Raw genomic sequence first — 57,671 nt, 5'->3', positions numbered from 1 at the left:
CCACACGCAGGACCGGTGGCAAGCTTCGCCGAACCGTCACCGTGCTGACGGCAGACCAAGTGGTCTTCGCAGCCGGTACGTACGGAACCCAAAAGCTGATGTTGGCGATGAAGGACACTGCTGGACTGCCGAATCTGTCGGACAGGATCGGCTCACTGGTGCGGACCAATTCCGAGGCCGTGCTTGCCGCGACCGCACGTGGCCGCGAGGTCGACTACACCGAAGGCGTCGCGATCACCTCATCGTTCCATCCCGATGACCACACGCATATCGAGCCAGTTCGATATGGCAAGGGCAGCAACGCGATCGGGCTGTTGCAGACCGTGCTGAGCGACGGCGGAGGTAGAACGCCTCGTATTCTGAAAACGCTCGGCGTGGCATTGCGTCATCCGGGATCGGCATTTCGCAGCCTGTCGGTCCGTCATTGGTCGGAGCGGACGGTGATCGCGCTGGTGATGCAGACCGACGACAATTCGCTCGAGCTCGGCTCCAAGTCCGGTGTCTTCGGCAGGCATCGCCTCACCTCTCGGCCGGGAGCCGGCGAGCCGCCACCGCAGTGGATCCCGCAAGGACACGAGGCTATCAGGCTGCTTGCAGACAAGATCGGTGGCGATCCCGGTGGGTCCATAGCCGAGATCGTCAACATCCCCATGACCGCCCACTTTCTCGGCGGATGCGCTATCGGAGCCTCGGCCGACACCGGCGTCGTCGACGCCTATCACCGCGTCTACGGACACGTTGGTCTCCATGTCGTGGACGGGTCGGCCATCAGCGCCAACCTCGGTGTCAACCCATCGCTCACCATTACTGCCCAGGCCGAGCGCGCTATGGCGTTGTGGCCGAACAAGGGGGAGCCGGACCGACGACCAGAACTGGGATCGGGATACCGCGAGGTTCTACCGACGTCGCCTCGATGCCCGGTCGTACCCGCCGCTGCTCCTGGCGCACTGCGACTGCCGCTGACTGTCGTATCGGTCGACGCTCCCGGAGGTACGACATGTGGAGCGTGACCGAATCCGAATCGGCGAGAACCGAGTGGCCGGTAAGCCCGCCGCCGCCGTGGCCCGCCGAAGTGAGAGCCACCATCTGGTGGCACCGGGCTCGGCCCGCCGGGCGTGCGCTACTGCGTGGCCGGACAATTCCGATCTCGGTGGTGATGGTCATCGATTACCTGAACTCACCGGTCGGGCCGTACCGCGAGGTTCTCGCCAGTCCGGTCCTGCAGCGTCCGGGTCGTGGATTGGGGGCGATGCCACGAATGTCGGTTCCGTTCATCGCTGCCGACTCCGAGACTTCGGTGCACGGTGGCCGCACACACTGGCATCTACCCAAAGTTCTCGCGGACTTCGGCGGCGACGTACTTGCCGACGCCTCGGTATCGGGTGCAGGGGTGTCGGGTGACGAGTCGTCGAGAGGCGGATGGTCGGTGCGCACGCAGGCGAAAGGTATCGGCCCGAGCTTTCCCATCAAGGGTGCACTCGGGTTCGCGCAGCCTTCGGACGAGGGTTCGGTTCTGGCGACCGCGCGGTTGACGGGCAAGGCTCGGCCGGCGCGGGTCCAGGTCGCTGCGTCGGGTCCGAGCTTGGGCGAGTGGATTGCCCCGGGCACCCATTTCGGGTTGCAGATCGTTTCTGGCCGAATGGTGACTGGGCCGTCGTCCCTGCTCAGCGTGGGTCATGTGTAGTTAGCCTGCCTTTTCTTGACTAATTCCAGAAAAGGGGCATACTCGAATGCATGCCGCTGAACGACGCCACGCTCGAACCCACCGCGCAACTGCGCTCGGTGGGTCTGCGAGTGACGGCGCCACGGGTGGCGGTTCTGACTGCGGTTGCAGCCCAGCCGCATTCGGATGCAGATGAGGTAGCAGCAGTGGTGCGATCCCATCTCGGCTCGGTGTCCACGCAGGCGGTGTACGACGTTCTTCGTGCCTGCGTCGGTGCCGGACTTCTCCGGCGGATCGAACCTGCAGGTTCGTCTGCGCTGTATGAAAGCAGAACCGGCGACAATCACCATCACCTGGTCTGCCGCGTATGCACAACAGTGGTCGACGTCGATTGCGTCGTCGGCCGATCGCCATGCCTCGAGCCGTCGGAGTCTCATGGATTCGTCGTCGAGGAAGCCGAAATCGTGTTCTGGGGGCTCTGTTCCGACTGCGCATCGACACGTGATTCGCATCTGGACTCGAACACGGCACCTTCGGTTGCATCCGCTCGAAACGCCATTTCAACGCAGGCGGCGTCGAACCAAGCTTTCCGAGTCAGCCCCCCCGGTAGGCGACCACCCATCAACTTAGGAGGCTGCGCATATGACCAAGCCGACCACCAGTAATGCTGGAATTCCGGTAGCCAGCGACGAGCATTCGCTCACTGCAGGCACGCAGGGTCCGATCCTGCTACATGACCATTACCTCATCGAGAAGATGGCGCAGTTCAACCGCGAGCGTGTCCCCGAGCGTGTCGTCCACGCCAAGGGCGCAGGTGCATTCGGTGACCTCGAAATCACCGGTGATATAAGCAAATTCACGAAGGCCAAGGTGCTCCAGCCCGGCGCCAAGACCGAAATGTTGGCACGCTTCTCCACGGTGGCGGGCGAGCAGGGTAGCCCTGACACCTGGCGCGATCCGCGCGGATTCTCGCTCAAGTTCTATACCGAGGAAGGCAACTGGGACCTCGTGGGCAACAACACCCCTGTCTTCTTCATGAGGGATCCGATGAAGTTCCAGGACTTCATTCGGAGCCAGAAGCGCATGCCGGACTCCGGATTGCGCGATAACAATATGCAGTGGGACTTCTGGACTCTCTCTCCGGAGACCGCGCATCAGGTTACTTGGCTCATGGGGGACCGCGGCATCCCGAAGTCGTTCCGCCACATGGACGGATTCGGTTCGCACACCTACCAGCTGATCAACGAGGCAGGTGAACGCAACTGGGTGAAGTTCCACTTCAAGACCGACCAGGGCATCGAATTCTTGACGCAGGCCAAGGCCGACGAACTTGCCGGGACCTCGCCCGATCATCACCGTCAGGACCTGTTCGGCTCCATCAAGAAGGGCGACTTCCCCAGCTGGACGCTCAAGGTGCAGATCATGCCGTACAACGATGCAGAAGACTACAAGTTCAACCCTTTCGACCTCACCAAGACCTGGTCGCAGAAGGATTACCCGCTGATCGAGGTCGGTAAGATGACCCTCAATCGCAACCCGGAGAACTTCCACGCCCAGATCGAGCAGAGCTCCTTCGAGCCGTCGAACATCGTTCCCGGCATCGGGTTCAGCCCGGACAAGATGCTGCTCGGCCGTGTCTTCTCCTACGCCGATGCACACCGCTACCGGATCGGCGCCAACTACGCGCAGCTGCCCGTCAATGCACCGAAGGTTCCGGTCAATTCGTACTCCAAGGACGGGTCGATGCGGTACTCGTTCAATTCTGCCGACACACCTGTGTACGCACCGAACTCGTACGGCGGACCGAAGGCCGACACGAATACCTACGGCGACGACGGATCCTGGGACTTCGAGCCACGGTTCGTGCGCACCGGTTATATCGAGCATCCCGAGGATGGTGACTTCGTTCAGCCCGGGACGCTGTACCGCGAGGTCATGGATGATGCGGCGCGGGAGCGCTTGGTAGGAAACATCGTCGGACATGCGCTCAACGGCGTGACCGAGGAAGTACTGGTTCGCGTCTTCCAGTACTGGTCGAACGTGGACCGAGAACTCGGCAAGAAGGTCGAAGAAGGCGTCCGTGCAGGTCAGTCCGACACCGAGCCGACGACGAGCCAGTCGCCGACTGCGCCTGGCGACGAGGCCGCAAAGGTCTAGTTGCCCGACTGAACGTTCGAGCGTCCCACCGGTCGTATCTTCCCGCCGAATCTCACAAAGGAGGCACATCATGAACAACCCCATTACCAGTTCACTCGACGCAGGACAGCAGAAGATCGCAGGCGACGCGCTGCAGGGCACCGTCGTGGACCTGATCGACTTGTCCTTGATCGCCAAGCAGGCCCATTGGAACGTCATCGGAAAGAACTTCCGTTCGGTCCACCTCGCTTTGGACGAACTGGTAGCCGCAGCGCGCGAGTTCACCGATTCGTCGGCCGAGCGCGCCACCGCGATCGGGGTCAGCCCGGACGGCCGCTCCGCCACGGTTTCGGCGACGGCGGGAACCAAGGGAATCGGTGACGGCTGGACCAAGGACGAGCAGGTCACCGCCGCAGTGGTGGACAATCTCGCCGCTGTGATCGATCGCCTACGTGGCCGCATCGCCGATACCGAGGCGGCCGACCCGGTCACCCAGGATCTGCTGATCGCGATCACCGCACGACTCGAGCAGTTGCACTGGATGTGGCAGGCACAGGTCGGCTAGATCGTCCCAACGCAACGCAAGAGGGCCCCTCGCATGCCGAGGGGCCCTCTTGCGTGTTTCGTGGCTGTAGGCCGTGTTTCGTGGCTGTAGGCGTCGGGTACGACGCTGGAATGAGCGAACCCTCGAGTGGTCAAGGTTCAACTGCGGCATTCTTCGAGGCCGGGTGACCACAGAATGAGTCGTGAACACGGATACACCGCAATCGAGAATTATGCCGCCATCGGAGACGGGCGAACAGTAGCCCTGATCGCACTGGACGGCCGGATCGACTGGCTGCCCATCCCCAATCTCGACTCGCCGCCGACGTTTGCGGCACTTCTCGATGCCGAACACGGCGGAAGATTCGAACTGTCACCGGCCGGACCGTTCACGGTCGAGCGGGAATTCGTCGATGGAACCAACGTTTTGACCTCCACCTACCGAACCGCAACCGGGTCGGTACGAGTCACCGATTCCCTCAATACCGGGGTGGCGGGTCGATTGCCGTGGCTGGAACTCGCCCGTCGAACAGACGGTCTCGAGGTGTGGTCGAGATGGAGTGGCGGGTTTCGCCGGGCACGATGCTCGGCAAAGCATCGCCGTGGGCCTGGCCGGCACCGAAAGCGAACCACTGAATATCCCGGACCCCCGGGAGGTCGACGAAGGCGTCGACCGAACCATCGCGAACTGGCGTGCGTGGACCGACAAATTCCAGTACGACGGCCCGTGGGCGGCGGACGTGGCACGGAGTGCTCTCGCGCTGAAGTTGTTGCTTCACAGTCCCTCTGGGGCCATTGCTGCCGCAGCGACGACCTCGCTGCCGGAGAATCCTGCAGGAGGTAAGAACTGGGACTACCGCTACGCGTGGGTCTGCGACACCGCGTACACACTCAGAGCTTTGATTCGGTTCGGGGTGCGCGAAGAAGTACACGCCGCCGTTGCGTGGCTACTGAAAGTCATCCGGGCCAACGATCCTCTGGTCAATGTCTTATACACCCTCGGTGGTGAATTGCCCGGCGGGACCGAGCGACCCGACGTGCCGGGGTGGCGTGGCATCGGGCCCGTCGTTAACGGTAATCGGGCTGCAGATCAACTGCAGCTGAGCATATTCGGAGATCTATTCTCGATCGTTTGGTTGTACGTCGATGCGGGCAATGTGCTCGATGCTTCCACTGGTCGACTCCTCGCGACGATCGCGGACCAGACATGCGATTCCTGGCAGCAGCGAGATGCGGGAATCTGGGAACTCGAGGACGAGCAGCATTTCACGAGTTCGAAGCTCGGTTGCTGGCAGGCACTCGACTGCGCTGTATACCTCGCCGAGGACGGCCAGATCCCCGGCATCCCCGACAGATGGCGAGCCGAGCGAGCGAATCAGGGCGTACATCGAAGAGAGCTGCTGGTCGGACGAGCGGCAGTCCTACATGGCATATCCAGGCGCGGAAGGGCTCGATGCTTCGGTACTGCTGGCGGCGGCGCTGACCATCGCACGCTCGCACGATGCCACCACGAAGCGATAGGGGAGTGACGAAAAGTGCTGGGCGATAGCCACATTCTCGTTGCCACCCTGCCGTCGTCGCCCAGAAGGCCGCGACCATGCAGATACTCGCCGACGGCAGGTTCACGCTCGGACTCGGCAGCGGGGAGAATCTGAACGAACATGTCGTCGGTGAGGGGTGGCCATCGACCGACAAGCGTCAGGACATGTTCGTCGAAGCTCTCGAGATCATCGCGCAACTTTGCACAGGCGAGTTGATCACGTACGAGGGCAAGCACTTTCGCGTCGATTCTGCCAAGATCTGGGATGTGCCCGACGGCGGCATTCCGATCGGAATCGCGGTCTCGGATCCGGACAAGAATGCAGCAATCGACCGCGCGCACGATCGTTTTCGTTGGTTCGCCGGCGGCTGGGCTGTCAACGCGGACCTCCCGACGACGGCCGGGTTCGCCGGAGCAACGCAGTTCGTCCGCAAGGAAGATGTTGCCGATACAATTCCTTGTGGACCGGACCTCGATGCGATCGTCGAGTCCGTCAAGCCGTACTGGGAGGCGGGTTTCACCGACATCGCCCTCGTGCAGGTCGGTGACGAAACCCAGGAACAATTCCTCGCCGAGGCTGCAGGTCCGTTGTTGGAAAAGCTGCGCGCCGCTGCGAACTGAGTCGAGAACGCAAAAGTCCTGGCCTTGTGGAAAGGCCAGGACTTTTGTGATTCACCGATACTTTGTCGGGGTGGCGGGATTCGAACCCACGACCTCTTCGTCCCGAACGAAGCGCGCTACCAAGCTGCGCCACACCCCGTGTACCGCCTCGGAGAGTCTAGCTCACGACTGCCTCAGAACGCGAAACGCCCTCGTCCGAACCTTCGCGAGGACCCTGACGCGGGGCGGGGGTCAGCGTCAGCAGGGTCGCTTCGGGCCTGCAGCAGAACCGGGCCGGGGCATAGGGAGAAGTGCCGACGCCGGCGGAGACGTGCAGCTGGGTATGTGCGCCCCACTTCGATGGACCCTTCACCCGAGACCGATCGAGCTCGCAGTTGGTGACGAGGGCACCGTAGAACGGTAGGCAGAGTTGACCACCGTGCGTGTGTCCGGCAAGGACCAAGTCGTATCCGTCGTCGGCGAAACGATCCAGCACTCGTGGCTCGGGGGAGTGCGTGATTCCCAGCCGAAGGTCTGCGAGCGGATTCGGCTGGCCTGCGATTGTGTCGTACCGGTCGCGCTCGAGATGAGGATCGTCGACACCGGCCGAAGCGATACGCACGCCCGCAACTTCGAGCTCTCTGCGCACATGCGTCACGTCGTGCCAACCGCGTTCGGAGAAGGCGGCCCGCAGGTCACGCCACGGCAGTGCTTCACCGAGTACCTTCTTGCGATCTTTCTTGAAGTACAGGAGTGGATTCTTCGGCTTCGGCGCGAAATAGTCGTTGCTGCCGAAGACGAACAGCCCCGGCCGAGACAGCAAGGGACCGAGAGCTTGGACTACGGCAGGAACCGAGCGTGGATGCGACAGGTTGTCGCCGGTGTTGACCACCAGGTCCGGTTCCAGGCTGTCGAGTTCGCGGAGCCAATTCTGTTTGGAACGCTGCCCGGGCATCATGTGCAGATCACTGATGTGCAGCACCCGAAGCGAAGACGAACCAGGTTCCAGCACCGCCATCGACGTTTCCCGCAATGTGAACGCATTGCGTTCGATGAGAGTTGCATAACCGATACCGAGTGCCGCCGCGCCGGCCGTCGCAATCGCGGCGCTTCTGATGGGGGCCTCCGAGGCTGCGGCGCGAGTACGTTCTGCTGCTGCGAGGAGTCGGGCCGATGTAGTGATTTTCACGGACACGTCTTCCACGATACGTCAGGTGGTGCAATCGACGTGCGAGCCAGGGCACTGCCCGCGTAGCGTTCTGATACATGTCCGAACTGAAGTCCCAGCTGAGAACCGACCTGACCACCTCCATGAAGGCTAGAGACAAACTTCGAACCGCGACCATCCGAATGCTCCTCGCCGCGATCCAAACCGAGGAAGTATCCGGCAAGCAAGCCCACGATCTCACCGACGAACAGGTCATCAAGATTCTTGCCAAGGAATCGAAGAAGCGCGGTGAATCCGCAGAGATCTACACCCAGAACGGCCGAGGTGAGCTAGCGGCGACCGAGCATGCCGAGGCGCAGATCATCGACGAATACCTGCCGACGCCATTGACCGACGCCGAACTGGCCGATATTGCAGACACCGCACTTGCCCAGGTCGCCGAGCAATTGGGTGAGCGTCCGGGAATCCGGCAGATGGGCCAGGTCATGAAGGTCGCTACCGAGCTCGCCAAGGGCAAGGCCGACGGCACTCGGATCTCCAAGGCTGTCAAGGACCGCTTGTAAGTTCGAACTCCGGCAATCCGCACGAGATACACCCACGACGCGGGTGTATCTCGTGCGATGGATTCCGCCCTAGCGGGGCACCGTGAGCCCGGGGATGGCAGGGATCGGAAGGTTGGGCGGTATTGCCGGAATCTGGATGTTGGGAAGCTCCGGTAGTGCTGGAAGCGACGGAGCCGGTGGCGCCTGTCGAACGGATCCATCGCTCACGTAGATCGTGATCATCGCACCGGGGATAGCCGATCCCGAGGGGGACATTCCGGTGACCGTTCCTCGTGCTGCAGTGTCGGACGTGCTCACCACGGTGACCTGAAAACCTGCCGCCTGCAGGGTTGCGGTCGCGGACGACTGGGTCGAGCCGGTCACGTCAGGAACCTGACCATTGGCGGATCCGCGAACGTATTTCTGGTCGACGGGAGGCAGCGAAACAGGGCCGAAGTTGGCGGCCACTGGATTCATGGCCCCGTACCAGGTGCGAGCCGGCTCGTTGCCGCCGTACAAATTGCCGTCGCCACATGGGCGCAATGGGAACGAGCAGATCTCACCGGGGCTCGGGGAGTCTCCGTAGGTGTATACAGCAGCAGCAGCATTGTTGGTGTAGCCGAGGAACCCGGACGACATGTGCGATTCGGTCGTGCCCGTCTTGCCGGACATCGGCAAACTCCACCCCACCGATGCTGCAGCGGATGCGGACGTGCCACCGGGCTGATCGTCCTTGCTCATCGCATTGGAAAGGGTGTCGGCCAAGCCCGGCTCGACGACCTGCTCACATGCCTGCTGGGTCACCGGCACCTGCTTGCCCTTGCGGTCGAACACCGAATCGATCGGTGTCGGTGGGCACCATTTTCCCGACGACGCGAGGGTGGCCGCCACATTCGACAGCTCGAGAGGATTGACCCAGGTGGGTCCGAGAGTGAAGGAACCGAGATTCTGGTCCTTCTGGAAGTCGGCCATGCTCCGCTCGTCGAAGCCGGAGGTGTTCGGTGCAGCGTAGGACCGTAGGCCGAGGCGCACCGCCATGTCCACCGTCGGCGTCACTCCGACGGACTCGATCAACTTGACGAACGCCGTGTTCGGAGACTTCGCCAGTGCATCGGTAACCGAGAGTGACGCAGGGTAGTCGCCGACGTTCTCCACGCAATACGTGTTGGCGGGGCAACCCTTTGCGCCGCCGTCGCCCATGCCTCGGACCTCGGCCCGTCTGGGGACCTGCAGGGTTGCGCTGGTACCGAGGCCGCGCTCCATCGCAGCGGCCGTGGTGAACACCTTGAAAATGGATCCTGCGCCGTGTCCTACGAGCGAGTACGGCTGCGGCTGCACCGTCTCGTCAGCACCGGAATCCAGACCGTAGGTTCGACTGCTACCCATAGCGAGGACGCGGTGGGCGTCCTGGCCGGGCGCAACGACGTTCATGACCGTCGCGACGCCGTCGAGAGTCGGTTTGGTATTGGCTACCAGCGAGGCTTTGGTCGAGTTCTGCACAGCGGGGTCGAGGGTGGTCTTGATCAGATATCCACCCTGGTCGATCTGCTCTCGGCTGATACCTGCATTGGCCAGGTATTGCAGTGCGTAGTCGCAGAAGAACCCGCGGTCACCGGCAGCAATACACCCGCGGGGCAGGATCTGGGGTTCGGGGAGTACACCGAGCGGCTCGGCCCTGGCGGCCCGAAATTCCGTGGCGCGTTCTGGGATGTTCTGGATCATCGTGTCCAGGACGGTGTTGCGCCGATCGAGGACGCCCTGCTCGTTGGTATACGGGTTGAGTGCCGAGCTCGACTGCACCATGCCTGCGAGCATGGCCGACTGCCTGGCGTCGAGCTCGCTTGCATCGACGCCGAAATAGGTCTGTGCGGCGTCTTGAATCCCGAACGACGAGTTTCCGAACGGGACGAGGTTCAGATAGCGGGTGAGGATCTCGTCCTTGGTCAGCTCTTTGTCGAGGGTGAGCGCCATCCGGATCTCGCGGATCTTGCGGGCGGGCGTCGTCTCGATAGCTGCTCGACGCTCGGCGTCGGTCTTGGCCACGACGAGCAGGTGATAGTTCTTGACGTACTGCTGATCGAGGGTCGACGCACCCTGTTCGACCTGACCGCTGGTGGTGTTGGTCAGAAACGCGCGCATTGTGCCCTGCCAGTCGACACCCTTGTGTTCGGCGAACCGCTTGTCCTCGATGGAGACGATGGCGAGCTTCATCTCGTTCGAGATCTTCTCGCTCGGTACTTCGAATCTGCGTTGCTCGTACAACCACGCAATGGGATTGCCGGCACTGTCGACCATCGTCGAGACCGCGGGCACGGATCCCTCGACTAATTCGGCCGAAACATTGTCGACGGTATCGGCCGCACGGTTGGATGCGTATCCGAACCCGCCTGCCAGCGGAAACATGACGCCGGCCAACAACGCACCCGCAAGGGCTGAACATCCGGCGAGCTTCGCCACGGTTTTTCCAACTGACACAGGCACAGCGTACGTGGACTACGACGTCTCTCCCAGTGGACACGGATCTGCGCGCTCGACTTGCGTCGCTTTGCGGGGTTCGATCCCTGGCGCGGTACCCCGAGAATTTGCTGAGCCGCAGGTCGAGACGGCCGTACCAGAAAGTTGCCATGTCCGTCTTGCGTTCGCGGCTTCTTTTACCTAAATTATGAGCACGGTGTGATTCAGATAACACTTGTATATGAATGTGGGGCAGCTCCTAGATCTATGTGCTTCGAGGTGAAGTTCGAGATCGAAAGAGCTTGTGGAACGTCCAGCAAGGATGTTCGAACTGCAAAGGGGATCCGCACATGAACATGACAGCAGCACCGACGCGGCTCGATGTGGAAGAAGCCGAAGCGCGTATTGCGTGGGTGGCGCAGGCAAGGTGCTCGGGCATGGACCCGGACCAGCTATTCGTCAGGGGTGCAGCGCAGCGCAAGGCCGCAACGATCTGCAGGCACTGCCCGGTATTGATGCAGTGCGGCGCAGATGCGCTGGACAACCGCGTCGAGTTCGGGGTGTGGGGTGGAATGACGGAGCGTCAGCGACGCGCGCTGCTCAAGCAACATCCCGAGGTCGACTCGTGGTCCGAGTTCTTCGAAAGCCAACGACAGACCCAAGCAGCTATTTGAGCCTGCTTCTTCGTCGTGCTCTGCGCTACGCCGTGCCGGTGAGTTGGTCGGCCACAGCGCGTAGGGCCTGAAGGTCCGAGACTTCGAAGGGGAGTGATGGGACCCCGACGACAGGGATTCGGGGATGAGCCGCTGTGAAGCGGCGCAGGAGTCGAAGCTCGCGCGTGGCGGTGACCGCGCGAGCAGCGTGGATTCGCAGTACTGCGGCGGTCAGGACGGCAGAGGCGTCGTCGTCACCGTCCAGTTGATCAGCAGCGGTGGCGGCATGGTCGGCCGGCAACGCCGACAGGGTCGGGTGGGTTCGGTTGAGGATCAGCCCCGCCAACGGCATGCCCTCGCTACTGAGGCGATCCACGAAAAACGCAGCCTCACGCAACGCGTCGGGCTCGGCCACGGCGACGACCACGAAGCTCGTCCCGCTCTCACGCAGCAGTTGGTAAGTGAGCGTCGCGCGTTCCCTGAACCCGCCGAACATCGAATCGAGTGATTGAACGAACGCCGACGCATCGTTGAGCATCTGGCTCCCGATGACGGTCGAGACTCCTCTCAACGCCAAGCCCATCGCGCTGGTGACGATCCTGGTCAATCCTCGACCGGGTGCCATCAGTAAGCGGATGAATCGACCGTCCAGGAACGATCCGAGACGCTGTGGGGCGTCGAGGAAGTCGAGAGCGTTACGTGACGGCGGAGTGTCGACGACGATGAGATCCCACGTCGAATCGGCCGCGAGTTGCCCCAGTTTCTCCATCGCCATGTATTCCTGCGTACCGGAGAACGAGGATGCGACAGTTTGGTAGAAGGGGTTGGCCAACACTTGTTCCGCTTTTTCCGGAGTCGAGTGCTCGATGACCATCTCGTCGAATGTTCGACGCATGTTCAGCATCATCGCGTGCAGTTCGCCCGTGGCGCCCGCCGCGAGTTGCACCGGCTGCGGAGTGTTGTCGAGTTCGCCGACACCGAGAGCCTGCGCGAGTCTTCTGGCTGGATCGATGGTGAGAACCACGACCTTCCTGCCCTGCTCGGCCGCGCGAAGGGCCATCGCTGCCGCCGTGGTCGTCTTGCCGACACCACCGGCGCCACACACCACCACGATGCGTGAGGAGTCCTCGAGGAGAATTCTGGAGACGTCGAGGACATCCGTTGCGGAAGAACTCATTTGACACCCTGTTCCGTGAGCTTGGCTGCTAGTTCGTACAGTCCGCCGAGGTCGATTCCCCCGCCGAGCATCGGCAGATGCATTCGTGCCGTGTCCAGCTCGTCGAGTTGGCTTCCGCTCTCCACCTGCGCAGCAAGCGTCGAAGCATGTTCGATCGTTTCCGTGAGAAGACCGGCAAAGTCGCTGTCGGACAATGCTATTCCAGCTCGTTTCAGTCCTTGCTGGATCAGCTCGGCGTCGATGACGCCCTCGGCTGCGTCTGCGAGTGCGTCCGGAGGAAGGAAGGTCGGCTCCGTACGGTTGACGATGACGGTTCCCAGTCTCAGATCTGCAGCCTCGAGTTCCCGGACAGCGTCGGCAGTTTCCTGCACTGGAAGAGCCTCGAGCAGTGTCACGAGATGGACGACGGTCTCCGACGAATGCAGCAGGCGCACAACACCTTCGCTCTGCGATCGGACCGGGCCGCCCTTGGCCAAATCCGCCATCGCCTTGGTCACATCGAGAAAACTGCCGATGCGCCCAGTCGGCGGTGAATCGACGATGACCTCGTCGTACGCGCGGTTCCCCGCCCTGTCCGTTCTGACGACGCACTCCTTCACCTTGCCGGTCAGGAGAACGTCACGGAGACCGGGGGCGATGGTCGTCGCGAACTCAATGGCGCCGATCTTGCGCATTGCTCGTCCGGCAAAGCCGAGGTTGTAGAACATGTCGAGGTACTCGAGAAATGCCGTCTCGATGTCGATAGCGAGCGCGAAGACCTCACCGCCCCCCTCTGCCGAAGCAACGCGGGTCTCGACGGGTGGCAGCGGAGGCACGTCGAAAAGCTGTGCGATTCCCTGCCTGCCCTCGACCTCCACCAGCAGTACGCGTCGACCGCCCGCGGCGAGTGAAAGTGCGAGAGCGGCGGCCACCGTCGACTTACCGGTGCCGCCCTTGCCGGACACGAAATGCAAGCGAGCGGCTGCGGCCTTGTCCGGCCAGGCTGACAAACTGGAGGTACCCACATCACGACCATATAGACGAATCGCCCGTTGCCTCCATAGAACCCGGCACGAGCTCACCCTCTCCGGTCATGACTTGGTCCGTGATCTAGGACGGATGGGACGCCGGTGCATCCTCGATGCCGACTAGGCTCGTCGGTATGAGCGAAAAGATTATCTGGGAGTACTTCACCGCACCGGTTCTGATTCACGCCACGAAGCAGATTCTGGACAACTACGGTTCCGAGGGCTGGGAGCTGGTGACCATCATGTCGGGCCCCAATGGCGGGGACTCGCTCGTGGCCTACTTCAAGCGTCCGAAGGCCTGACCCGGTATGGCCGACTGGTCCGCGCGACTGGCCCAACTGGGCATCGAACTGCCCGCCGTCGTCCCACCGTTGGCGGTGTATACGCCGGCGGTGCGGACGGGTATGTACGTCTATACGTCTGGCCAGCTGCCGATGGTCGACGGCAAGTTGACCTGCATCGGCAAGGTTGGTGCGGAGGTGTCTCCGGAGGAAGCTGCGGCAGCAGCGCGGACGTGCGCTCTCAACGCGTTGGCAGCAATCCACTCGCTGGTCGGGATCGACCGCATCGAGCGCATCGTCAAAGTTGTCGGCTTCGTTGCGTCGGCGTCCGGCTTTACCGGCCAACCTCCGGTGATGAACGGGGCGTCGAACCTGCTCGGTGAAATATTCGGGGACGCAGGCGTGCATGCGCGCTCTGCGGTCGGTGTAGCCGAATTGCCCCTGGGCGCAGCAGTCGAGGTCGAGCTCATCGTGGAGCTCACACCCGAGGCCTAGGCGCCGCGAGGCAAGGATCCTCGTGCCACTTCTCTCTTCGTCCTAAGGTACGTCTATGACCCTTGCTCACCCTGCCTACGGAAAGCTTCGACAGGTGACCGACACAGCTTCTGTGTTGCTCGCCGACAATCCGGGCAAGATGACGCTCGATGGCACCAATACGTGGATCCTCCGCGCCCCTGGCAGCCAAGACTGCGTCGTCGTCGACCCCGGTCCGAAAGATTCCGAGCATCTCGACGCGGTTGCCGGGGTTGGCAACGTGGTTCTCGCGCTTGTCACCCATCGGCATTGGGACCACACGGCAGGGCTGAAGAGGTTTCACCGCAAGAGTGGCGCGCCGATCCGAGCCTTCGAGTCCAAGTACGTCCATGGCGACACCTCACCGTTGACCGACGGAGAGGTGATCGTCGCGGCCGGCCTGTCCATCTCGGTACTGGCGACGCCGGGGCACACAGCCGATTCGCTGTGCTTCGTCCTCGATGATGCCGTCCTGACCGGTGACACCATTCTGGGACGCGGAACTACGGTGCTCGATCCGAAAGACGGCACCCTCGCCGACTACCTGGACTCGCTCGACCGTCTCGAAGAAGTGGGTGAGGGCAAGGTGGCTCTGCCCGGGCACGGCGCCGAGATCGCCGATTTCCCCGAGGTAGTGCGGTTCTATCGAAAACATCGACTCGAACGGCTGGCCCAAGTTCGTGCAGCACTGCACGAACTTGGTGCCGATGCGAAGCCGATGCAGGTGGTCAAGCATGTTTATTCGGATGTGGACAAGAAGCTGTGGCCTGCAGCCCGCATGTCGGTCAAAACACAGTTGGCATACCTACGCGAGAACTAGCTCTGCACTTCTAGCGTGCTCGGCGAGCGAGGCGCTCGGAGTCCGAGATCAGCACGCTCTTGCCTTCTAGGCGCAGCCATCCGCGGTGCGCGAAATCGGCCAGTGCCTTGTTCACGGTCTCACGCGACGCGCCGACGAGCTGGGCGATCTCTTCCTGCGTCAGGTCGTGGGTGACGCGGAGTGACCCGGCTTCCTGAGTCCCGAAGCGCTGTGCGAGCTGAAGTAGTGCTTTGGCGACGCGTCCAGGCACATCGGTGAAGATGAGGTCCGCGAGGTTGTTGTTGGTACGACGGAGGCGGCGGGCCAGCACGCGAAGAAGCTGCTCGGCAATCTCCGGACGCTGATCGATCCACGCTTTCAGGGCATCGCGGTCCATGCTGACGGCACGAACTTCGGTGACCGTGGTCGCCGTGGACGTACGTGGGCCGGGGTCGAAGATCGAGAGTTCACCGAACATGTCCGACGGACCCATGATGGTCAGCAGGTTCTCGCGACCGTCGGGCGAGCGGCGGCCGAGCTTGATCTTGCCGGAAACGATGATGTACAGCCGATCACCCGGCTCGCCCTCGTTGAAGACCACATGTCCTCGGGGGAAATCGACCGGCTGCAATTGCTTGGTCAGCGCTGCTACCGCAGAGGGTTCGACTCCTTGGAAGATGCCGGCCCGTGCCAGGACGTCGTCCACTTGCGCTCCTTTTAGGATGTCGTCGATTCAGTTTCCCGAGTCGACAAGGCGTTTCACACGGCGTGGGGTCCGCACCCGAAGGCCAGCAACGCCACACCAATAATTGAACATGACAAGAATCTCGGTGAAGTCTACTTCGCCGAGTCCGACATCGAGTGATCGACGCCACGGAACCGCCGAGGATAATCTGCGGGCCAAGGCTAGTTCACCGAAACTTCATCTCGAAACGGGCATGCCGGGCGATACGGACCGCTCAACTAGCGCGCTGGTCCACCAATGCGCCTGAATCCTTCACCACGTGGGGGCGCTTCTTACGGTTATTGAGCTTGTCGAGGGCGTGCGGGAACCCGTCGTTGGCGAGCGTTGCCACCTCGGAACTACTGGCCTGATCGAGAAACTCCACGACGTCGTGCTCATGAACCGCCAGCTTGCTCAGTTTGCCTTCCACGCGCTCCATAGCGAGCGAGAAGAGCATCAGGAGTACTGGAAAAAGCACCACGGCGAGTCCTTGCATACGGGGAAGTTAACACCGAAAAAGTCTCGATAAGAACACAGAGCGAATTAGATGCCGATTCTTGTCCGTACAGTTGTGGAGTGGATTCGACAGCCTCGAAGGTCTTCGACGTGCGTAAACGCGAAGAGACAAGACTTGGGCTCGTCAGGCGCGCCCGCCGGATGAATCGGGAGCTGGGGAGGGCGTTCCCGCATGTCTACTGCGAACTCGACTTCACCACCCCCCTCGAACTTGCCGTCGCAACGATCTTGTCGGCCCAGTGCACCGACAAACGCGTCAATCTCGTCACGCCTGCATTATTCGTGAGATATCGCACTGCGCGCGACTACGCCGAAGCGGACAGAACGGAACTGGAGGAGTACATCCGCACAACCGGTTTCTTCCGCAACAAGACGAACTCACTGATCGGCCTCGGCGCGGCTCTTCTCGAGCGGTTCGACGGGGAAGTTCCAGCCAACCTGAAGGACCTGGTGACGCTGCCCGGCATCGGCCGTAAAACGGCCAATGTGGTACTCGGAAATGCATTCGACGTTCCCGGCATCACCGTCGATACCCACTTTGCTCGACTCGTTGGACGCTGGCAGTGGACGGACCTGGAAGACCCGGTCAAGATCGAACACGCCGTCGGCGAGCTCATCGAGCGCAAGGAATGGACACTGCTCTCACACCGGGTGATTTTCCATGGACGCCGCGTTTGTCACGCCCGGAAGCCTGCCTGCGGGGTGTGCATTCTGGCCAAGGATTGCCCGTCCTACGGAATCGGACCGGTGGACAAGACGCAGGCCGCCGCTCTGGTCAAGGGGCCGGAGACCGATCATCTGCTCGCGCTCGCCGGAATCACACCGTGAATAAATCTGCACTGCGCTGGTCGTTGGTAGCACTGATCGTCGTCGTCGGGATGATCTACGCCCTGTGGCCGCGCGATACGAGCCCCGGTCTGCAACCCCCGGTCGGTGGCCTCGCGACCGGCCAAGGGCCCACCGTGGGATCCCCGGGCGGTTCCTTCGATTCCACCGAGGGGCTCGCCTCGTTGCGGGAGCGGGCGCAGCTGGCGCCGTGCCCGACTCCAGGTCCGGGAGCACCCGCACCGGCAGGCCCGTTGACGGGAATCGTCCTCGGGTGTGTCGCAGACGGAAGCAGTATCGACGTCGGTCACGCACTGACAGGTAAGCCCGCCTTGATCAATCTGTGGGCGTACTGGTGTGGACCGTGTGCGGAGGAACTTCCCTATCTTCAGCAGTACGCCGACAGTGTGGCCGGCCGCCTGACCGTCCTCACCGTTCACCAGGACCGCAACGAAGGCAACGGCCTCGCCAAGCTCGCCGACTACGGTGTATCGCTGCCCGGTGTCCAGGACGAAGCCGGCCGCATAGCAGCCGCCGTCGGCGCGCCGCCCGTCCTCCCGGTATCGATTCTGATCGACGCGGATGGCAATGTCGCCAAGGTGCTGCCGCAACCGTTTCGAAGTGTCGAAGAGATAGCAGATGCAGTCGAGAACGATCTCGGACTCGCACGATGAGCGCCCCGGAGTGGCTTCGCGGTGTCGTCGAGGCGGTCGGCGGTGAACGAGGCTTGCTGGATACGACAGGCATCAACCCGGTACTGCAGCGCACTGCCGCCGCCGGTGAGTCGACGCGTCCGGCATCGGTCCTCGTACTGTTCGGTGGCTCGCCCGAGCCGGACCACACCGCGCGGGGCGGACTTCCCGCCGACGCCGATGTGCTGCTGACCCAGCGAGCGTCGACGCTGCGCCAGCACGGCGGACAGATCGCGTTCCCCGGTGGCGCCACGGACCCCGGCGACGTATCACCGGTCGCGACAGCTCTGCGTGAAGCCGAGGAAGAGACCGGTTTGGATCCTGCAGGTGTGCAACCGCTCGCGACGATGCCGGGCATCTATGTGCCGCCGTCACGATTCGACGTCGTCCCAGTGCTTGCGTACTGGCGAAGGCCGAGCGACGTCCGGGTGGTCGACACCGGCGAGTCCGCCCGAGTGGTTCGGGTGCCGATCCGAGCACTACTGGATCCCGACAACCGTTTCCAGGTCCGCCACCCGGCGGGCTATCAGGGTCCGGCCTTCGCCGTCGACGGAATGCTGGTGTGGGGTTTCACAGGCGGTATTCTGGCGGGCCTGCTCGCAGTGTCCGGCTGGGAGACCGAGTGGGACATTGGCGACATTCGTGATCTGGAGGCCAGCTTGGCAGCTGTAGGAGCGGGGCTCGATCAGTGAGCGGGTCCGGTTGGGTAGATCTCGTCGTTCTCGCGGTGGCGTTGCTGGCAGCGATGTCGGGATGGCGACAGGGTGCAGTGGCGTCGGCGTTGGCATTTCTTGGTGTCGTACTCGGTGCCGTCGCGGGAATTCTGATCGCGCCGCATGTTCTGTTGCACGTCGACGGCGCTCGGATGCGAGTATTCGTCGGAATCGCGCTGATCGTGGTGTTGGTGATCGTCGGCGAAGTGTCGGGGATGGTGCTCGGCCGTGCGTTACGCAGCGGAATCCATTCACGTGGCGCTCGATCGGTGGACAGTGTTGTCGGCGCCGGCCTGCAAGCTATGGCCGTCCTCGCTGCAGCGTGGTTGCTCGCTATTCCGTTGACGTCGTCTTCGCAGCCCGAGGTTGCCGGCGCGGTTCGTGGCTCCAAGGTGCTGGGCAAGGTCGACGAAGTGGCCCCACAGTGGCTTCGTGAAGTACCCAAGGAATTCTCGGCGCTGCTCGACACCTCGGGGCTTCCCGACGTCATCGGACCGTTCGGCAAAACCCCGGTAGCGGAAGTTGCCGAACCGGACCCAGCGATGCAGGCGAACCCCCTGGTGGATCAGTTGCACGCCAGCGTCCTCAAGGTCAGCGGCCTGGCTCCGAGCTGCCAGAAGGCGTTGGAGGGTTCTGGATTCGTCGTAGCCCCCGAACTTGTGATGACCAACGCGCATGTCGTCGCCGGCACCGAAGGGGTCACCGTCGACTCGGTAGGCACGGTGTTCGACGCCCAGGTCGTGCTCTTCGATCCCCGGGAAGATGTGGCGATCCTGCGGGTACCGGGTCTTCGCGCTCCTGTGTTGAACTTCGCGCCCGACCCGGCCGTGACCGGAGACAGCGCACTGGTCCTGGGATACCCCGGCGGTGGGCCGTACACGGCAAGCCCTGCCCGCATCCGAGAGACGCTGAACTTGAAAGGCCCGGACATCTACCGAACCGGAACGGTCCAACGCCAGGTCTACACCGTGCGGGGAAGCGTCCGGCAGGGCAATTCGGGCGGGCCACTCGTCGCAGAAGACGGGCAGGTCCTCGGACTGGTCTTCGGTGCCGCCGTCGACGATCCCGACACCGGATTCGTGCTCACCGCACCCGAGGTATCCGACGAGCTTGCGCAGAGCCTCGAGAGCCCGGTCGCAGTCGGAACAGGCAACTGCATTCTGTAGATCGAGTGTGGGAGGTGCGTTGAACCTAGAGCGCCAACAAGTCCAGCAACTGGGCGGTGACCTCGGCAGGCGATTCTTGATGTGCATAGTGACCGGCCCCGAGCACGGTGTGTAAGCGCTGATCAGGGGCCCAGCGAGTCTCGGTGGCTACCGATCGAGGTAGCACGTACGGATCGAGTTCTCCTCGGATCTGGAGTACCGGAACGCGCAACGGGGTGTCCATGGCCTGCATGAACTTTCGTCCGTCGGAACGAAACTGACTCCGAAATGCCCATCGTTGGTACTCCAAGGCGCAATGTGCCGCTCCTGGAATGCACATCGCCGAGCGCATCTGCTTCGCTGCCTCGACGAACTCGTCCGAGTCCCACCAGATCGCGCCAGATCGCGCTCGGAGGAGCTGCTCGACGGCGGCGCCGTTGTGTTTGGTCAGCGTGCGTTCGGGCACCAGCGGCACCTGGTATCGCAAGAACTGCGGGAGCAGTGCGGCTCGCTGGGCCTTGTTGCGCAGGACTGCCCGGCGCAGCGCGACGGGATGCGGCGACCCGACCAAACCGATCGATCGGACCATTCGTGGATGCAGCGCGGCAGTAGCCCAGCACACCAGACCGCCATCGGCGTGACCGACGAGAGTCGCCTCGCCGTATCCCAGCGCTCGGATCAAGCCGACGACATCGCCGGCCAGCGTCCACCCGTCGTATCCACGCGGTGGCTTGTCGGTGTCTCCGTATCCACGGAGGTCGACAGCCACAGCGCGGAACCCTGCCTCGGTCAGCGACGTCACTTGGTGACGCCACGACCACCAGAAATCTGCGAAGCCGTGCAGTAGAACTACCAGCGGGGCATCGGCCGGCGCGTCGTCGGTCTCGACTACGTGGAACCGGATGCCGTTGGCATGAATGTCGCGATGTGTCCACGGACCGGCGAAACGAACGGAGGACGGATCAGGCCGACTCATTCTTTCTTGCCCCGCTACCGACGTCGCTATTGCTTGTACCCGGGAATTGCCGGTGTCGACTCGTGCTGGTGCGGCAGGACGGTCGAGGCCTGCTTGAGCGACTCGATCGTCTTCTCCGGCTTACGGAGCTTCTTGACCCGCCGATACCCGAGGAACCCGAGCAGGGCAGCCACGAGCAGCATGAAAACGAAGACGATGAGGAAGGCGGCCCATCGCGGCAACCAGATATCGAGCGTCTCGGCCAAGAAGAAGAAGAAGAAAAATGCGCTGAAGACGACGACAGCGAGAGCCAGGATGAAGAAGAGGCTGCCCTGTAGACCCTTCTTGATCTCGCCTGTGACCTCGGCCTTGGCTAGTGCTACCTCGGCGCGGACCAGCGTCGACACCTGCGTCGTCGCGTCCTTGACAAGGTTTCCGATGCTGCCGGTGCCTGGCGCGCGCTGGTCTACTTCCGTCAGTGGAATGGACGAAATCGTATTCGGCACCCCGTCCGGATAGGCACTGCCATTACCGCGATTGGTCACGCTCAACTTCTCGACCCCTCCACTTGCTGGTGCTGATTGGTTCCGAGATGTCGTCTTGCGACGCCGTCTCGACTGCTTTCTTCGGACAACACTAGTGCCGACCGGACGCACTCCGCCTCGCAGTCGCAGCTAGCCCTGTGATGGCGCTCTCAGATTATCGGTGAACGCTTCGGCGGTGAAACCGGGCGTCGCCTGTAATTCTCAGGTTTTCATCAGGTAATTTGCGTTCTACGTACCCCCCTCTTCAGGAGTCCTAACCGTGAGCACTACCTCGGCCGTCCCAAGCGATGGCACCGCTGCTGCCCCGGAGGTACCACGGTCTCGCATCGTCGTCGCATCCATGGTCGGCACGTCGATCGAATTCTTCGACTTCTACATCTACGCGACCGCCGCAGTGTTGGTCTTTCCCAAGCTGTTCTTCCCCGCCGGTAACGAGACGACCGCGCTGCTGGCGTCGTTCGCGACGTTCGGACTCGCTTTCGTTGCACGCCCCATCGGATCGGTCCTGTTCGGCCATTTCGGCGACCGCATCGGCCGCAAAGCGACGCTCGTCGGCTCACTGCTGACGATGGGGGTGGCGACCTTCGCGATCGGATTGCTACCCACCTATGCGGCGGCAGGATTGTGGGCGCCGGCACTGCTCGCGATCATGCGGTTCACGCAGGGTGTCGGACTCGGCGGCGAGTGGAGCGGCGCAGCGCTGCTCGCGACCGAAACAGCCAAGCCCGGCAAGCGTGCCTGGGCCGCGATGTATCCGCAGTTGGGTGCACCGATCGGTTTCTTCTTCGCCAACGGGATCTTCCTGCTGTTGGTCGTCATCACCGGCTACGACTCCGCAAACTCCGCAACGGATCACGCATTCCTCACGTGGGGGTGGCGCGTGCCGTTCCTGCTGAGCGCCGTCATCGTCATCATCGGTCTGTACGTGCGACTCAAACTGGAAGAGACGCCGGTGTTCAAGCTGGCCGTCGAGCGTGGGCAGAAGGTGAGGACTCCTCTCGCCCAGGTCTTCCGTACAAGCTGGCGCCAGCTGATCCTCGGCACGTTCGTCATGCTCGCCACCTACACGCTCTTCTACATCATGACGACGTGGGTGGTCAGTTACGGCACCGGCAAGGTCTCCGACGCGGGTGGCCCGAAGATCACCATCGCGTACACCGACTTCCTCGAGCTTCAGCTGATCGCAGTGCTCTTCTTCGCCGCACTGATTCCGGTGGCAGGTTTGCTCGCCGACAGATACGGTCGGCGCCCGACCCTCATCGTCATCACGATTGCGATCATTGTGTTCGGTCTGTCGTTCCACTGGTTCGCTGCCCCGGAAAGCGCGACGGCCGGTCGGATGCTCGTGTTCATGTGCATCGGACTCGGATTGATGGGTCTTACCTTCGGTCCGATGAGTGCCGTTCTGCCCGAACTCTTCCCGACCAACGTGCGATACACGGGATCGGGGATCTCGTACAACACGGCGTCGATCCTCGGCGCGGCAGTGGCGCCGTTCATCGCGACCTGGCTGGTGAGCAGCTATGGCGTCGGATGGGTCGGGGTCTACCTGGCGGTCGCTGCGGTTCTGACGTTGGTCGCGTTGATCCTCATGAGGGAAACCCGCGATCAATCACTGACGGACTAGACGTGAATGGGCATACATCCCAAGGATGTATGCCCATTCAACGGTCGCTAGCGACCCTTCTTGATCGAATCGAAGACCTTCGGATCGACGAGAGTCGAGACGTCACCGAGTTCGCGGCCTTCGGCGACATCACGCAGCAGGCGTCGCATGATCTTGCCGGAGCGAGTCTTGGGGAGCTCGGGAACGATCGAGATCTCGCGGGGGCGAGCGATCGGCGAAATCTCTTTCGACACCTGAGCTTTGAGCTCCGCGATCAGTTCATCGCCGGTGTTCTCGATTCCTGCGCGCAGGATCACGAACGCGACGATGCCTTGACCGGTGGTCTCGTCAGCGGCACCGACGACTGCAGCCTCGGCGACACCGTGATGGCTCACGAGCGCTGATTCCACCTCGGAGGTGGAGATCCGGTGGCCGGAGACGTTCATGACGTCGTCGACGCGTCCGAGAACCCATAGAGCGCCGTCCTCGTCGTACTTGGCGCCGTCGCCCGCGAAGTACCAGCCTTCTTCGGCGTAGCGGGACCAGTACGTGTCCTTGTATCGCTCCATGTCACCCCAGATGCCGCGAAGCATCGCCGGCCACGGCTCATCGAGGACCAGATATCCGTTGCCGCCGTTGCCCAGTGGCTTGGCGTCGTCGTCGACGATCTTGGCGGAGATCCCGGGAAGTGGGGTCATCGCCGAACCGGGCTTGGTGCTCGTGACGCCCGGCAGCGGCGAAATCATGATCGCACCGGTCTCGGTCTGCCACCAGGTGTCGACGATAGGTGCCGTGCCACCACCGACGACGTCGCGGAACCAACGCCACGCCTCCGGGTTGATCGGCTCGCCGACGGAGCCGAGCAGCCGGATCGAGGTGAGGTCGTGTGCCTCGGGAATTTCCTTGCCCCACTTCATGAATGTGCGCACGAGGGTGGGGGAGGTGTAGTAGATCGACACCTTGTACTTCTCGATGACATTCCAATGCCGGTGCTCGTCCGGGGAATTCGGCGTTCCCTCGTACACGACCTGCGTAGCGCGGTTCGAGAGTGGACCGTAGACGATGTACGAATGGCCGGTGACCCAACCGACGTCGGCGGTGCACCAGTAGACGTCCTTGCCCGGCTTGTGGTCGAACACATTGTGGTGCGTGTACGAGGTCTGAGTCAGGTAGCCACCGGAGGTGTGCACGATGCCCTTCGGCTTACCCGTCGTGCCGGAGGTGTAAAGAATGAACAATGGGTGTTCGGCCGGGAACGGCTGAGCCTCGTGCTCCTTCGATGCCTGAGCGACGCTCTCGTGCCACCAGATGTCGCGGCCTTCGGTCCAGGTGACCTCGGAGTCGGTCCGCTTGACGACCAACACATGTTGGATCGATTTTGCACCGTCGACGGCGGTGTCGACGGTGTCCTTGATCGGCGCGGGCTTACCTCGTCGCCACTGCCCGTCCGTGGTGATGACGAGTTTGGCTTCGGCGTCGTCGATGCGTGAACGCAGTGCCGTGGCGGAGTAGCCGGCGAAGACGACGGAATGCATCAGGCCCAGTCGTGCGCAGGCGAGGATCGAGATGATGGCCTCGGGGATCATCGGCATGTAGATGGCGACGCGGTCGCCGGAGACGAGTCCGAGGTCGGTCAGGGTGTTGGCCGCTCGACTGACCTCTGCGAGCAGGTCGGCGTAGGTGAGGTCGCGGCTGTCACCGGGTTCGCCTTCCCAGTGAATGGCAACCTGTTCGCCGTGGCCGTCGAGGACGTGGCGGTCGACGCAGTTGTAGGCGACGTTGAGCTCTCCGTCGGCGAACCATTTGGCGACTGGCGCATCCGACCAGTCGAGCACCTCGGTGAACGGAGTATGCCAGTGCAGTCGGCGTGCCTGCTCGGCCCAGAACTCGAGACGGTCCTTGGCGGCGACGTCGTAGAGATCTGCTGTGGCATTCGCCTGCGCGGCGAATTCTGCAGACGGCGGGTAGGTCTCCTCGGCGGCGGTGTCGTGGTCACCAGAGGTACTGGTCGTCATCTCGAATGGCTCTCTTTCGTCGTGGTTCTCTTCGCGCTCGGGCAGCTACTTATGCCATCACGAACGAGCTGAACAGTCGCTCTGCAGCCTCCGCGCGAGCCCTTGTGAGGGTAGTCACATGTGAGGGCTGTCGCATCGTTGCATCCGCCTGCAACCCTCTGATCTGCGGTGATCGGTAGGTTCCGAGCGGTGGGCGGTACTGCACACTGCACGATCGGAGGGGTTGGCGGGAGATCGCTCTCACCCCGTGGGAATTCAGTTGCCGAATCGTTTCGAACATGTTGCGTACTCGGTCCGAGCGTTCGTTGTTTCTGGGGGAGTTCACAGGTTCGTTTCAGGGTGTGTCTAAAGTTTGGACCATTGGATCGTTGCTTCGGCTCATCGAGCTGTGGCCGGCGGTCGCCCCACATACCCCCGTGGGCGTGACGCCCCGGGGTCGATCACGGCTGACACTGTGGTCAAACCAAAGATGGAGGATTTGTCTTGCGCAGAACACGCATCGCGACGGCTGCAGTGGCAGTGGTCGTGGGAGCGGCGCTGGTGACGGCGTGCTCATCGAGTGATTCGACCAGCGGCGGTGGGTCCGGAGACGGCGCCGCAATCATCAACGCGTGGAGTGGTGAGCCGCAGAATCCGCTGGTTCCCACCAATACGAGTGAAAATACCGGTGGACGGGTCGTGGACTCGATCTTCGCCGGGCTGGTTTCCTACACCCCCGAGGGCGGTATCGAGAACGAGGTCGCCGACTCGATTGATTCCGCCGACGGCCAGAACTACACCGTGACGTTGAAGGACGGCTGGGAGTTCACCAACGGCACGCCGGTGACAGCGAAATCCTTCGTCGACGCATGGAACTACGGTGCGCTTTCGACCAACGCGCAGCTGCAGGGGTCGTTCTTCGATCCGATTCTCGGCTACGACGAGGTCGCTGCCGAGAACCCGACGGTCCAGACGATGTCCGGCCTGAAGGTCGTCGACGACAAGACTTTCACCATCGAGCTCAAGCAGCCCGAGGCGGCGTTCCCTGATCGTCTCGGCTTCGCCGCGTACTACCCGCTGCCCGAGGTCGCATACGCCGACATGGCAGCGTTCGGGGAGAACCCGATCGGCAACGGACCGTACATGTTCGCCGCCGAAGGCGCCTGGCAGCACAACGTCCGCATCGATCTGGTGACCAACCCGGATTACGACGGCAACCGAAAGCCCGCCAACGGCGGCATCAACTTCATGCTCTACAGCAACCTCGACACCGCATACACGGATCTTCTGTCGAACAACGTCGACGTCCTCGACAACGTTCCTTCCAGTGCCGTGACGACGTTCGAGTCGGATTTGCCCGGCCGTACGGTCAATCAGCCGTCCGCGAGCATTGAAACATTCACCATCCCGGGTCGTCTGCCGCACTTCGGTGGCGAAGAGGGTGTGCTGCGTCGTCAGGCGATCTCCAAGGCGATCGATCGCGATCAGATCACCAAGCAGATCTTCAACAACACCCGCACGCCTGCAAAGGATTTCACCAGCCCCGCCATCGAAGGCTGGACCGGGGATCTCAGTGACGTCGACAACGTCGAGTACGACAAGGACGGCGCCAAGGCACTGTGGGCACAGGCCGACGCCATCGCACCGTGGTCCGGTAGCTTCGCCATCGCGTACAACTCCGATGGCGGACACCAGGAATGGGTCGACGCAGTCAGCAACAGCATCCGCAACACGCTCGGTATCGAGGCACAGGGTGCTCCCTACCCGACGTTCGCGCAGCTGCGGACCGAAGCCACCAACCGCACCATCCCGACGGCGTTCCGTTCGGGCTGGCAGGGTGACTACCCGCAGCAGTACGGCTTCCTTGCCCAGAACTACCAGACCGGTGGCAGCTCCAACGACGGCGAGTACTCCAACCCCGAGTTCGATCGTTTGCTGCGTGAGTCGGCAAGCGAGACCGACAAGGACAAGGCGCAGGACCTGATCAACCAGGCACAGGAAATCCTCCTGAACGATCTGCCTGCAGTACCGACCTGGTACCGCAACGCAGCCAGTGGCTGGTCGGAGAACGTCACCAACGTCAAGATCGGTTGGGACGGAATCCCGATCTACAACCAGATCGAGAAGAACTGATCTTTTCTCACGGCTCTTGATTCAGACGAGCAGGGCAGTAGGCCCGTTGCCTACTGCCCTGCTCGTCTGCTTGCCTCGCTCGCCTCGTACGACGCCCACGCTGAATACCGCTGTGACGTCCACCTTCCTCCTAAGGAGGTGATCCGGTGCTCTGGTACATCGGACGCCGATTACTTCAGATGGTCCCCGTTTTCATCGGGGCCACATTCCTGATCTACGCAATGGTCTTCCTGCTCCCAGGGGACCCGATTGCTGCGCTCGCCGGAGACAAGGCGATCAGCCCCGCGGTGGCCGACCAGCTGCGCGCACGCTACAACCTCGATGAGCCGTTCATCGTGCAGTATCTGCTCTATCTCAAGGGCATCTTCACCTTCGATTTCGGAATGTCGTTCTCGGGTCGACCGGTCAGTGAGGTTCTGCTGCAAGCGTTCCCGATCACCGCGAAGCTTGCTGCCATGGCGCTCGTCATCGAGGGTGTCTTCGGTGTCGGCTTCGGTCTCATCGCCGGTCTGCGTAAGGGCAAGCTGTTCGACAGCTCGGTCCTCCTCGTCAGCCTCGTCATCATCGCCGTCCCGATCTTCGTAATCGGCTTCCTCGCACAGTTCTTCATCGGGATCAAATGGGGAATAGTGCCTCCCACTGTCGGAGGCAACACGAGTTTCAAGAACCTGCTGCTGCCGGCGTTCGTGCTCGGTTCGGTGTCGTTCGCCTATGTGGTCCGGTTGACCCGTACTTCCGTGGCAGAGAATCTCAGCGCCGACTTCGTCAGAACAGCGACAGCCAAGGGCCTTTCGCGCAGGCGGGTCGTCAACGTCCACGTACTACGTAACTCGCTGATTCCCGTCGTCACGTTTCTCGGTGCCGATCTTGCTGCACTCATGGGTGGCGCGATCATCACCGAGGGAATCTTCAACATCAACGGCGTCGGTGGCACCATCTACCAGGCGGTCATCAGGGGCGAGGCACCCACGGTCGTCTCCTTCGTGACGGTCCTGATCGTGGTCTACCTCATCGCGAATCTCGTCGTCGACCTCCTGTACGCCGCGCTCGACCCAAGGATCCGCTATGCCTGAGACGATTACACCCAAAGGCGGACGCGAGGTCCGTCAAGCACGATTCGTGGAATCCGAAGAAGTTGTCGACGTCAGCCAGACCGACGCCGTGAACATCGACGAGGCTCCCACGAGTATCTGGAAGGATGCTTGGCACAGCCTGCGCAAGCGTCCGATCTTCATCATCTCGGCCTTCATCATCTTCGTCGTCATCTTGGTCGCAGCGCTCCCGAGTCTGTTCACCGATACCGATCCACGCTATTGCGACCTGGCGTTCAGCATGCAGGGCCCCGGATCCGGCCACATCTTCGGATTCGACCGTCAAGGCTGCGACATCTACTCCCGAGTCATCTTCGGCGCGCGGGCGTCGGTGGTCACCGGCGTGGGCGTCACGTTCCTGGTAGTCATGGTCGGAGTTCTCTTCGGTGCCTTCGCGGGTTTCTACGGCGGCTGGGCAGACTCTCTGCTGTCACGGTTGACGGACATCTTCTTCGGTGTCCCGCTCATCCTCGCTGCGATCGTCCTCATGCAGTTGTTCACCGACCGGACGATCTTCACCGTCATCGTGGTGCTGGCGTTGTTCGGCTGGCCGCAGATGGCTCGTATCACTCGTGGAGCGGTGTTGTCGGCCAAGAGCAACGACTACGTCATGGCATCTCGCGCTCTCGGAGTATCGAAGGTGCGCACCTTGATTCGGCATGTCCTGCCGAACTCGATGGCGCCGATCATCGTCATCACGACGATCTCTCTCGGTACCTTCATCGTTGCCGAGGCCACCCTGTCGTTTCTCGGTATCGGTCTACCGCCGACCGAAGTGTCCTGGGGTGGCGACATCAGTGCAGCCCAGGTCACCCTTCGCCAGGGATCGACGATTCTGTTCTATCCCGCTGCCGCGCTGGCGATCACAGTGTTGGGCTTCATCATGATGGGCGATGCACTACGCGACGCCCTCGATCCCAAGGCTCGGAAGCGATGAGCGAACACGAAGGAGAAGTTGCGATGAGTGAGCAGCCGTTGCTCGACATCAAGGACCTCGAGGTGTCGTTCCAGTCCAATTCCGGTGCGGTACCAGCTGTTCGCGGTGTCAGCTTGACGGTCTATCCCGGCCAGACGGTCGCGATCGTGGGCGAGTCCGGCAGTGGCAAGTCCACGACCGCGCACGCGATCATCAATCTCCTCCCGGGCACTGGCAAGGTGACCGCAGGCGAGATCTGGTTCGACGGAAAGAATCTGACGACCGCGAAGGAGAAAGACTTCGTCGCGATCCGCGGAAGCCAGATCGGGGTGGTCCCGCAGGATCCGATGTCGAACCTGAACCCGGTGTGGAAGATCGGCTACCAGATCGAAGAAGCTTTGGCGGCCAACGGAATCGCCAAGGGAAAAGCGGCACGAGCCCGGGCTGTCGAGCTGCTCGACGAGGCTGGGTTGACGGACTCGGAGAAGCGTGTCAATCAGTATCCGCACGAATTCTCCGGTGGTATGCGTCAGAGGGCGCTGATCGCAATCGGATTGTCCGCGCGACCCAAACTGTTGATCGCCGACGAGCCCACCTCCGCTCTCGACGTCACGGTCCAGCGTCAGATTCTCGATCACCTCGAGGGATTGACGAAGGAACTGGGCACAGCAGTTCTGCTCATCACCCACGACCTCGGCCTCGCCGCTGAGCGGGCATCGCACCTGGTCGTCATGAGCAAGGGCCGAATCGTGGAATCGGGTCCCGCACTGGAAATTCTGCAGAATCCGCAGCATGCTTACACCCAGAAGTTGGTCGCCGCGGCGCCGTCGCTTGCGTCGCAACGGCTGAAGTCCTCGGTGGTGCGTGGGGACATCGTCGCGCACGCGAAGCAAGCTGCCGAGGAAGTGGTCGCCGAGAAGACCGTCCACGGTGAAGGCGACTTCGAACCAGTAAAAGATACTGTGCTCGTGGTCGACAAGCTGACCAAGGAGTTCAAGCTTCGTGGTGGCAGCCCCTTCAAAACGACGGCGTTCACTGCCGTCAAGGACGTCTCGTTCACCGTTGCCCGTGGTACGACGACTGCCATCGTCGGTGAATCGGGATCCGGTAAATCGACTGTGGCGCAGATGGTTCTGGGCCTGCTGGAACCGACCGCCGGATCCGTCGAGTTCGACGGACGTGACGTAGCGGGTTTGAACAACAAGGATGCCTTCGCGTTCCGGCGTCGTGTACAGCCGATCTTCCAGAACCCCTATGGATCGCTGGACCCGATGTACTCGATCTACCGCACCATCGAGGAGCCGCTGCGGACTCACAAGGTCGGTAACAAGAAGGAACGCGAGGCTCGCGTCCGTGACCTGTTGGACAAGGTGGCACTGCCGGCATCGGTCATGCGGCGATTCCCGAACGAGCTGTCAGGTGGACAGCGTCAACGCGTAGCCATTGCGCGCGCTCTGGCTCTCTCGCCGGAGATGGTGATCTGCGACGAGGCGGTGTCGGCCCTCGACGTTCTCGTGCAGGCGCAGATTCTGTCCTTGCTGAACGATCTGCAGGCAGAGCTCGGTCTGACATATCTCTTCATCACGCACGACCTTGCCGTCGTGCGACAGATCGCCGACGACGTGCTCGTCATGCGATCGGGAGAGATCGTCGAGGCAGCCACGACCGACGAGGTGTTCGACAACCCGCAGCAGGAGTACACGCAGCGACTGCTCGCCGCCATCCCCGGCGGTTCGGTTCAGCTCGGCGTATAGCGATCGGCTGGGGCAGTCCGGCGAGTCTGCCCTTGCCCGCGAGGGGGTACCGTCGCCTATCGTGACGGACCCTCTCGCCCCGCTGCTCGAACTCCCCGGTGTCATCGACGCCGCCGAACGAGCCCGCGACGCACTCGGAGCAGTACATCGGCACAAGACGAACCGTCGGGGCTGGCCTGCCACGGCAGCCGAGGCTGCAGTGCGTGCCGCTCGATCGTCGTCCGCCCTCGACGGTGGGTCGATGGACTTTCCGCGCGAAGGTGAAGACGGCGACCCGATTCTGGCAGGTGCTTTGCGGGTAGGTGCGGCGCTGGACGGGGATGCGCTGTCGATCATGCTCTCGACATGGAAGAGCGCGCCGCTTCAGGCACTCGCTCGACTCCATCTACTTGCCGCGGCGGATTTGGTCGAGGACCAGTCCGCACTCGGGCGACCACGTTCGGACGGCGGGATCGGTGAGCGGTTGGACTTCCTGGCCCAGCTGGTCACCGGTGGATCCTCCGCGCCGGCACCGGTCATTGCGGCGATCGTGCACGGTGAGCTGTTGACGTTGAAGCCGTTCGAGTCGGCCGATGGTGTCGTTGCTCGGGCAGCGTCTCGGCTCGTGGCCGCGTCTTCAGGTTTGGACCCGCACAATCTCGGAGTACCCGAAGTGAGTTGGCTGCGCCGATCGCAGGCCTACCGAGACGGAGCGGCAGGGTTCGCTTCCGGTACTGCCACCGGTGTCGGCAGCTGGGTCATCCTCTGCTGCGGTGCACTCGAGGCCGGGGCGATGGAAGCGACGTCGATCGCTGAGGCTGCAGGCTCCGACAAGTAACAGTTTGCCGGCGTACGGACGCCTGTGTCGACACATTAAAAGGGCGGCGCCGCCGACCTGAGTCGACTTCGCCGCCCGTTAGCACGGACTGCCGGGTTACCAAGCGTGCATTGGTGGGCTGTCACGATCGCTAGGATCGCATGGCCTCGGCGACGGTCCGATGAGGTAGGAGGTCATCCCTGCAACCGGTGCAGGGTTCTTGCTGCTACATCCCGAATCTCGCAGACCCACAGCGCTTTTGCCATGTCAGCGGCGAGCTCAGCGTGGGTGCCTGGTGTCCGTGCTGGGAATCGCGGTCGGGAGAGGGAACCTTCTCTTCCGGTTCGATCTTGGCCTTCCGTTCTTCCGTAAGTCCTTTGTACCCCGTGACGGCGCTCACAGCAAGGGGTGTGTCACGGTTTTCTTCTCAGCAACCCGTAGGTAACCGCTCCGGCCAGCAGCGCACTGAAAAAGACTGCGGCACTTGCCGCCACGGTTGTACCCGATGGAGCTTGGATACGTGATCGAAGTGAGACCGGATTGGAAAAAGTCAGAATTGGCCAGCCGAGCGACGCGGCCTCCTTGCGGAGCGCACGATCGGGATTGACGGCAGTCGGATTGCCGACGGCGTGAAGCATGGGGAGGTCGGTGATCGAGTCCGAATACGCGAAACATCTTGACAGGTCGTAACTTCGGGACTCGGCGAGCGCGTTCATCGCTTGGACCTTGCCCTCACCGTAGCAGTAGAAGGCAACGGTTCCGTTGTATCGGCCGTCCTCGACCTCCATCTGCGTGGCGGTGCTGAAGTCTGCGCCGAGTGCTTCGGCGATCGGACCGACGATTTCCTCGCCGGATGCCGAGACGATCACGATGTCGTGTCCGCGAAGTTTGTGGTCTGCGATCAAGTCCGCGGCTTCGGCGAACACCAACGGATCCACTATGTCGTGCAAGGTTTCTGCAACGATCGAACGTATTTGCTCGACGTCCCAGCCGGCGGACATTGCGGCGATATGGGCTCGCATTCGCTCCATTTGGTCGTGATCGGCACCCGCTAACAGGAACAGGAATTGCGCATAGCTACTTTTCAGTACGGCTCGCCTGTTTATCAGCCCCTGATCGAAGAATGGTTTGCTGAAGGCGAGCGTGCTCGACTTGGCGATGATCGTCTTGTCCAGGTCGAAGAACGCGGCGATTTTTCCGACTGGGCGGTGGGATTCGGCGTTATCGATGCCGGCGCTGGTGGTCACAGACTTCACAATAGAGCGTCGGTTTCTTTCCGGCGATTTCCCGGTTTGTCTCACTGTGTAAGAACGAAGGTTGAACTTGCAAACACCGTCGTCGCCAGGTGTAGTATCGACCTGTCCGGATTCGTCCGGGCAAGTTCAGCCCGACCCCCCGGGGCTGAACTCGACGACCCTCGCCTCCTCCCCCCTGGCGAGGGTCGTCCTCGTTGTAGGGGAACGTGTGAATCTGGTACGGATGTACACGATTTCGTCCACACGCTGCAAGTTATCCCCATTCGCCGCCAACGCTGTTTTCTCCGAGCGCAATTCGTTGCAGGCTCGCACTCATGGAATTTCAGGACATGTCGCCGACTCGGCGCCCGATCGTGCTGTCCACCGGCGACCCCGTGCTGCGGGACGAAGTGCTCAGGATCGCTGCAGCGGCCGAATGCACTGTGCTGGAAAGGGACTTACCAGTCGGTATTGCCGGTCCGGGAACTCCGCCGAGCAGGATCGAGTGGGATGAAGCCGACGCGATACTCCTCGACGTCGACCACGCTCGCGACGCCTCGTCCCGAAGACTGCCTCGTCGCGACGCGATCTTCGTAGTGGGCCGAGGAGAACCCGGCGTCGAGCAATGGCGTGCTGCCACGGCCGTCGGAGCTTCGCACGTACTGGGACTACCGCAAGACGAAGCGACGTTGATCGGGCTTCTCGGAAGGGAACACGACCGGACCGAGGGCGACGGCGGAGTCATCACCGTCGTCGGCGGCCGGGGCGGTGCCGGAACGTCGACGCTCGCGGTGGCGTTGGCACTGTCGGCGTCCGCGGCAGGATCTCGAACGCTGTTGGTCGACGGTGACAGCTACGGTCCAGGACTCGATCTCCTGCTCGGCTGGGAGGAACAGCGGGGCCTGCGATGGCCCGGACTCGTCGTCGAGGCAGGTCGAATTTCCAGTGACGCCCTACACCGTGCGTTGCCGTCGAGCGGCTCGTTGGCCGTCCTGTCGGCCGGGCGAGCGGACTCGGGATCCTCGGGCCTGGACGCAACGGCATGTGCCGCGGTGGTAGACGCCGGACGCCGATCCGGAGATCTGGTCGTGTGCGACGTGCCACGTCACCCCGGCCCGCACACCGACGTATTCCACGACGCCGCGGACCTGGTGGTGTTGGTAGTTCCCGCCGAGATCGGCGCCGTCGCGGGCTCCGAGAACCTCCTCGGCTACCTGCGCGGACGTAACTCGAACGTCGGACTGGTCGTGCGAGGGCCCGCGCCAGGGGGATTGCGCGGCACCGATATTGCCGAGGCCCTCCGGTTGCCACTGCTGGCCACGATGCGACCCGAGCCAGGATTGGCGCAGCGCATCGAACGCGGAGGGCTGGGCCTCGGACGTCGATCGCCTCTCACCGATGCTGCGGTGTCGATTCTCGCGACGTTCGCACGCAAGCCGGCGCCGAGGCGGTGGGCGGCATGAGCGCCGTCGTCACGCCGGAGTTGTTGGACCGTGTTCGCGACCGGCTTGTCCACACGACAGGTGAGCCGACGCCCGCGTTGGTCGCTGCAGCCATCAGAATCGAAGCGGGCGGGGTACTGAGCGATACCGATCTCTTGGCGGCTCTCCGTGTCCTGCAGACCGAGTTGACCGGTGCCGGGCCGTTGGAGACGCTGCTACTCGATGCCAGTGTCGCCGACGTTCTGGTCACGGCGCCGGACGAGGTATGGGTCGACCGTGGCGCGGGACTCGAGCGCGCTGATATCCGTTTCGCCGACGAGGCCGCGGTACGACGTCTCGCGCAGCGGCTGGCCCTGTCCGCGGGCCGACGGCTAGACGATGCTCAACCGTGGGTCGACGGGCAGCTACCCGGAGTGGGCGACGGCACTTTCGGTGTTCGACTGCATGCGGTGCTGTCTCCCGTCGCGCGAGGCGGTACCTGTCTGTCGTTGCGCGTGTTGCGCCCGACCACCCAGGGGCTCGCAGCTTTGGCAGACCGTGGAGCACTCGAGCCGAGTGCTCTCGCTCTGGTGAAGCGGATCATCGAGGCGCGCTTGGCATTTCTGGTCATCGGCGGCACCGGCGCAGGGAAGACCACGTTACTGGCTGCCATGCTGGGCGAGGTCGCGCGCAGCGAGCGCATCGTGTGCGTCGAGGATGCTGCCGAGTTGGCGCCGTCGCATCCACACGTCGTTCGAATGGTTGCTCGGGCGCCCAACGTCGAGGGCGTCGGCGAGGTCACCGTTCGGCAGCTTGTTCGTCAAGCGCTGCGGATGCGGCCGGACCGGCTCGTTGTCGGAGAGGTCCGCGGCGCAGAGGTCGTCGACCTGCTCACCGCGCTCAACACCGGTCACGACGGCGGAGCGGGCACGATTCACGCCAACTCTCCCGCCGAGGTGCCCGCACGCCTGGAAGCTCTTGCTGCACTGGGTGGTTTGGACCGCGCGGCTCTGCACAGTCAACTCGCGGCCGCGGTGCAGGTGGTCTTGCATGTGCATCGCTCGTTCGATGGCCGGCGACGGTTGCGTGAAATTGCAGTGGTCGTCCCCGATGATTCCGGTCGCGTGCAGATGGTGTCCGCGTGGAGTGTGGACGGCGGTGTGCACCGTGGCCGAGAACGGCTGGACGCACTCCTCAGGCAACGGTTGGCGCGGTTGTGACCGCGTTGGGTGTTCTATGCTGCGCGGTAGCACTTCTGGTGCTACCGCGTCCACGAGTGCGAGTGCCGTCATTGGTGCTCGGCAAAGTCGTTCGCGTCGATCGAACGCACTCTCGGGCACTGGGTCTCGCGTCGATGGTAGCGGTGGGGTCAGTCCTTGCCGTAGTGGCGGGTGGCCTGCATGCTCTCTGTGCCGCCATCATCGTCAGCGCAACGGTGGCCCTTCGGAGAAAGAAAGGTCAGCGGCGGAGATCGCATCGCAGTGAGCTCGACTCGCTCATCGCTGGACTCGACGTCGTCATCGGTGAGCTCCGAGTCGGTTCGCATCCGGCGTTGGCCTGTGCGAGTGCTGCTGCCGATTGCAGTGGAAGCGTGGCTCTCGCCTTCGGAAGTGCTGCTGGGCGTGCGCGTCTCGGTGGTGATGCGTGTGCTGGCTTGCTTGTCGAGGATTCTCCGGTCCGCGTGGAACTCTCGCGATTGTCCGAAGCCTGGCACATTGCCGACACCCGCGGATTGGGGCTTGCCGAACTGCTCGGCGCAGCGCGGCAAGACTTGTTGGGTAGGAGTCGATTTCGCGATCGAACCGAGGCGAGCCTGGCAGGTGCCCGTGCGACTGGAACGGTGTTGTCGGGTCTGCCGGTCCTCGGCGTCATCCTTGGTCAATTCATGGGGGCGTCCCCGATCGGTGTGCTGTTCGGCGGAGGCTTGGGCGGGGCCCTTTTGGTGCTCGGCTCGATGTTGGCGTGCGCCGGGCTGATGTGGACCGATGCGATCACCGAAAAGGTGTGCCGGTGATGTGGGTGGCGGCGGTGTGCGCGGCAGCGTCTCTCTTGGTGATTCCGGCGGCTCCCAAGTACGTCTTTCGTATCGCGCCCAAGGAGCCTCTCGGCGAGAGGGGCGGAGACGACACCGACATCGCCGATCCCCATTCGGTCGCGACCACGTTCGATCTGTTGGCGGCATGTTTGCGCGGCGGGCTTCCGGTGGGTATCGCAGCTGCTGCGGTATCCGAGTCGACGAACGAACCCTTCGCCCGGGCATTGCGGACCACCGCAGACCTACTCGCGCTGGGCGCGGACCCCGCCGCCGCGTGGGAGCCAGTAGCCGCCAGGCCCGACATCGAGTCGCTGGCGCGAATGGCGCGGCGATCGGCGAGATCGGGAGCGTCGTTGGCGCAGGGGATTTCCGAGCTTGCCGAGGCTCAGCGTGCACAGACCGAGGATTCGTCGGCAGCCGCAGCCGAACGTGCAGGGGTGTTGATCAGTGGGCCGCTCGGCCTGTGCTTTCTGCCGGCGTTCGTATGCCTCGGGATCGTTCCCGTCGTCATCGGACTCGCCGGGAACGTACTGGGTGGGGGACTGCTGTGAGCACCCAGGGATCGCTGTGACGCGACACAGAGGATTCCGAGGCGGAACCGCCGTCTCGGAGGTCGAGGGAGGGAATGGGCATGGTGCACAGGATGGTTCGAGAGTTGCAGATGAGATTGATCTTGGCCGCGGCCGAGGACGATGGAATGTCTACGGCAGAGTACGCAATCGGCACGATCGCCGCTGCCGCGTTCGGAGCGATTCTCTACACCGTGGTGACGGGCGATTCGATCGTAGGTTCGTTGACCGGAATCATCGACCGAGCACTCAATACAGCTGTGTAGCCGACGACGGCGCCGTGACGGTGGAGGCGGCCATCGCCGTCGCGTCCATCGTCGCGGTCGTCGTGACCTGTATCGGCGCGATACTTGCTGTGTCGATGCATGTCCGGTGTGTGGATGCGGCGCGGGAGGCCGCTCGATCGGCGGCCAGGGGTGATGCGGTATCGGTTGCCCATTCGGTGGCGCCGGGCGGGGCGCAGATCACCGTCACCGAGCACGACGGGTACGTGACAGCCCGCGTGCAGTCCGATACTCCGTTGCCGGGTTTGACGGTCAGCGCCGAGGCCGTCGCTGCGATCGAACCGGACGCTGTGGAATGACGGTGTCCAGCGAGGAAGGCGGCGTGACGGTTCTAGCTGCAGCTGCACTGGCCGCATTGCTGGTAGTCGTGGTGGCGATCGTTCACGTCGGCTCGGCGGTCGGTGCCCGGCATCAGGCCCAGTCGGCTGCGGACCTGTCTGCTCTCGCGGCAGCCGGGGAGTTGAACCGAGGCGTCGGGGATGCGTGTGCGGCGGCGCGGGTGATCGTAGGCCGCTCGAAGGGAGAGGTGACGGACTGCGTCGTCGAAGGCTGGGACGTAGTGGTCACTGTGACGATCACTTTGCCACTCGGGCGATTCGGGATCGCCGACGCGGTCGCGTCGGCGCGGGCGGGGCCGGCGTGACGGTGTCGATGGGGACGCAATCACGTAGAGGGTGTGCTCGGTGGCGACGCCTGGCTTGACTCGGTTTCCTTCGTGACTCAGCCGATCTTGGGCAGTCCCGAACAGTGAGACTTAGCCTTTGCGATGTGTGACAGCAGTCATAATGAGACGCACGGAACAGTGAATGCTGTCGTTCCACGGTTCGGCGCTGTACCAACTCGGTGCCGGCGAATACCCACCCAAGACTTTGTGGCCGCAAGCGCGTCCAGCTGAGCAAACGTATCGAAGTGAGGATGAACGGATGAACAGAGAAAGGGGGCAACGCCAGCAATGACCAAGGTTGTGTTCAAAAAAATTGGCGAGCTGATTGCTGTGCTGTTCGTCGTCAGCCTCGGCACGTTCGGACTTGTATCGCTGATACCCGGTGACCCGTCGGTGGCGGCATTAGGTGAGGGTCGTACCCCTGAGGAGTACGCCCAGGCACGTCTCGATATGGGCTTGGATGATCCGTTCTCGAGCCGCTACTGGGATTGGCTCTCGTCCGCTCTGCAGGGCGATCTGGGCCGTTCGCTGGTTCCGCCGCAGTCGGACGTGATGGAGCGCATCGTCGCAGCGCTGCCGGTGAGTGTGCAGTTGGCTGTCATGGGGATGGTTATCGCACTGGTGGTATCGATTCCGTTGGCAATGTGGTCCGCGCGCCACAGTGGCGGCCTGGTCGACCGTGTCATCAGTGCCACCACATTCGGCGTCTTGTCGATCCCATCGTTCCTGTCCGGCCTGCTGCTGATCATGCTGTTCGTCAACACCCTCGGCTGGTTCCCGCGCTCCCAGTGGGTGCGTGTGTCCGAGGGGGGACTTGCCGACAACCTGTACCACGCGATCCTGCCGGCGGTCACGATCAGCCTCCTGGAAATGGCGATGTTCCTGCGCATCTTGCGCAGCGACCTGATCACGACCCTGCAAGAGAACTTCATCCTGGTATCCAAAGCGAAGGGCACCTCGAACCTGAGGTTGCTGATCTCCGATGCGTTCCGTCCCTCCTCGTTCTCACTGATCACGATGCTCGGCCTGGTGCTGGGCTCGATGATCGGCTCCACCGTCATCATCGAGACGCTGTTCTCGCTGCCGGGGATGGGTTCGCTGATCGTGCGCGCCGCCCAGCAGGGTGATATGCCGATGGTGCAGGGAGCGGTACTGGTGATCGCGTTCATCTACGTGGTGGCCAACGGCATCATCGATATCTCCTATGGATATCTCGACCCGAGGAGCCGACGAGCCCATGTCTAATATCTCCCACCCCGACCTCAACGACCCCGATCAGGCCATGCCCGCGACGGCACAGGGCGCCGCGGTGATCGTCACCGATCCGGTCGTGAAGGACCCCGCTGTCGCGGCCGCCACCGACGGCACGGTCGGACGTCGAAACCTCTACGTACGCGGCGGAATTCTGCTGGCGATCGGCGTGATCGCTTTCGGTTTCGCGCTGGGCGCGGGTCCGGTCGTGATGGCTGTGCGCATCGTGGTCGGCATCATCGGCCTGATGGGTATCTACATGGGCTTCCGTCGGATCGGGCTGGCCCGTTTCGGCCCGGACTTCGATCTGACGTTCGTGATTTCATGCGTGTGGCTGGCGTTGATCATCGGCGTAGCAATCATCGCGCCGCTGTTGCCGTTTGCTGAGCACGAGGACACCTCCAAGACTCTCGGATCCAAGGGTTACGCCCCGCCGGATCTGTTCTCCAGCCACCCGCTGGGGACGAACAACTTCGGCCTGGACCTGCTTGCGAGGTCCATCTACGGTGCACGGTCCTCGCTCGTGGTCGCGGTCGGCGCTGTGCTGATCGGCATCATCATCGGAGGCGCGATCGGCATCCTCGCCGGCTACTTCGGCGGGAAAGTCGACTCGATCATCGGAATCTTGACGAACTCGCTGCTCGCAGTACCCGCATTGATCCTGCTGATCGCGTTGGCGTCGGTGCTCAAACCGAACCTGCGCAACATCGCGTTGGCACTGGCGGTGCTTGCGGTGCCGTCGATGATTCGAATAGCGCGGGCGAACACGTTGACATTCGCTCAACGTGAATTCGTCCTCGCGGCCCGCGCGATGGGTGCAAGCCGCTGGCGGGTGATGGTGCGCGAGCTTGCTCCGAACGTGGCGCTGCCGCTGGCCTCGCTCGGCATGGTGATGATCTCGGTGATGATTGTCGCCGAGGCATCGCTGAGCTTCTTGGGTCTCGGCATCCAGCCGCCGATCCCGACGTGGGGAAACATGATCGCCGAAGGTCAGGGCGGGGTGTTCGAGAAGCACGCGTTCGTCGTACTGGTCCCGGGCATGTTCCTGTTCTTGACAGTGTTCTCGTTCAACATTGTCGGCGAAAAGGCGCAGAAGGCCACCGGCGGCTCACGCCAGGCAAAGCTGTGACGGCGAGAGCGGACAGTGTCCGTATCGCCTCAGTCCTGGCCCTACATGGCAAAGCGGGAGTTCACCGATGAATAAGCACGAAAAGCCTGGCACGGGTGTTACGACGGCAGCCGCCGGAACGCCAGACCATGCGGCGGCGGGACCGCTGCTGACAGTGGAGAATGTGTCCACGCACTTTCGCACCAAGCGGGGCCAATTGCGCGCCGTCGACCGTGTGAGCTTGACCCTCGCCGCGGGCGAAACCCTGGGCCTGGTCGGCGAGTCCGGTTCCGGAAAATCGGTGCTCGGGCAGACCATCATGGGCCTGGTCTCCAACGGTGGCACGACCACCGTCGCCGGCGAGATTCGGTTCCAGGGCCGCGATATGCAGGCGCTTACCCGCAAGGAACAGCAGGGTCTGTGGGGCAAGGACATCGCGATGGTGTTCCAGGACCCGATGACGGCGCTCAACCCGTTCAAGCACATCGGCACGCACCTTACCGAGTCGATCCGAGCCCATCTGGGCCTGGACAAGAAGCAGGCCCGGGAGCGTGCGATCGAGTTGCTGCGTAAGGTGCGAATCCCCGAGCCGACCCGCCGGGTGGACCAATACCCACATGAGCTTTCGGGAGGTATGCGCCAGCGTGTAGTCATTGCGATGGCGCTGGCGTGCGACCCCATTTTGACCATCGCGGACGAGCCGACGACGGCGCTCGATGTGACGGTGCAAAAGCAAATCCTCGAGTTGCTCGACTCGCTCCGCAAGGAAACGGGGATGGCCGGGATCTTGATCAGCCACGACCTGGGCGTCGTCGCCGGCCAGACGGACCGCGTCGCCGTAATGTACGCGGGCCGAATAGTGGAGACCGCGCCAACACGGCAGTTGTTCGCGCAGCCGCGTCATCCGTACACCGAGGCGCTGCTGTCGGCGATCCCGCGAATCGAAGATGCGCCGCACACGGTCCTCGAGGCCATCGAAGGCGGGTTGCCGGATATGACGAAGCCGGCTGAGGGTTGTTCATTCGCGACTCGGTGCCGGTACGCACAGGAGAAGTGTCTTACGCTGCCGCCCGAATTGGTCGCCACTGCAGACTCTGCCGCGGCGGTGCATCCGCACGAGGCCGCATGTCACTTCCCCGTCGGCACAGCCGAGGGTGCCGCGGCGTTGGCCGCCAACGAGAAGGCCGGGCGCACCGCGGCCGGACGCAAGCTGGACTTGGAGACTGTGTAATGGCTGGCAGCGGTACCGCACACATGCGCGAAGACGAGAAGCGGGTCTTGACCGTCGAGAACCTGTTGGTGGAATTCCCCGCAGGCAAACAGACCGTGCACGCGGTCTCCGGCATCAGCTTCGACCTCGTCCCAGGGGAGACACTGGGCATCGTCGGGGAGTCGGGTTGCGGGAAATCCACCGCCGGGCGCGCGGTCCTACAGTTGCCCAAGCCCACGTCCGGCACCGTGACGCTCGATGACATGGTCCTCGGTGACATGTCCGCGTCGAGTCTGCGGATCACCCGCAACCAGATGCAGATGATCATGCAGGACCCGATCTCATCGCTGAACCCGCGCCGCAAGGTCAAGCATCTTGTCACCGAGGGACCTCGCATCTGGGGGACCAAGAACAAGGCCAAGCTCGAAGCCATGACCCGTGAGCTGCTCAGTGCAGTGGGCCTGGATCCGGATGCAGTGATGGAGAAGACGGCGGGCGAACTGTCGGGCGGCCAATGCCAGCGTGTGTGTATCGCACGCGCTTTGATGCTCCGGCCGAAGCTGCTCATCTGTGACGAGCCGGTCTCGAGCCTCGACGTGTCGGTGCAGGCGCAGATCTTGAACCTTCTGGAGAAAACCAAGAAGGAATTCGAGTTCTCGATGATCTTCATCGCCCACAACATGGCCGTGGTGAAGAACATCAGCGACCGGATCATGGTGATGTACCTCGGTAAGGTCTGCGAGGTCGCGCCGACCGACGATGTTCAGAACACCGGGATGCATCCGTACACCCGACTGCTGCTCGACTCGATTCCGGATCCGAACCGATCGCGGGATGGGGAGGACGAGATCGAGATCATCGAGGGCGACCTGCCCTCCCCTCTGAACCCACCGTCGGGTTGCCGTTTTCGGACCCGTTGTCCACTCGCGACCGAGCAGTGCGCAGCCGAAGAGCCACTGTTACGGGAGGTCGGCAAGGACCACTTCGTGGCCTGCCACAACGTGTAGTCCCAGCTTTTACCTGCCCCCTCGCGGCGAACTGTCCCAGAGGGTCGTTGTCTGACGTTCTCATCCGTCGAACTGCACGCACATACAAGGAACCCACATGATTTCCATGTTTTATGGACAGCGGACGATCGGTCGCTCCAGTCGTATCGCCGTCGCGCTGGTCGGAGCAGGCGTTGTACTCGCAGCGTGCTCGGGCGGGGCCAACGGTGATGGCGCCGATTCCGGCAGCGGAACGTACGAGACCGGACTGGTGAACATCCAATCCGACGGTGGCGATCCGGTCACCGGCGGCACCCTCACCTACGGTGTACAACTTCTCACTCCGACGCTGGACCCTCTCCGAGCCACAGCCCGCGGCGGCCAGGGTGGCGAGGCGCTCGCTGCCGTATACGACGTGCTCATGAAATACGACATCGAGTCCGGGGAGTTCTCACCCCAGCTCGCCGAATCATTGGAAAGCACAGACGACACGACATGGACCCTGCGTCTACGTGAGGGAGTGCGCTTCAGCGACGGCACGCCGTTGGATGCCGCAGCGGTAGTCGCGAGCATCGAGCGCTACAACGCCGGCGGCGGTAATGGTGCAGATCTATGGAAACAGTCGGTGAAATCGACCGAGGCGCAAGATAGTTCGACCGTCATCTTCCGTCTCACAAATCCATGGCCCAGGTTTCCGTCGATGCTGGCCTTGGGCCACGGCATGATCGTCGCCCCAGGTGCACAGCAAGGTGAGAAGTTCACTCCGGTTGGGGCCGGTCCCTTCACCGAGGCAGGTTTTCTCCCCGGCGAGGAACGCACGTTCACCGCGAACCCCGACTACTACGGCGGGACACCGAATTTGGCCAGTCTACGCATGGTGGCGTTGAACGGCCCACAAGAGAACTTCGAGTCACTGGAAGCGGGCCAACTCGACGTTGCCTACATTCGCGGCCTGGGATCGGCAATCAACGCTGCGAAAGATGCCGGTTATCCCGGATTCGTCGATGTCCTCAATGCCGGCGGAGCCGAGCTGATCAACAACCGCGAAGGTCGTCCAGGCACAGACGTGCGGGTACGACAGGCGATCTCGCATGCCATTGACCCCGACCTCATCGACCAGCGCGCTGAAGAAGGCCAGGGCCTTCCCGGATCCGAGTTGTTCGGACAGACGTCGCAGTGGCATACCGATGTTGCCGGCCCTGTCTACGATCCGGCCAAGGCCACCGAGTTGCTGAACGAGGTAAAGGCAGACGGCTACGACGGGCGTCTGAAGTACACCGTTCTCAACGAGCCCAAGGATCAAGCGATCGGCCTGGCGGTGCAGTCGTTGCTGCAAGCCGTCGGTTTCACAGTGGACATCGTCTACGCCAACAACGCTGGGGATCTACTGAACAGCGTCTATGTCAAACATGAATTCGATCTGGCTCATGCCGGGATCGGTCTGTACGAGTCGATTCCAGACGCGGGTCTGCAGTCCGTCCTCTCCAGCACATCGATGAGGAACACAACCGGGTATGCGAATCCGGAGATGGACGGCTTGTTGAAGGAGCTCCAGGCGGCCCCCGACGATGATGCTGCGCGCGATGTGATCGCCCGAGTCCAGAGCCTCTGGAACGACACTGTGCCATCGGTACCCATCAGCGGGCTTGCCGCGTTTTGGGCGTGGCAGAAGGACGTGCACGAAGTCGTGCCCACTGCCACTGGCATCATGCTGTTCGACAAAGCGTGGGTCGAGTCCTGATCGCGCACAGGCAGTTCGGAAAATTCAGGGATAGGTAAGCGCGCCGGCGAGGTGTAGTTCCCGAGTAGGCGTGACGAAGGCGAGGGCCTCCGGTGCCGGTGTGCGTACAATGCACCCGATAACCGAGAGGCCCTCGCTTCCTTTTGTCCCTGATGCCTTGCTCGCCCCAAGAGCGTGGAATTCGCCTCGGACATTCGTGCACCATGCCGTCGACCAGTACCCCCGGCCGGTGTACGCGACGAGTCCTACCGACGGGCGCGCATCAGGTTATCTTGTCGCTCAGGACTATTCGATAAGATGACCAGTCCCTGACGTCGAGCAAAGAAGTACCAGCCGATGCCGGCCGCGGAGTCGTGGTGCAATCCTTCGACGCCGCCGGACACGGTGGAAAGGGTGGAAAGGGTGGAGACAGCAGACTGCCCGGTGCGACAACTGGCGTTGACGTACCGGGCAGGCGGCGTTCTGCGTGCAGTTCTCTAGGTCATGCCACCTCACTGTTCAGGTGACACGGTCGAGCGGTTACTACTCGACCCAGGCCTTGTCCAGAAGCACCATTGCGTCCAGGCTTGGTACTGCGCCGTGCACGTTGTCGGTCCATGCCAGGAAGTTGGCACCGGAGGCAAGGGCCAGGAACGGCACGTTCTCGTTGACCTCTACCTGTAGGTTGCTCAATGCTTCGAGCTTCGCCTCGTCATTGGTTGCGGTTTGGACACTGGTGACGATCTCGTCCATCTTCGGGTCGTTGACGCCGCCGATGTTGTTCGTCGACGTGGAGTTCAACGCGCCGTACAGGCGCTGGAACGGCGCGGTGTCCTGGATGCTGAGCGCGCCGGTGGCGATGTCGAAGTCTTTGTCGATGTACAGGCGCTTGACGATGTCGGTGACCGATGCCGCGTACTCGATGTTGACGTTGATACCGATCGGTGCCAACATCGCCTGGATTGTCAGTGCAGTGGCCTGGGCCGCCTGCGTCTGGGGGGTGAAGTAGGTCATATTGCCGCTGAAGCCGTCTGCCTTCGCAGCCTCGACGAGAGCCTTGGCCTCTTCCGTACTCATCTCCACGGGTGCAATGTCGTTGTGCCACTTGGACCAAGGCTGGAAGATCTCGGTACCGGGCATGCCCTTGCCGCCACGTGCGCGCTGATCGATTGCCTCGGGGTCGACGGCCAACTGCATCGCCTTACGTACCCGGACGTCCGCAGCTGGACGGCCTTCACGCTGGTTGATACTGACCACTGCGGAGAGACTGTTCGTCTCGTAGTAGCCCGGAAGGTTGGCCGATGCCTCGTCGACGACTGCGGCGTCGCGCAGGTATGCCATGTTGAGGCCGCCCGAGTTGAGGGCGTCGACCTTGGGCTGCTCGTCGCTGATCGTGACGAACTTCAGTGTGTCCAGGTGCGGCTTGCCGTTGAAGTAGTCCGGCCGGGCCTTCAGCACAACGTCTGCGCCGGGAGTCAGGCTCTCCAACGTGAAGGCACCTGCGCCGATTGGCTTGAACGAGCCGTCGGGCTGATCCGAGCTGGGCGCGACGACCATGCCGTGGCCGTAGACGAGCAGCGAGGGGAACTCGGACCATGGCTGGTTCATGGTGTAGACCACCGTGGAGTCGTTGGTGGCCTCCATGGACTTGACACCGGCGGTGAATGCTTGACTGCCGCCACCGCGCCGTTCGTTGAAGCGATTGGTACTGGCAATTACGGCCTTGGCGTCGAGTGGCGTGCCGTCGCTGAAGGTGACTCCGTCCCGCAACTCGAGGGTCCACGTCTTGTAATCGTCGCTCGAGGTAAGCGCCTTCGCGAGCTGAGGCTCGTAAGAATCGGAGGCGGAATCGTAACGTACGAGGAGGTCGTAAACCGCTGCCATTTCGGTGCCGCCGGTTGCGCCGGTGGGCTGGGTCTTGGTCGGATCGAGGCTGGCCACGGGTGAATACCCGGCAAAGCTCAACGTGCCGCCTTCCACAGGAGTGCCGCCTTCGGCCTGGTCACCGATGACGCCGACAGCGCCGGGGTCGGTCTGTGGGCCGGAACTGCTACCACCACCGCTCGCACAGCCCGCCAGCAATAGGCCGCTGGCTAAGACGGCGACGGCTACCGTGCCGCGCCGGCGTTGCCTTGAAAGTGTCACCTGAGAACCTCCTGGATTGTGTCGAGACGAACGGTCTCGGTGGGAACATGTTGCGCTCGCCATAGGCGAACCACCATATGACCTAAATCACGGCAATCAGTCCACAGTCTCTCTCACTGGGATTGCGCCATTCGAAAATCAGCCGGAGGTACGCCCGGGATGGCGGACATGAGCCGACGGGTCAGCTGTACAACCAGGAGAAAGATGCCCCTGGGCTCGATCATTCTTCCTGCGGATGTGTCCGCCTGAGCTATTCGCAATTGCCCAGTTATCTGCGGACCCGAGGTAGGAGCTACCTCAGCGCGGCCCGGCCCGGAGTGCGCCGAGGACCGTTTCCAACACCACGACGGCGCCAGGCTTGTCCAGCGGATCGTTACCGTTGCCGCATTTCGGCGACTGAATGCACGACGGACAGCCGGTCTGGCACTCGCATGATTCGATGGCATCCTTCGTCGCGGCCAGCCATTGCCGGAGTGCACTGTGTCCTCGGTCGGCGAATCCTGCGCCGCCGTCGTAACCGTCGTAGACGAAGATCGTGGGCAGTCCGGTGTCCGGGTGCAGGGCCGTCGACACGCCGCCGATGTCCCAGCGATCACAGGTTGCGATGAGCGGAAGCAGGCCGATGGCCGCGTGTTCGGCGGCGTGGAGTGATCCCGGGAATCGTTCCGCCGGTATCCCTCTGGCTTCGAGTAGCTCCGGTGTGATCGTGTACATCACCGCGCGGGTGTCGAGTGTCTGTTCGGGCATGTCGAGATCGATGGAGTCGAGGACCTCCCCGGAGTGCAGTCGGCGAAGGTAACCCACGACCTGATGGGTGACGTTCACCTGGACTAGCGCGGTGGTCACCTCGCCGAAATCCTGTTGGGAGTGCACGGCCGTGACCACGATGTCGGTTCTCTCGCGGGCAGAGGTACTCCAGTCGGGCTGCTCGGGGTGGACGAGTGCGATTCCGTCCTCGAGATCCAGCTCGTCGACGACGAACGATTCACCCTGATGAATGTGAACGGCGCCGGGATGCGCTGTGGCAGGGGCACGGCCACCATCGACGGTCCCGAGCATGCGACCCGAACCGCCGTCGACGATGGCGACCTGAACGCCGATGCCGCCGCGTATGTTCACGGCGGCATGCGGAGTCCGGTTCTGGCCCTCGGGTGTGATGAACCATCCGTGCGGGCGTTTGCGAACCAGCCCGTCGGCAGCCAGAGCGGTCAGCACCGACTCGGCCTGCAGCTCCACTGCCTCTTCGGCAGTTATCGGTAATTCGGCTGCAGCGCATAGTATTTGCGGGCGGAGAATGTACGGGTTGGTCGGATCGGTGACCGTCGCCTCGATGGGCTTGTCCAACAATGCTGCGGGATGGTGAACCAGGTACGTGTCCAGTGGATCGTCGCGGCCGACGAGGACGACGAGAGATCCCTCTCCTCGCCTTCCCGAGCGGCCGGCCTGCTGCCAGAACGAGGCGACGGTCCCTGGAAATCCTGCGACGATGACCGCGTCGAGACCGGCGATGTCGACGCCCAATTCGAGAGCGTTGGTCGTGGCGACACCGAGTAATGTGCCGTCGGAAAGATCCGACTCCAATTTCCGTCGATCGTCGGCGAGATATCCCGCACGGTATGCGGCAACCCGAGCGGGTAGATCTCGATCGACGTCGGCGAGCAGTCGCTGAGTGCCGAGGGCAGTGACCTCGGCGCCTCGTCTGGATCGGACGAATGTCAGTGTGCGAGCGCCTTCTATCATGAGGTCGGCCATGATGCGCGACGCTTCGGCGCCTGCCGACCGGCGAACCGGCGCCCCGTTCTCACCCGTGATTGTTTTCAGCAGCGGCGGTTCCCACAGTGCCACTGTGCGGGGGCCGTGCGGAGATCCGTCCTCGGTGACCTGTGCGCAGGGAGCGCCGACGAGGCGGGTAGCTGCTGCTCCCGGATCGGCCGTCGTGGCACTCGCCAGAATGAAGGTGGGTGTGGCGCCGTAACGCGCGCAGATGCGTCGAAGGCGCCGAAGGATCAGTGCCACATTGGAACCGAACACGCCACGGTAGTAGTGGCATTCGTCGACGACCACGAATTTCAAGTTCCGTAAGAATCTCGCCCACCGTTCGTGCGCGCCGAGAATCCCGATGTGCACCATGTCCGGATTCGTGAAAATCCAGCGTGCATTGGCGCGGGCCCACTGTCGGGTCTCGATGGGGGTGTCGCCGTCGTACGAGCACGGGAAGACCTCACCCAATTCTGGTGCTTCGGTGCGTAACTCGTCGGTGATGGAGATGGTACTGCGGAGTTGGTCCGCGCCCAGCGCCTTCGTCGGTGCCAGATACAGTGCCGTCGCGCGGGGTTCGTGGAGAAGCGTCGACAAGATCGGCATCTGGTATGCCAGCGACTTTCCCGACGCCGTACCGGTGGACAAGACTACGTGCTGACCACCGATGGCGAGCGTCGCGGCGTGAGCCTGATGACTCCACGGTCGGGTGATTCCTCGGGAGATCAGGGTGCGGCTTACTTCGGGCTTCAGCCACGACGGCCAGTCGACGAATTGCGATGCCCTCCCCGGCAACTCCGCGATGTGGGTCAACGGATCCTCCCCGGAGGGGGTGCCGGCGAGCACTCGGTCCAGGAGTGCGCGACCGTAGCTCTGCTGTGGAACCGGTTGGGTCACGTGTTCTCCGTACTTGAAATCGAACAGACTGCATACATCGACAAGGCCCACGACCTGCGGTTTCATGCTATCGGTCAGTCGGTCCGGGACCTGCAGTGGGACGGTATCGATGCTGGTGAAGACACTCGATGGTGTCGGAGGTCGGCACTGCGATCACCATGATGGACAAATTGTTCGGAAAGTGTTCAGTCTGACTGTTGCGATTGCTGGGAACATGGTTCACTTGCCTTGGTCGCAGCTTCTGTGTTCGTTTTCACGTTCGCAGAAACTAATGTTGCGAACGGTGTGCTTTTCAGAGCGTTTCCTGAAGGGATCTCTGTATTGCAGGGGTTCCTCGCGAGGGGGATCAGGAAGTACAACGGTCGGAACCGGCCCGGTGGACTGTATGCACTGTCCGCCGCATCCGGTGTTAGAAAGAGAAGGAACAGCATGGCACAGGGAACTGTGAAGTGGTTCAACGCCGAAAAGGGCTTTGGATTCATCGCACCAGAAGACGGGTCCGCTGACGTCTTCGTTCATTACTCCGAGATTCAGGGCAACGGATTCCGTACCCTCGAGGAGAACCAGCGCGTCGAGTTCGAGGTCGGCCAGGGCACCAAGGGTCCTCAGGCAACCGGAGTTCACGCGGTCTGATCGACAATCGCCCGCAATGCGGGTCCAGTCGACAATCATCATCCCCCTCTTATCGTTCGTGTTTTGTGCGAACATCAAGAGGGGGATGAGTTGTTTTCGGGGAAGACGCGTCATCCGGTCGGACGAAACGCGCACATGAGGCATCGGTTCGACCGACTATGTCCTACTGTCCACACTGTGAACCAGCTGTCCTTTTTCTCCGCCGAGTCGTTGCCCCCGTCGGTGACCGACTTGAGAGGACTGCTGGCGTCGACCGGACAGGTCGTCGTGTCGGCTGCGGGCGCGCGTATCTCTGTCGTCGTCGACAGTGAATGGCGCGCCGAGGCGATCGCAGATCTGATCGCCGAGTGTGGGTTGGTCTCGGAGTTGAGCCGGTCGGAAGAAAATCGTCCACTGGTTCGTACGGCATCGGTCGCGGACCTGGCACCGTTGGCCTCGCTGTGGACCAAAGGCGCGGTGAAGGCGATGCCACCCGGCTGGGTTCCCGGATCCCGTGAATTACGGGCCTGGGTGCTGGCCTCCGGAAAGCCGGAGGCGGAGGGCGAACGCTACGTCCTCGGCCTCGATCCGCACGCCCCGGAAACACATGCCCCGCTCGCGCAGGCATTGATGCGTGCCGGAATCGCGCCGACCCAGATAGGTACTCGCGGGCCGATGCCGGGTCTGAGAATTACCGGACGTAGGCGCATGATGAGGCTGGTCGAGAACGTGGGCCCCCCTCCGGAAAACATGGACGCTCGTGCCAGCTGGCCGCACGCCGACTAGGTCGGTCAGAAGCCGATCTGGGAGTATTTCGACGGCGTATGCCACTCTGTTACCAGGCGGACCGAAAGAAAATGTCGGATTCGACCGGTAAAAATGCACACGGAGTGCCTCGAGTCAATGCAATAGGAAAGGTTCGGCAACAAGGTGGCAACACGGAATAACGGCACGGGGGACGGGTCCACCGGCAGCTCTGTTGAGCCGCGCCGTCTTGTCATCGTCGAGTCCCCGACCAAGGCGAAGAAGATTGCCCCGTACCTCGGTAAGAACTACGTGGTCGAGGCGTCCGTCGGACACATCAGAGACCTCCCACGTGGAGCGGCCGACGTGCCTGCCAAATACAAGGGTGAACCGTGGGCCAGGCTCGGGGTGAATGTCGATCACGACTTCGAAGCCCTGTACGTGGTGTCGCCGGAGAAGCGAAGCAAGGTCGCCGAGCTCAAGAGTCTGCTCAAGGATGCCGACGAACTTTACCTGGCCACTGACCCTGACCGCGAGGGTGAAGCCATTGCTTGGCACCTCCTCGAGACCCTGAACCCGAAGATTCCAGTTCGACGCATGGTGTTCAACGAGATCACCAAACCAGCCATCCTGGCAGCGGCCGCCGACACCCGTGAACTCGACCAGGACCTGGTCGACGCGCAGGAAACCCGCCGAATCCTCGATCGCCTGTACGGCTACGAGGTCAGTCCGGTCCTGTGGAAGAAGGTCATGCCGAAGCTGTCGGCGGGCCGTGTCCAGTCCGTCGCGACTCGCATCATCGTGCAGCGTGAGCGCGACCGAATGGCGTTCCGCACGGCCGAGTACTGGGACATCTCGGCGACACTCGACGCCGGAGCCGACGCGGCACCGCGCAGCTTTGGTGCCCGTCTGGTCAACGTCGATGGCAATCGTGTCGCGTCGGGTCGAGACTTCGGAGCCGACGGCAAGCTCAAGACCGACGCCGTGACCGTTCTCGACGAACCACGTGCGCGCAGGCTCGCCGACGCACTTCAAGGTGTCGACCTGACCGTCGCGTCTGCCGAGGACAAGCCGTACACCCGCAAACCGTACCCACCGTTCATGACGTCGACGCTGCAGCAGGAAGCCGGCCGTAAACTGCGTTTCAGCTCGGAACGAACGATGCGCGTGGCGCAGCGGTTGTACGAAAACGGCTACATCACCTACATGCGTACCGACTCCACGAACCTGTCGGAGTCCGCGATTGCAGCCGCACGGGCCCAGGCAACCGATTTGTACGGCGCCGAATACGTCCATCCGTCGCCGAGGCAGTACACACGCAAGGTCAAGAACGCGCAGGAGGCACACGAGGCCATCAGGCCTGCGGGTGACGTATTCCAAACGCCCGGCCAGCTCCACTCGGCGCTGCAGACCGACGAGTTCCGTCTGTACGAGTTGATCTGGCAGCGCACGGTTGCATCGCAGATGGCAGACCTTCGCGGGACGACACTTACTTTGCGCATCACCGGAACAGCAGGCACCGGCGAAGACTGCACGTTCTCCGCGGCAGGTCGCACCATCACGTTCGCAGGCTTCTTGAAGGCCTATGTCGAGAGTGTCGACGACGAGGCCGGCGGCCAGTCCGACGACGCAGAATCCAGACTCCCTGCGTTGAAGGCCGGGCATGCGGTGACCGCTACCGCGCTCGATCCGGATGGGCATACGACCAACCCACCCGCTCGGTACACCGAGGCCTCGCTCATCAAGACCCTCGAAGAGTTGGGGATCGGTCGACCGTCGACGTACGCCTCGATCATCAAGACCATTCTCGACCGCGGGTACGTCTACAAACGTGGCAGCGCGTTGGTGCCGGCGTGGGTGGCGTTCTCGGTCGTCGCACTCCTCGAGACGCACTTCGGTCGACTCGTGGACTTCGACTTCACCGCCGGGATGGAAGACGATCTCGACGCCATCGCCGGTGGTCGCGAACGCCGCGGGGATTGGCTCAACAGCTTCTACTTCGGCGGCGACACCGGTGCCGAAGGTTCTGTCGCGCGTTCGGGCGGACTGAAGAAGATGGTCGGCACCAACCTCGAGGACATCGACGCACGCGAGATCAACTCGATCAGGCTGTTCGACGACAGCGAGGGACGCGAAGTCCACGTACGCGTCGGCCGCTACGGTCCATATCTCGAGCGGCTGGTTCGCAACGACGACGATCCCGACGGGGATCCGATTTCGCAACGCGCCAACCTGCCCGACGACCTTCCCCCTGACGAGCTGACGCTCGAGTTCGCGGAAAAATTGTTCGCGACACCGCAGGAGGGCCGCAAGCTCGGTGCCGACCCGCTCACCGGCAACGATATCGTCGCGAAAGAAGGCCGTTTCGGTCCTTATGTGACGGAGATACTGCCCGAGCCGCCAGCCGAACCGACACCTCCCGAGCCGGACATCGTTCCCATCCCGCAGGGTGAAGACGGTGGCGGTGGCACCAAAACTGCAGTCAAGAAGGCCGCTGCGAAAAAGGCGCCCGCCAAGAAGGCCGCGAAGAAGGCCACCGGCCCGAAGCCGCGCACCGGCTCACTACTCAAGTCGATGGACCTCGCGACCATCACGCTCGACGACGCGCTCAAGTTGCTGTCGCTGCCGCGAGTGGTCGGCGTGGACCCCGAGTCGAAAGAGGAGATCACCGCTCAGAACGGCCGCTACGGCCCATATCTGAAGAAGGGCACCGACTCTCGTTCGCTCACCGACGAGGAACAACTGTTCACCGTCACGTTGGAAGATGCGCTCGAGATCTACGCCGAACCGAAGCGTCGCGGACGTCAGGGTGAAGCGAAGCCGCCGCTCCGTGAGCTCGGGATCGACCCGGTCAGCGAAGCGCCGATGGTCATCAAGGACGGCCGATTCGGACCGTACGTGACCGACGGGGAAACCAACGCCAGCCTGCGCAAGGACGACGACGTCGCCGACATCACCGACGATCGTGCGTCGGAGTTGCTGGCGGACAGGCGTGCTCGTGGCCCGGTGAAGAAGAAGGCCACCAAGAAGGCGACGACCAAGAAGGCCACCGCCACCAAGACCGCAACGAAGACTGCGGCCAAGAAAGCACCGGCAAAGAAGGCTGCAGCCAAGAAGGCGCCTGCGAAGAAGGCTGCGGCGAAGAAGGTTGCCGCAAAGAAGACCGTGGCGAAGAAGACACCGCCGGCTGAGGGTTAGCCGCTCGCCCCTTTTTTGCTTGAATTGGTCCATTCATGTTCTCTGCCAACGTGAATGGACCATTCAAGCTATCAGTCATCTTGAATGGACCATTCAAGCGGATGGGTGTTGACTGAACGCGACTGGGTAACGCTGGAACCAGTGGGGCGTCCGCTACGTCCAAGTGGTTGTGAGGAAGAAACTAGCCGTAGCTGCATGCTGCCTGCTCGTGTTGTCGGGGTGCGCTCGACCGGTCGAGGGTAAAGCTGTCGTCGAGGACCCGTGGCATGGTCAAGGCCAAGCGAGTTCGGCGACGCCACCGATGACCGAGGCGGTAACTTCTGCGGAGTTCGACCCATGCGAGTTCGACGAAATCACGCTGACGGTAGCGGTAGGTGTGGATCCGGAGACGGTCACGCCGATGTCGGACGGCTGCGTCTGGACGGGTGAGAATGTTGCGTTCACTGCCACGATCACTGCAGGACTCCCGCTGGATTCGATCGAGACGACATCCGGCATCACCGATTTGTCTTCCATCGACGTAGGCGCGCGAACAGTTCAGATCTTCGTGTTCAAGGGTGACTCCTGTGTGGCCTTGGTCGATATCGACGGCCGAGCACTTCAATTGACGATGATGGAGAAGGACTTCAGCTCGTTCTGCATCAGATTGAGGGTGGCGACGAGAATGCTTCTGGAGGACATCTAGGTCGGGTGGCCCGTCCTTCCGGCAGTACCGCGACCGTCTACGGCGTCGTAGTCGACGACTAGGATCACCACCCATGGCAGGAGTATTCGATCGGCTGATCGGCCAAGAGGACGTCGAGTTGCAGCTGACCACTGCAGCCGTCGGTGCACGCAGTGGCGATACCGGGTCCGCCATGACTCACGCCTGGCTTTTCACCGGGCCTCCCGGCTCAGGACGTTCGGTGGCCGCACTGTGTTTCGCCGCCGCCCTCCAATGCACGTCGGAAGGCTCACCGGGCTGCGGCGAGTGCCATGCCTGTTCGACGACGATGGCAGGAACCCACGGCGATGTTCGACGTATCATCCCGCAAGGGTTGAGCATCAGCGTCAAGGAAATGCGTGACATCGTCTCGATAGCGTCCAGACGTCCGAGCACCGGCCGGTGGCAGATCGTCGTGATCGAGGACGCGGACCGTCTCAGCGAGGCCGCCGCCAATGCGCTGCTCAAGGTCGTCGAGGAACCACCGACGCGGACCGTCATGCTGCTGTGTGCGCCGTCGACCGATCCGGAGGACATGTCGGTGACACTGCGGTCGCGCTGCAGGCATATCCCCTTGGTGACGCCTACGGCGTCGGCGATCGCCGGGGTGCTGCAGACCCGAGACAAGCTGGACCAGAAGACAGCGGAGTGGGCCGCATCGATCAGTGGCGGTCATGTCGGGCGCGCTCGACGCCTCGCCAAAGACGAGGACGCCCGCGCTCGACGGACGCGTGCGCTTGGGCTCGCATCGGCCGCCGCTCGCCCCACACAGGCGTATCTCGCAGCTGAGGAGATGGTGAAGGCCGCCGAAACGGAAGCAGCGGAGATCAGCGCTGCGCTCGACGGCGTCGAGATGGAGGAACTTCGAACCGCATTGGGCGCGGGCGGTACCGGCAAGGGCGCAGCGGGCGCGCTACGTGGGTCTGCAGGGGTCATCAAAGAACTCGAAGCGCGGCAGAAGTCGCGTCGCACCCGTAACGTGCGCGACTCCTACGACCGGGCACTGATCGACCTCGCCGGCCTGTATCGCGATGCGTTGGCCCGCTCGTACGGGTCGACTGCCGTGCTCAATCACCCCGACATGGCCGAACAGATCGAACGGATGGCCAAAGGTGCCTCACCGGAGGCGCTGCTGAAGAGCATCGAGGCCATTCTGCGCTGCCGCGAGTCTCTGGCCCTCAACGCCAAACCGAAGTTCGCGGTGTACGCCATGGTGGCGTCATTGGGTTCGGCGCTGCGCTGACCCCATCGCTTGGGTGGTTCATCGAGGCCGGCCCCATCGCTTCAATGGTTCATTCAGGCTGCCAGATAGCTTGAAGTGGGCATTCAAGCAGCCGATTTTCATTTGAGCGGGATGCTCCGTTAGACTCACGAACGCCGAAAGGCACGCCGCCTTAGCTCAGTCGGTAGAGCATTTCACTCGTAATGAAAAGGTCAAGAGTTCGATTCTCTTAGGCGGCTCCACCAGCAGGTCCCTGACATGCACCAGCGTGTCGGGGACCTTTTTCGTGGGTCGGGCAGACACGCTGTGTGATCACGTTGTGTCAACGTTCGATCCGGTGCACCGTAGGCAGACATCGCTCGCGTGTTCGAAGTTGTCGATGGGTTTCGTCCACCCACACGCCTCGCACCGTCTCTTCATAGGCTTCTTCTCGGGCTTGAACGAACGTCGGTATCTGCACCTCTTGTACCCGGCTGAAGTCTTCGGATGCGTGCAATTGTTGTGATTTCCCTGGGCGCGTTTGCCGTACCAGCAGCGTCTTGAGGTCATGAACCGTCTCGCGAGCCAGGTGTTCAAGGAAGACGCGCAATAGACGACGCACTGCAACTGTCATTAAACGATCGACTGGACCTGGCGGTTGGTGTCAGTCGAATGAATGATCTGATCGCACATCAGATGTGGGAGTCCGCAATGCAGGTGGGGTGTGGTGTGTTCAGTCGATGATAAGAACGCTGGCGTCGTATGCTGCGTCACGTGGTGAACACCCGTGATCCGAACAAAGTGATAGACACGTTCCAAGCAGAAATCGCTCGATCATTGCAGGATTGGCGTGATCTGCAGGTGAAGGTCAACGAACGAGGTCCTCTGGCGCAGCGGGTTTCTATGGACGCGTTCACTCGAGTTGCAGTGGCGTTCGAGGGTTTTCGCTCTGATTGGCACCTGGCGGCTATCACGAAGAGGGTAAGTCCCATGACGTGGTGGACATTCGGTGAGGCGGCGTAGCCGCTGCTCGGGCGTGTCGTACCCGTGTTGTGGGTGGGCCATCGCGTAGTGATGAACGAGTTACCGCCAAAGTGACTCGACCAAAGGACCACGCGATGACCCACGACCATTCTGCCCTGATCACCCAGCTCGACGCACTCAAGGGCGCCGACCCGGCGAGTGTGTTCGCCGAATTGATCCGCGCCGGCTTACAGACCCTGATCGACGCCGAGGCCACCGAGGTCCTCGGTGCCGGCCGCTACGAACGGACCACCGAGCGAACGAACTACCGCAACGGCACCAGGCCGAAGACAGTAGCGACGACCAGCGGCGACATCGAAGTCCAGATCCCGAAGCTGCGCACCGGGTCGTTCTTCCCCAGCCTGCTCGAACGCCGCCGTCGCATCGATCAGGCCCTGTACGCGGTGATCATGGAGGCCTACGTCCATGGCGTCTCGACCCGCAACGTCGACGACCTCGTGACCGCATTGGGGGTCGACTCGGGGGTCTCGAAGTCGACCGTCTCGCGGATCTGCCAGGGCCTCGACGTCGAGATCGCCCGCTTCCGCGAGCGTTCGTTGACGCACACCAGCTTTCCCTACATCTTCCTCGACGCCACGTACTGCAAGGTCCGGATCGGTGCGCACGTCGTCTCGCATGCTCTCGTCGTCGCCACCGGGGTGTCCATCGACGGGACCCGCGAAGTATTGGGCACCGCAGTAGGAGACAGTGAGTCGTTCGACTTCTGGCGCGAGTTCCTCATCGGACTCAAAGCCCGCGGTTTGTCGGGGGTGCATCTAGTGATCTCCGATGCGCATGCGGGGTTGAAAGCGGCGGTGGCGCAGCAGTTCACGGGTGCGTCGTGGCAGCGGTGCCGGGTGCATTTCATGCGGAACGTCGGCTCGGCGGTGTCGTCGAAGCAGGTGCCGCCGGTGATGGCTGCGATCAAGACGATCTTCGCACACACCGAGCCCGATGCCGTTGCGCAGCAATGGGATCAGGTCGCCGACACTCTCGCTGGCTCGTTTCCGAAAGTCGCTGCGATGATGCGTGATGCGAAGGAGGACGTGCTCGCGTTCCGGTCGTTCCCGAAGGCACATTGGCAGAAGATCTGGTCGAACAATCCGATCGAACGACTGAACAAGGAGATCAAACGCCGCGCCGATGTCGTGGAGATCTTCCCGAACCCGGCAGCGTTCCTACGCCTGGCGACGGCGGTGGTGATCGAGGCGCACGACGAGTGGCAGGTCACCCGCCGCTACGTCTCCGACGTCTCCATGGACGAACTGAGGGTCGTCATCGCACGAAAGGAACGCGCTACAGCCGCCGACACGGACACCGAGTCGTTGACACCCAAACTCGAATCCGCATAACATACAACACAACTCGTTGATCACGAACCAGATGGTTCACCGATCCGAACTACACCACGCCATGGGGCACTATC

52 protein-coding genes, 2 tRNA genes and 2 pseudogenes (1 of these 56 running past the window's edge) are annotated in these 57,671 nt (G+C 62.6%); 43 read left to right on the top strand and 13 right to left on the bottom strand.

The features are described 5' to 3' along the window. The 8 genes and pseudogenes from BJI47_RS12380 to BJI47_RS12350 all read left to right on the top strand — a co-directional run. Nucleotides 1–1,010, top strand: the 3' portion of a protein-coding gene (locus BJI47_RS12380) for a GMC family oxidoreductase (protein WP_088944011.1). Its footprint begins 712 nt before the window's first position; only the last 1,010 of its 1,722 coding nucleotides appear in the window; its start codon lies beyond the left edge, outside the window; the stop codon is at nt 1,008–1,010. Then, nucleotides 998–1,684, top strand: a complete 687-nt coding sequence (locus BJI47_RS12375; RefSeq protein ID WP_088944010.1) for a hypothetical protein — start codon at nt 998–1,000, stop codon at nt 1,682–1,684. Before BJI47_RS12380 ends, BJI47_RS12375 begins: the two co-directional genes overlap by 13 nt. A gap of 56 nt (nt 1,685–1,740) precedes the next feature. Then, complete coding sequence (locus tag BJI47_RS12370) at nt 1,741–2,328, top strand: Fur family transcriptional regulator (RefSeq protein WP_368655890.1); 588 nt, start codon at nt 1,741–1,743, stop codon at nt 2,326–2,328. Then, the gene (locus BJI47_RS12365; RefSeq protein ID WP_088944008.1) at nt 2,306–3,820 is read left to right on the top strand and encodes a catalase; all 1,515 of its coding nucleotides are present in this window, start codon (nt 2,306–2,308) and stop codon (nt 3,818–3,820) included. Before BJI47_RS12370 ends, BJI47_RS12365 begins: the two co-directional genes overlap by 23 nt. Nucleotides 3,821–3,890: 70 nt before the next feature. Further along, nucleotides 3,891–4,364 carry a Dps family protein gene (locus tag BJI47_RS12360; RefSeq protein ID WP_088944007.1) on the top strand — a complete coding sequence of 158 codons (474 nt, stop codon included), beginning with the start codon at nt 3,891–3,893 and terminating at the stop codon, nt 4,362–4,364. Between the two features lie 174 nt (nt 4,365–4,538). Continuing rightward, nucleotides 4,539–4,772, top strand: a pseudogene (locus BJI47_RS24635) (trehalase-like domain-containing protein); the annotation flags it as partial. Between the two features lie 130 nt (nt 4,773–4,902). Beyond that, nucleotides 4,903–5,871 carry a glycoside hydrolase family 15 protein gene (locus BJI47_RS12355; RefSeq protein ID WP_254900565.1) on the top strand — a complete coding sequence of 323 codons (969 nt, stop codon included), beginning with the start codon at nt 4,903–4,905 and terminating at the stop codon, nt 5,869–5,871. Between the two features lie 35 nt (nt 5,872–5,906). Continuing rightward, a pseudogene (locus BJI47_RS12350) lies at nt 5,907–6,503 on the top strand (LLM class flavin-dependent oxidoreductase); the annotation flags it as partial. Nucleotides 6,504–6,568: 65 nt separating this feature from the next. Here BJI47_RS12350 and BJI47_RS12345 read toward each other — a convergent pair. Continuing rightward, nucleotides 6,569–6,642, bottom strand: a tRNA-Pro gene (locus tag BJI47_RS12345). 18 nt (nt 6,643–6,660) lie between these two features. Next, the gene (locus BJI47_RS12340; protein ID WP_088944020.1) at nt 6,661–7,599 is read right to left on the bottom strand and encodes a metallophosphoesterase; all 939 of its coding nucleotides are present in this window, start codon (nt 7,597–7,599) and stop codon (nt 6,661–6,663) included. Nucleotides 7,600–7,748: 149 nt separating this feature from the next. Here BJI47_RS12340 and BJI47_RS12335 point away from each other — a divergent pair, with 149 nt between their 5' ends. Next, nucleotides 7,749–8,213, top strand: a complete 465-nt coding sequence (locus tag BJI47_RS12335; protein ID WP_088944006.1) for a GatB/YqeY domain-containing protein — start codon at nt 7,749–7,751, stop codon at nt 8,211–8,213. Between the two features lie 69 nt (nt 8,214–8,282). On the opposite strand, the gene BJI47_RS12330 is transcribed toward BJI47_RS12335, so the two are convergent. After that, complete coding sequence (locus BJI47_RS12330) at nt 8,283–10,649, bottom strand: penicillin-binding protein (RefSeq protein WP_088944019.1); 2,367 nt, start codon at nt 10,647–10,649, stop codon at nt 8,283–8,285. A gap of 347 nt (nt 10,650–10,996) precedes the next feature. Here BJI47_RS12330 and BJI47_RS12325 point away from each other — a divergent pair, with 347 nt between their 5' ends. Further along, a complete protein-coding gene (locus tag BJI47_RS12325; RefSeq protein WP_084345639.1) occupies nt 10,997–11,320 on the top strand; it encodes a WhiB family transcriptional regulator in 324 nt (107 codons plus the stop codon). 25 nt (nt 11,321–11,345) lie between these two features. On the opposite strand, the gene BJI47_RS12320 is transcribed toward BJI47_RS12325, so the two are convergent. Together BJI47_RS12320 and BJI47_RS12315 are read right to left on the bottom strand one after the other, a co-directional pair. Then, nucleotides 11,346–12,476, bottom strand: coding sequence for an ArsA family ATPase (locus BJI47_RS12320; protein ID WP_088944005.1), 1,131 nt, complete (start codon nt 12,474–12,476; stop codon nt 11,346–11,348). Further along, nucleotides 12,473–13,480, bottom strand: coding sequence for an ArsA-related P-loop ATPase (locus tag BJI47_RS12315; RefSeq protein WP_088944004.1), 1,008 nt, complete (start codon nt 13,478–13,480; stop codon nt 12,473–12,475). The genes BJI47_RS12320 and BJI47_RS12315 overlap by 4 nt, the downstream gene beginning before the upstream one ends. A 137-nt stretch (nt 13,481–13,617) precedes the next feature. Here BJI47_RS12315 and BJI47_RS12310 point away from each other — a divergent pair, with 137 nt between their 5' ends. From BJI47_RS12310 to BJI47_RS12300, 3 genes are read left to right on the top strand one after another with little or no spacing between them, the layout of a single operon-like run. Then, nucleotides 13,618–13,785, top strand: coding sequence for a DUF4177 domain-containing protein (locus BJI47_RS12310; protein WP_088944003.1), 168 nt, complete (start codon nt 13,618–13,620; stop codon nt 13,783–13,785). A gap of 6 nt (nt 13,786–13,791) precedes the next feature. Further along, nucleotides 13,792–14,259, top strand: coding sequence for a RidA family protein (locus tag BJI47_RS12305; RefSeq protein ID WP_088944002.1), 468 nt, complete (start codon nt 13,792–13,794; stop codon nt 14,257–14,259). Between the two features lie 55 nt (nt 14,260–14,314). Then, nucleotides 14,315–15,097 carry an MBL fold metallo-hydrolase gene (locus BJI47_RS12300; protein WP_088944001.1) on the top strand — a complete coding sequence of 261 codons (783 nt, stop codon included), beginning with the start codon at nt 14,315–14,317 and terminating at the stop codon, nt 15,095–15,097. Nucleotides 15,098–15,107: 10 nt separating this feature from the next. Here the strand turns inward: BJI47_RS12300 and BJI47_RS12295 are convergent, their stop codons facing one another. Together BJI47_RS12295 and BJI47_RS12290 are read right to left on the bottom strand one after the other, a co-directional pair. Further along, nucleotides 15,108–15,782, bottom strand: coding sequence for a Crp/Fnr family transcriptional regulator (locus BJI47_RS12295; protein WP_019662947.1), 675 nt, complete (start codon nt 15,780–15,782; stop codon nt 15,108–15,110). Nucleotides 15,783–16,035: 253 nt separating this feature from the next. Then, the gene (locus tag BJI47_RS12290) at nt 16,036–16,296 is read right to left on the bottom strand and encodes a hypothetical protein (RefSeq protein ID WP_088944000.1); all 261 of its coding nucleotides are present in this window, start codon (nt 16,294–16,296) and stop codon (nt 16,036–16,038) included. Between the two features lie 161 nt (nt 16,297–16,457). On the opposite strand from BJI47_RS12290, the gene nth reads away from it, so the two are divergent. Genes nth through BJI47_RS12270 form a run of 4 tightly spaced genes read left to right on the top strand, consistent with a single transcriptional unit; the run spans nt 16,458 to nt 19,712 of the window. Next, nucleotides 16,458–17,144: an endonuclease III gene (nth, locus tag BJI47_RS12285; RefSeq protein WP_254900566.1), complete on the top strand. Its 687-nt coding sequence runs from the start codon at nt 16,458–16,460 to the stop codon at nt 17,142–17,144. After that, nucleotides 17,141–17,815 carry a TlpA disulfide reductase family protein gene (locus tag BJI47_RS12280; protein ID WP_088943998.1) on the top strand — a complete coding sequence of 225 codons (675 nt, stop codon included), beginning with the start codon at nt 17,141–17,143 and terminating at the stop codon, nt 17,813–17,815. Before nth ends, BJI47_RS12280 begins: the two co-directional genes overlap by 4 nt. Next, on the top strand, nt 17,812–18,525 hold the full coding sequence (locus BJI47_RS12275) for a CoA pyrophosphatase (RefSeq protein ID WP_088943997.1): 714 nt from the start codon (nt 17,812–17,814) through the stop codon (nt 18,523–18,525). The genes BJI47_RS12280 and BJI47_RS12275 overlap by 4 nt, the downstream gene beginning before the upstream one ends. Next, the gene (locus tag BJI47_RS12270; RefSeq protein WP_088943996.1) at nt 18,522–19,712 is read left to right on the top strand and encodes a MarP family serine protease; all 1,191 of its coding nucleotides are present in this window, start codon (nt 18,522–18,524) and stop codon (nt 19,710–19,712) included. Before BJI47_RS12275 ends, BJI47_RS12270 begins: the two co-directional genes overlap by 4 nt. Before the next feature lie 25 nt (nt 19,713–19,737). On the opposite strand, the gene BJI47_RS12265 is transcribed toward BJI47_RS12270, so the two are convergent. Both BJI47_RS12265 and BJI47_RS12260 read right to left on the bottom strand, forming a co-directional pair. Continuing rightward, on the bottom strand, nt 19,738–20,667 hold the full coding sequence (locus tag BJI47_RS12265) for an alpha/beta fold hydrolase (RefSeq protein WP_088943995.1): 930 nt from the start codon (nt 20,665–20,667) through the stop codon (nt 19,738–19,740). 26 nt (nt 20,668–20,693) lie between these two features. Then, a complete protein-coding gene (locus tag BJI47_RS12260; protein WP_088943994.1) occupies nt 20,694–21,197 on the bottom strand; it encodes a phage holin family protein in 504 nt (167 codons plus the stop codon). 253 nt (nt 21,198–21,450) lie between these two features. On the opposite strand from BJI47_RS12260, the gene BJI47_RS12255 reads away from it, so the two are divergent. Then, nucleotides 21,451–22,818, top strand: a complete 1,368-nt coding sequence (locus BJI47_RS12255; protein ID WP_176224826.1) for an MFS transporter — start codon at nt 21,451–21,453, stop codon at nt 22,816–22,818. 47 nt (nt 22,819–22,865) lie between these two features. On the opposite strand, the gene acs is transcribed toward BJI47_RS12255, so the two are convergent. Further along, nucleotides 22,866–24,812: an acetate--CoA ligase gene (gene acs, locus BJI47_RS12250; RefSeq protein WP_088943992.1), complete on the bottom strand. Its 1,947-nt coding sequence runs from the start codon at nt 24,810–24,812 to the stop codon at nt 22,866–22,868. A gap of 483 nt (nt 24,813–25,295) precedes the next feature. On the opposite strand from acs, the gene BJI47_RS12245 reads away from it, so the two are divergent. From BJI47_RS12245 to BJI47_RS12225, 5 genes are all read left to right on the top strand, one after another. Then, nucleotides 25,296–26,924: an ABC transporter substrate-binding protein gene (locus BJI47_RS12245; RefSeq protein WP_088943991.1), complete on the top strand. Its 1,629-nt coding sequence runs from the start codon at nt 25,296–25,298 to the stop codon at nt 26,922–26,924. Nucleotides 26,925–27,070: 146 nt separating this feature from the next. Further along, nucleotides 27,071–27,997 carry an ABC transporter permease gene (locus BJI47_RS12240; RefSeq protein ID WP_088943990.1) on the top strand — a complete coding sequence of 309 codons (927 nt, stop codon included), beginning with the start codon at nt 27,071–27,073 and terminating at the stop codon, nt 27,995–27,997. Further along, complete coding sequence (locus BJI47_RS12235) at nt 27,990–28,952, top strand: ABC transporter permease (RefSeq protein WP_088943989.1); 963 nt, start codon at nt 27,990–27,992, stop codon at nt 28,950–28,952. The genes BJI47_RS12240 and BJI47_RS12235 overlap by 8 nt, the downstream gene beginning before the upstream one ends. Nucleotides 28,953–28,975: 23 nt before the next feature. After that, a complete protein-coding gene (locus BJI47_RS12230; RefSeq protein ID WP_217808538.1) occupies nt 28,976–30,685 on the top strand; it encodes an ABC transporter ATP-binding protein in 1,710 nt (569 codons plus the stop codon). A 61-nt stretch (nt 30,686–30,746) separates the two neighbouring features. Then, nucleotides 30,747–31,502, top strand: coding sequence for an oxidoreductase (locus tag BJI47_RS12225; RefSeq protein ID WP_088943987.1), 756 nt, complete (start codon nt 30,747–30,749; stop codon nt 31,500–31,502). 392 nt (nt 31,503–31,894) lie between these two features. Here BJI47_RS12225 and BJI47_RS12220 read toward each other — a convergent pair whose 3' ends face one another. Further along, nucleotides 31,895–32,728, bottom strand: coding sequence for an HAD-IB family hydrolase (locus BJI47_RS12220; protein WP_088943986.1), 834 nt, complete (start codon nt 32,726–32,728; stop codon nt 31,895–31,897). Nucleotides 32,729–33,051: 323 nt separating this feature from the next. Here BJI47_RS12220 and ssd point away from each other — a divergent pair, with 323 nt between their 5' ends. From ssd to BJI47_RS12155, 12 genes are all read left to right on the top strand, one after another. After that, complete coding sequence (gene ssd, locus BJI47_RS12210; RefSeq protein WP_254900564.1) at nt 33,052–34,179, top strand: septum site-determining protein Ssd; 1,128 nt, start codon at nt 33,052–33,054, stop codon at nt 34,177–34,179. Then, nucleotides 34,176–35,357 (top strand): TadA family conjugal transfer-associated ATPase, encoded by a 1,182-nt coding sequence (locus tag BJI47_RS12205; RefSeq protein WP_176224825.1) that lies wholly within the window; start codon nt 34,176–34,178, stop codon nt 35,355–35,357. The genes ssd and BJI47_RS12205 overlap by 4 nt, the downstream gene beginning before the upstream one ends. A gap of 62 nt (nt 35,358–35,419) precedes the next feature. Continuing rightward, nucleotides 35,420–36,151 carry a type ii secretion system integral membrane subunit gene (locus tag BJI47_RS12200; RefSeq protein ID WP_254900563.1) on the top strand — a complete coding sequence of 244 codons (732 nt, stop codon included), beginning with the start codon at nt 35,420–35,422 and terminating at the stop codon, nt 36,149–36,151. Then, nucleotides 36,151–36,723, top strand: a complete 573-nt coding sequence (locus tag BJI47_RS12195) for a type II secretion system F family protein (RefSeq protein ID WP_088944017.1) — start codon at nt 36,151–36,153, stop codon at nt 36,721–36,723. The genes BJI47_RS12200 and BJI47_RS12195 overlap by 1 nt, the downstream gene beginning before the upstream one ends. 80 nt (nt 36,724–36,803) lie before the next feature. After that, the gene (locus tag BJI47_RS12190; protein WP_088944016.1) at nt 36,804–37,007 is read left to right on the top strand and encodes a DUF4244 domain-containing protein; all 204 of its coding nucleotides are present in this window, start codon (nt 36,804–36,806) and stop codon (nt 37,005–37,007) included. A 20-nt stretch (nt 37,008–37,027) separates the two neighbouring features. Continuing rightward, nucleotides 37,028–37,324, top strand: a complete 297-nt coding sequence (locus tag BJI47_RS12185) for a TadE family type IV pilus minor pilin (protein ID WP_088943982.1) — start codon at nt 37,028–37,030, stop codon at nt 37,322–37,324. Next, complete coding sequence (locus BJI47_RS12180; RefSeq protein WP_088943981.1) at nt 37,321–37,668, top strand: Rv3654c family TadE-like protein; 348 nt, start codon at nt 37,321–37,323, stop codon at nt 37,666–37,668. Before BJI47_RS12185 ends, BJI47_RS12180 begins: the two co-directional genes overlap by 4 nt. A 309-nt stretch (nt 37,669–37,977) precedes the next feature. Beyond that, nucleotides 37,978–38,934 (top strand): ABC transporter permease, encoded by a 957-nt coding sequence (locus BJI47_RS12175; protein ID WP_088943980.1) that lies wholly within the window; start codon nt 37,978–37,980, stop codon nt 38,932–38,934. Next, the gene (locus tag BJI47_RS12170; protein WP_254900562.1) at nt 38,927–40,069 is read left to right on the top strand and encodes an ABC transporter permease; all 1,143 of its coding nucleotides are present in this window, start codon (nt 38,927–38,929) and stop codon (nt 40,067–40,069) included. Before BJI47_RS12175 ends, BJI47_RS12170 begins: the two co-directional genes overlap by 8 nt. Nucleotides 40,070–40,136: 67 nt before the next feature. Next, on the top strand, nt 40,137–41,279 hold the full coding sequence (locus BJI47_RS12165) for an ABC transporter ATP-binding protein (protein ID WP_088943979.1): 1,143 nt from the start codon (nt 40,137–40,139) through the stop codon (nt 41,277–41,279). Further along, nucleotides 41,279–42,265: an ABC transporter ATP-binding protein gene (locus BJI47_RS12160; protein WP_088943978.1), complete on the top strand. Its 987-nt coding sequence runs from the start codon at nt 41,279–41,281 to the stop codon at nt 42,263–42,265. Before BJI47_RS12165 ends, BJI47_RS12160 begins: the two co-directional genes overlap by 1 nt. A gap of 97 nt (nt 42,266–42,362) precedes the next feature. After that, complete coding sequence (locus BJI47_RS12155; RefSeq protein ID WP_254900561.1) at nt 42,363–43,985, top strand: ABC transporter substrate-binding protein; 1,623 nt, start codon at nt 42,363–42,365, stop codon at nt 43,983–43,985. A gap of 522 nt (nt 43,986–44,507) precedes the next feature. Here BJI47_RS12155 and BJI47_RS12150 read toward each other — a convergent pair. Further along, on the bottom strand, nt 44,508–46,109 hold the full coding sequence (locus tag BJI47_RS12150; protein WP_254900560.1) for an ABC transporter substrate-binding protein: 1,602 nt from the start codon (nt 46,107–46,109) through the stop codon (nt 44,508–44,510). A gap of 297 nt (nt 46,110–46,406) precedes the next feature. Beyond that, nucleotides 46,407–48,764 carry a DEAD/DEAH box helicase gene (locus BJI47_RS12145; protein WP_254900559.1) on the bottom strand — a complete coding sequence of 786 codons (2,358 nt, stop codon included), beginning with the start codon at nt 48,762–48,764 and terminating at the stop codon, nt 46,407–46,409. A 429-nt stretch (nt 48,765–49,193) separates the two neighbouring features. On the opposite strand from BJI47_RS12145, the gene BJI47_RS12140 reads away from it, so the two are divergent. From BJI47_RS12140 to BJI47_RS12100, 8 genes are all read left to right on the top strand, one after another. Continuing rightward, the gene (locus BJI47_RS12140) at nt 49,194–49,397 is read left to right on the top strand and encodes a cold-shock protein (RefSeq protein ID WP_084345600.1); all 204 of its coding nucleotides are present in this window, start codon (nt 49,194–49,196) and stop codon (nt 49,395–49,397) included. A 177-nt stretch (nt 49,398–49,574) separates the two neighbouring features. Next, nucleotides 49,575–50,162, top strand: coding sequence for a hypothetical protein (locus BJI47_RS12135; RefSeq protein ID WP_088943975.1), 588 nt, complete (start codon nt 49,575–49,577; stop codon nt 50,160–50,162). A gap of 144 nt (nt 50,163–50,306) precedes the next feature. Continuing rightward, complete coding sequence (topA, locus tag BJI47_RS12130; RefSeq protein ID WP_088943974.1) at nt 50,307–53,318, top strand: type I DNA topoisomerase; 3,012 nt, start codon at nt 50,307–50,309, stop codon at nt 53,316–53,318. 169 nt (nt 53,319–53,487) lie between these two features. Next, entirely contained in the window at nt 53,488–54,003 is a 516-nt protein-coding gene (locus BJI47_RS12125) for a DUF3558 domain-containing protein (RefSeq protein WP_125458725.1), read from the top strand. A gap of 73 nt (nt 54,004–54,076) precedes the next feature. Beyond that, nucleotides 54,077–55,264 carry a DNA polymerase III subunit delta' gene (locus BJI47_RS12120; protein WP_088943972.1) on the top strand — a complete coding sequence of 396 codons (1,188 nt, stop codon included), beginning with the start codon at nt 54,077–54,079 and terminating at the stop codon, nt 55,262–55,264. Nucleotides 55,265–55,409: 145 nt separating this feature from the next. Next, nucleotides 55,410–55,485, top strand: a tRNA-Thr gene (locus BJI47_RS12115). Nucleotides 55,486–55,996: 511 nt separating this feature from the next. Then, nucleotides 55,997–56,245, top strand: coding sequence for a hypothetical protein (locus BJI47_RS23920; protein WP_139804864.1), 249 nt, complete (start codon nt 55,997–55,999; stop codon nt 56,243–56,245). Nucleotides 56,246–56,340: 95 nt separating this feature from the next. Further along, nucleotides 56,341–57,597 carry an IS256 family transposase gene (locus BJI47_RS12100; RefSeq protein WP_088943966.1) on the top strand — a complete coding sequence of 419 codons (1,257 nt, stop codon included), beginning with the start codon at nt 56,341–56,343 and terminating at the stop codon, nt 57,595–57,597. The last annotated feature ends 74 nt before the right edge of the window (nt 57,598–57,671 follow it).

The organism is Rhodococcus sp. 1168 (assembly GCF_002091955.1).
Taxonomy (GTDB): Bacteria; Actinomycetota; Actinomycetes; order Mycobacteriales; family Mycobacteriaceae; genus Rhodococcoides.
The sequence above is the reverse complement of the archived record's forward strand: the minus strand, read 5'-3'. Positions and strand labels throughout refer to the sequence as shown.

Bases quoted from the DNA above. Each gene is read 5' to 3' on its own strand.
- BJI47_RS12265 (WP_088943995.1), bottom strand. From the start codon at position 20,667: ATGAGTCGGCCTGATCCGTCCTCCGTTCGTTTCGCCGGTCCGTGGACA.
- BJI47_RS12140 (WP_084345600.1), top strand. From the start codon at position 49,194: ATGGCACAGGGAACTGTGAAGTGGTTCAACGCCGAAAAGGGCTTTGGA.
- ssd (WP_254900564.1), top strand. From the start codon at position 33,052: ATGGAATTTCAGGACATGTCGCCGACTCGGCGCCCGATCGTGCTGTCC.
- BJI47_RS12190 (WP_088944016.1), top strand. From the start codon at position 36,804: ATGGTGCACAGGATGGTTCGAGAGTTGCAGATGAGATTGATCTTGGCC.
- BJI47_RS12175 (WP_088943980.1), top strand. From the start codon at position 37,978: ATGACCAAGGTTGTGTTCAAAAAAATTGGCGAGCTGATTGCTGTGCTG.
- BJI47_RS12165 (WP_088943979.1), top strand. From the start codon at position 40,137: ATGAATAAGCACGAAAAGCCTGGCACGGGTGTTACGACGGCAGCCGCC.
- BJI47_RS12320 (WP_088944005.1), bottom strand. From the start codon at position 12,476: ATGAGTTCTTCCGCAACGGATGTCCTCGACGTCTCCAGAATTCTCCTC.
- BJI47_RS12375 (WP_088944010.1), top strand. From the start codon at position 998: ATGTGGAGCGTGACCGAATCCGAATCGGCGAGAACCGAGTGGCCGGTA.
- BJI47_RS12310 (WP_088944003.1), top strand. From the start codon at position 13,618: ATGAGCGAAAAGATTATCTGGGAGTACTTCACCGCACCGGTTCTGATT.
- BJI47_RS12170 (WP_254900562.1), top strand. From the start codon at position 38,927: ATGTCTAATATCTCCCACCCCGACCTCAACGACCCCGATCAGGCCATG.
- BJI47_RS12305 (WP_088944002.1), top strand. From the start codon at position 13,792: ATGGCCGACTGGTCCGCGCGACTGGCCCAACTGGGCATCGAACTGCCC.
- BJI47_RS12235 (WP_088943989.1), top strand. From the start codon at position 27,990: ATGCCTGAGACGATTACACCCAAAGGCGGACGCGAGGTCCGTCAAGCA.
- BJI47_RS12275 (WP_088943997.1), top strand. From the start codon at position 17,812: ATGAGCGCCCCGGAGTGGCTTCGCGGTGTCGTCGAGGCGGTCGGCGGT.
- nth (WP_254900566.1), top strand. From the start codon at position 16,458: ATGAATCGGGAGCTGGGGAGGGCGTTCCCGCATGTCTACTGCGAACTC.
- BJI47_RS12155 (WP_254900561.1), top strand. From the start codon at position 42,363: ATGATTTCCATGTTTTATGGACAGCGGACGATCGGTCGCTCCAGTCGT.
- BJI47_RS12195 (WP_088944017.1), top strand. From the start codon at position 36,151: ATGTGGGTGGCGGCGGTGTGCGCGGCAGCGTCTCTCTTGGTGATTCCG.
- BJI47_RS12335 (WP_088944006.1), top strand. From the start codon at position 7,749: ATGTCCGAACTGAAGTCCCAGCTGAGAACCGACCTGACCACCTCCATG.
- BJI47_RS12365 (WP_088944008.1), top strand. From the start codon at position 2,306: ATGACCAAGCCGACCACCAGTAATGCTGGAATTCCGGTAGCCAGCGAC.
- BJI47_RS12360 (WP_088944007.1), top strand. From the start codon at position 3,891: ATGAACAACCCCATTACCAGTTCACTCGACGCAGGACAGCAGAAGATC.
- BJI47_RS12180 (WP_088943981.1), top strand. From the start codon at position 37,321: ATGACGGTGTCCAGCGAGGAAGGCGGCGTGACGGTTCTAGCTGCAGCT.
- BJI47_RS12205 (WP_176224825.1), top strand. From the start codon at position 34,176: ATGAGCGCCGTCGTCACGCCGGAGTTGTTGGACCGTGTTCGCGACCGG.
- BJI47_RS12100 (WP_088943966.1), top strand. From the start codon at position 56,341: ATGACCCACGACCATTCTGCCCTGATCACCCAGCTCGACGCACTCAAG.
- BJI47_RS12160 (WP_088943978.1), top strand. From the start codon at position 41,279: ATGGCTGGCAGCGGTACCGCACACATGCGCGAAGACGAGAAGCGGGTC.
- BJI47_RS12300 (WP_088944001.1), top strand. From the start codon at position 14,315: ATGACCCTTGCTCACCCTGCCTACGGAAAGCTTCGACAGGTGACCGAC.
- BJI47_RS12325 (WP_084345639.1), top strand. From the start codon at position 10,997: ATGAACATGACAGCAGCACCGACGCGGCTCGATGTGGAAGAAGCCGAA.
- BJI47_RS12230 (WP_217808538.1), top strand. From the start codon at position 28,976: ATGAGTGAGCAGCCGTTGCTCGACATCAAGGACCTCGAGGTGTCGTTC.
- BJI47_RS12290 (WP_088944000.1), bottom strand. From the start codon at position 16,296: ATGCAAGGACTCGCCGTGGTGCTTTTTCCAGTACTCCTGATGCTCTTC.
- BJI47_RS12120 (WP_088943972.1), top strand. From the start codon at position 54,077: ATGGCAGGAGTATTCGATCGGCTGATCGGCCAAGAGGACGTCGAGTTG.
- acs (WP_088943992.1), bottom strand. From the start codon at position 24,812: ATGACGACCAGTACCTCTGGTGACCACGACACCGCCGCCGAGGAGACC.